This window comes from Sphingobium estronivorans, from assembly GCF_008692605.1.
Taxonomy (GTDB): Bacteria; Pseudomonadota; Alphaproteobacteria; order Sphingomonadales; family Sphingomonadaceae; genus Sphingobium; species Sphingobium estronivorans.
This window is the reverse complement of sequence record NZ_LFCT01000001.1, coordinates 170,239-226,428: the sequence shown is the minus strand read 5'-3', so window position 1 is coordinate 226,428 and position 56,190 is coordinate 170,239. Positions and strand designations below refer to the sequence as shown.

Annotated in this window: 55 protein-coding genes and 3 pseudogenes (2 of these 58 cut by a window edge); 22 read left to right on the top strand and 36 right to left on the bottom strand. The window is 64.7% G+C overall.

What is annotated here, in order from left to right; translation table 11 throughout:
- The 8 genes from F7P65_RS01130 to copC form a co-directional block, all read right to left on the bottom strand.
- Positions 1 to 320 carry the 5' portion of a bifunctional enoyl-CoA hydratase/phosphate acetyltransferase gene (locus F7P65_RS01130; protein WP_066701152.1) on the bottom strand. Its footprint begins 1,108 nt before the window's first position, so only the first 320 of its 1,428 coding nucleotides appear in the window; its start codon is at positions 318 to 320; the stop codon falls past the left edge of the window.
- Between the two features lie 3 nt (positions 321 to 323).
- Positions 324 to 2,045, bottom strand: coding sequence for a PHA/PHB synthase family protein (locus tag F7P65_RS01125; protein WP_021245223.1), 1,722 nt, complete (start codon positions 2,043 to 2,045; stop codon positions 324 to 326).
- A 188-nt stretch (positions 2,046 to 2,233) separates the two neighbouring features.
- The gene (locus F7P65_RS01120; protein ID WP_021245222.1) at positions 2,234 to 2,407 is read right to left on the bottom strand and encodes a hypothetical protein; all 174 of its coding nucleotides are present in this window, start codon (positions 2,405 to 2,407) and stop codon (positions 2,234 to 2,236) included.
- 41 nt (positions 2,408 to 2,448) lie between these two features.
- A complete protein-coding gene (cueR, locus tag F7P65_RS01115; RefSeq protein WP_007406402.1) occupies positions 2,449 to 2,847 on the bottom strand; it encodes a Cu(I)-responsive transcriptional regulator in 399 nt (132 codons plus the stop codon).
- Positions 2,844 to 5,201 carry a heavy metal translocating P-type ATPase gene (locus F7P65_RS01110; RefSeq protein WP_021245221.1) on the bottom strand — a complete coding sequence of 786 codons (2,358 nt, stop codon included), beginning with the start codon at positions 5,199 to 5,201 and terminating at the stop codon, positions 2,844 to 2,846. The genes cueR and F7P65_RS01110 overlap by 4 nt, the downstream gene beginning before the upstream one ends.
- Before the next feature lie 107 nt (positions 5,202 to 5,308).
- Positions 5,309 to 5,983: a class I SAM-dependent methyltransferase gene (locus F7P65_RS01105; RefSeq protein WP_017501308.1), complete on the bottom strand. Its 675-nt coding sequence runs from the start codon at positions 5,981 to 5,983 to the stop codon at positions 5,309 to 5,311.
- Positions 5,984 to 6,019: 36 nt separating this feature from the next.
- On the bottom strand, positions 6,020 to 6,964 hold the full coding sequence (gene copD, locus F7P65_RS01100; RefSeq protein WP_020820523.1) for a copper homeostasis membrane protein CopD: 945 nt from the start codon (positions 6,962 to 6,964) through the stop codon (positions 6,020 to 6,022).
- A gap of 4 nt (positions 6,965 to 6,968) precedes the next feature.
- Positions 6,969 to 7,346 carry a copper homeostasis periplasmic binding protein CopC gene (gene copC, locus F7P65_RS01095; protein ID WP_007683372.1) on the bottom strand — a complete coding sequence of 126 codons (378 nt, stop codon included), beginning with the start codon at positions 7,344 to 7,346 and terminating at the stop codon, positions 6,969 to 6,971.
- 133 nt (positions 7,347 to 7,479) lie between these two features.
- On the opposite strand from copC, the gene F7P65_RS01090 reads away from it, so the two are divergent.
- The 9 genes from F7P65_RS01090 to F7P65_RS01050 all read left to right on the top strand — a co-directional run bounded on the left by F7P65_RS01090 (position 7,480) and on the right by F7P65_RS01050 (position 15,155).
- Positions 7,480 to 7,752 (top strand): hypothetical protein, encoded by a 273-nt coding sequence (locus F7P65_RS01090; RefSeq protein ID WP_004212738.1) that lies wholly within the window; start codon positions 7,480 to 7,482, stop codon positions 7,750 to 7,752.
- Complete coding sequence (locus F7P65_RS01085; protein WP_007683368.1) at positions 7,752 to 8,192, top strand: periplasmic heavy metal sensor; 441 nt, start codon at positions 7,752 to 7,754, stop codon at positions 8,190 to 8,192. Before F7P65_RS01090 ends, F7P65_RS01085 begins: the two co-directional genes overlap by 1 nt.
- Entirely contained in the window at positions 8,189 to 8,755 is a 567-nt protein-coding gene (locus F7P65_RS01080; RefSeq protein ID WP_007683367.1) for an RNA polymerase sigma factor, read from the top strand. Before F7P65_RS01085 ends, F7P65_RS01080 begins: the two co-directional genes overlap by 4 nt.
- A gap of 66 nt (positions 8,756 to 8,821) precedes the next feature.
- Positions 8,822 to 10,747 (top strand): copper resistance system multicopper oxidase, encoded by a 1,926-nt coding sequence (locus F7P65_RS01075; protein ID WP_007683365.1) that lies wholly within the window; start codon positions 8,822 to 8,824, stop codon positions 10,745 to 10,747.
- Entirely contained in the window at positions 10,747 to 11,895 is a 1,149-nt protein-coding gene (locus F7P65_RS01070; RefSeq protein WP_007683363.1) for a copper resistance protein B, read from the top strand. The genes F7P65_RS01075 and F7P65_RS01070 overlap by 1 nt, the downstream gene beginning before the upstream one ends.
- A 90-nt stretch (positions 11,896 to 11,985) precedes the next feature.
- The gene (locus F7P65_RS01065; protein ID WP_007683361.1) at positions 11,986 to 12,459 is read left to right on the top strand and encodes a DUF305 domain-containing protein; all 474 of its coding nucleotides are present in this window, start codon (positions 11,986 to 11,988) and stop codon (positions 12,457 to 12,459) included.
- A 58-nt stretch (positions 12,460 to 12,517) separates the two neighbouring features.
- Positions 12,518 to 14,053: a two-component system sensor histidine kinase NtrB gene (locus F7P65_RS01060; protein WP_150289957.1), complete on the top strand. Its 1,536-nt coding sequence runs from the start codon at positions 12,518 to 12,520 to the stop codon at positions 14,051 to 14,053.
- Positions 14,043 to 14,666 (top strand): response regulator transcription factor, encoded by a 624-nt coding sequence (locus tag F7P65_RS01055; protein WP_007683357.1) that lies wholly within the window; start codon positions 14,043 to 14,045, stop codon positions 14,664 to 14,666. Before F7P65_RS01060 ends, F7P65_RS01055 begins: the two co-directional genes overlap by 11 nt.
- Positions 14,667 to 14,747: 81 nt before the next feature.
- Entirely contained in the window at positions 14,748 to 15,155 is a 408-nt protein-coding gene (locus tag F7P65_RS01050; RefSeq protein WP_007683354.1) for a response regulator, read from the top strand.
- Between the two features lie 62 nt (positions 15,156 to 15,217).
- On the opposite strand, the pseudogene F7P65_RS01045 reads toward F7P65_RS01050, so the two are convergent.
- The 22 genes and pseudogenes from F7P65_RS01045 to F7P65_RS00935 form a co-directional block, all read right to left on the bottom strand.
- A pseudogene (locus F7P65_RS01045) lies at positions 15,218 to 15,532 on the bottom strand (CorA family divalent cation transporter); the annotation flags it as partial.
- A 401-nt stretch (positions 15,533 to 15,933) separates the two neighbouring features.
- Complete coding sequence (locus tag F7P65_RS01040) at positions 15,934 to 16,215, bottom strand: type II toxin-antitoxin system YafQ family toxin (protein ID WP_004212690.1); 282 nt, start codon at positions 16,213 to 16,215, stop codon at positions 15,934 to 15,936.
- Positions 16,202 to 16,465 carry a type II toxin-antitoxin system RelB/DinJ family antitoxin gene (locus F7P65_RS01035; protein WP_004212689.1) on the bottom strand — a complete coding sequence of 88 codons (264 nt, stop codon included), beginning with the start codon at positions 16,463 to 16,465 and terminating at the stop codon, positions 16,202 to 16,204. Before F7P65_RS01035 ends, F7P65_RS01040 begins: the two co-directional genes overlap by 14 nt.
- 384 nt (positions 16,466 to 16,849) lie before the next feature.
- Positions 16,850 to 17,287: a DUF411 domain-containing protein gene (locus tag F7P65_RS01025; RefSeq protein WP_007683347.1), complete on the bottom strand. Its 438-nt coding sequence runs from the start codon at positions 17,285 to 17,287 to the stop codon at positions 16,850 to 16,852.
- Between the two features lie 79 nt (positions 17,288 to 17,366).
- On the bottom strand, positions 17,367 to 18,608 hold the full coding sequence (locus tag F7P65_RS01020) for an MFS transporter (RefSeq protein WP_007683345.1): 1,242 nt from the start codon (positions 18,606 to 18,608) through the stop codon (positions 17,367 to 17,369).
- Complete coding sequence (locus F7P65_RS01015; RefSeq protein WP_009823975.1) at positions 18,602 to 19,588, bottom strand: copper resistance protein B; 987 nt, start codon at positions 19,586 to 19,588, stop codon at positions 18,602 to 18,604. Before F7P65_RS01015 ends, F7P65_RS01020 begins: the two co-directional genes overlap by 7 nt.
- Complete coding sequence (locus F7P65_RS01010; protein ID WP_007683343.1) at positions 19,585 to 21,291, bottom strand: copper resistance system multicopper oxidase; 1,707 nt, start codon at positions 21,289 to 21,291, stop codon at positions 19,585 to 19,587. Before F7P65_RS01010 ends, F7P65_RS01015 begins: the two co-directional genes overlap by 4 nt.
- A 25-nt stretch (positions 21,292 to 21,316) precedes the next feature.
- Complete coding sequence (adhP, locus tag F7P65_RS01005; protein WP_007683342.1) at positions 21,317 to 22,342, bottom strand: alcohol dehydrogenase AdhP; 1,026 nt, start codon at positions 22,340 to 22,342, stop codon at positions 21,317 to 21,319.
- 26 nt (positions 22,343 to 22,368) lie between these two features.
- A complete protein-coding gene (locus F7P65_RS01000; protein WP_021243542.1) occupies positions 22,369 to 23,889 on the bottom strand; it encodes an aldehyde dehydrogenase family protein in 1,521 nt (506 codons plus the stop codon).
- Positions 23,890 to 24,142: 253 nt separating this feature from the next.
- Positions 24,143 to 24,472: a hypothetical protein gene (locus F7P65_RS00995; RefSeq protein WP_150289956.1), complete on the bottom strand. Its 330-nt coding sequence runs from the start codon at positions 24,470 to 24,472 to the stop codon at positions 24,143 to 24,145.
- A gap of 147 nt (positions 24,473 to 24,619) precedes the next feature.
- A complete protein-coding gene (locus F7P65_RS22165; RefSeq protein WP_015449265.1) occupies positions 24,620 to 25,021 on the bottom strand; it encodes a hypothetical protein in 402 nt (133 codons plus the stop codon).
- A 318-nt stretch (positions 25,022 to 25,339) separates the two neighbouring features.
- On the bottom strand, positions 25,340 to 25,630 hold the full coding sequence (locus F7P65_RS00985) for a hypothetical protein (protein ID WP_007406388.1): 291 nt from the start codon (positions 25,628 to 25,630) through the stop codon (positions 25,340 to 25,342).
- Between the two features lie 228 nt (positions 25,631 to 25,858).
- On the bottom strand, positions 25,859 to 27,160 hold the full coding sequence (locus F7P65_RS00980; protein ID WP_438830636.1) for a glycoside hydrolase family 130 protein: 1,302 nt from the start codon (positions 27,158 to 27,160) through the stop codon (positions 25,859 to 25,861).
- A 254-nt stretch (positions 27,161 to 27,414) separates the two neighbouring features.
- Complete coding sequence (locus F7P65_RS00975; protein WP_015449267.1) at positions 27,415 to 27,855, bottom strand: four-helix bundle copper-binding protein; 441 nt, start codon at positions 27,853 to 27,855, stop codon at positions 27,415 to 27,417.
- A gap of 14 nt (positions 27,856 to 27,869) precedes the next feature.
- Entirely contained in the window at positions 27,870 to 28,313 is a 444-nt protein-coding gene (locus F7P65_RS00970) for a DUF1622 domain-containing protein (protein ID WP_007406411.1), read from the bottom strand.
- Entirely contained in the window at positions 28,300 to 29,022 is a 723-nt protein-coding gene (locus F7P65_RS00965; RefSeq protein WP_007406380.1) for a hypothetical protein, read from the bottom strand. Before F7P65_RS00965 ends, F7P65_RS00970 begins: the two co-directional genes overlap by 14 nt.
- Positions 29,019 to 29,747, bottom strand: coding sequence for a hypothetical protein (locus F7P65_RS00960; RefSeq protein ID WP_007406424.1), 729 nt, complete (start codon positions 29,745 to 29,747; stop codon positions 29,019 to 29,021). Before F7P65_RS00960 ends, F7P65_RS00965 begins: the two co-directional genes overlap by 4 nt.
- Positions 29,747 to 31,657, bottom strand: coding sequence for a 2Fe-2S iron-sulfur cluster-binding protein (locus tag F7P65_RS00955; RefSeq protein WP_030089529.1), 1,911 nt, complete (start codon positions 31,655 to 31,657; stop codon positions 29,747 to 29,749). The genes F7P65_RS00960 and F7P65_RS00955 overlap by 1 nt, the downstream gene beginning before the upstream one ends.
- A 23-nt stretch (positions 31,658 to 31,680) precedes the next feature.
- Positions 31,681 to 32,001: a hypothetical protein gene (locus F7P65_RS00950; RefSeq protein ID WP_007406382.1), complete on the bottom strand. Its 321-nt coding sequence runs from the start codon at positions 31,999 to 32,001 to the stop codon at positions 31,681 to 31,683.
- 59 nt (positions 32,002 to 32,060) lie between these two features.
- Positions 32,061 to 32,282, bottom strand: coding sequence for a hypothetical protein (locus tag F7P65_RS00945; RefSeq protein ID WP_007406426.1), 222 nt, complete (start codon positions 32,280 to 32,282; stop codon positions 32,061 to 32,063).
- The gene (locus F7P65_RS00940) at positions 32,279 to 32,758 is read right to left on the bottom strand and encodes a heavy metal-responsive transcriptional regulator (protein ID WP_007406417.1); all 480 of its coding nucleotides are present in this window, start codon (positions 32,756 to 32,758) and stop codon (positions 32,279 to 32,281) included. The genes F7P65_RS00945 and F7P65_RS00940 overlap by 4 nt, the downstream gene beginning before the upstream one ends.
- 140 nt (positions 32,759 to 32,898) lie before the next feature.
- Positions 32,899 to 33,237: a hypothetical protein gene (locus F7P65_RS00935; RefSeq protein ID WP_007406371.1), complete on the bottom strand. Its 339-nt coding sequence runs from the start codon at positions 33,235 to 33,237 to the stop codon at positions 32,899 to 32,901.
- Positions 33,238 to 33,498: 261 nt separating this feature from the next.
- Between F7P65_RS00935 and F7P65_RS00930 the strand changes: the two genes are divergently transcribed.
- From F7P65_RS00930 to F7P65_RS00900, 7 genes are all read left to right on the top strand, one after another.
- Positions 33,499 to 33,861 carry a hypothetical protein gene (locus F7P65_RS00930; RefSeq protein WP_007406428.1) on the top strand — a complete coding sequence of 121 codons (363 nt, stop codon included), beginning with the start codon at positions 33,499 to 33,501 and terminating at the stop codon, positions 33,859 to 33,861.
- 77 nt (positions 33,862 to 33,938) lie between these two features.
- Positions 33,939 to 34,196, top strand: a complete 258-nt coding sequence (locus F7P65_RS00925; protein WP_007683334.1) for a hypothetical protein — start codon at positions 33,939 to 33,941, stop codon at positions 34,194 to 34,196.
- 63 nt (positions 34,197 to 34,259) lie between these two features.
- Complete coding sequence (locus tag F7P65_RS00920; protein ID WP_029548875.1) at positions 34,260 to 35,522, top strand: TolC family protein; 1,263 nt, start codon at positions 34,260 to 34,262, stop codon at positions 35,520 to 35,522.
- Positions 35,519 to 37,009: an efflux RND transporter periplasmic adaptor subunit gene (locus tag F7P65_RS00915; protein ID WP_007406384.1), complete on the top strand. Its 1,491-nt coding sequence runs from the start codon at positions 35,519 to 35,521 to the stop codon at positions 37,007 to 37,009. Before F7P65_RS00920 ends, F7P65_RS00915 begins: the two co-directional genes overlap by 4 nt.
- On the top strand, positions 37,006 to 40,149 hold the full coding sequence (locus F7P65_RS00910) for an efflux RND transporter permease subunit (RefSeq protein ID WP_016746446.1): 3,144 nt from the start codon (positions 37,006 to 37,008) through the stop codon (positions 40,147 to 40,149). The genes F7P65_RS00915 and F7P65_RS00910 overlap by 4 nt, the downstream gene beginning before the upstream one ends.
- On the top strand, positions 40,146 to 40,550 hold the full coding sequence (locus tag F7P65_RS00905) for a copper-binding protein (protein ID WP_007406376.1): 405 nt from the start codon (positions 40,146 to 40,148) through the stop codon (positions 40,548 to 40,550). The genes F7P65_RS00910 and F7P65_RS00905 overlap by 4 nt, the downstream gene beginning before the upstream one ends.
- Positions 40,551 to 40,831: 281 nt before the next feature.
- The gene (locus F7P65_RS00900) at positions 40,832 to 42,094 is read left to right on the top strand and encodes a hypothetical protein (protein ID WP_007683327.1); all 1,263 of its coding nucleotides are present in this window, start codon (positions 40,832 to 40,834) and stop codon (positions 42,092 to 42,094) included.
- 66 nt (positions 42,095 to 42,160) lie between these two features.
- Here the strand turns inward: F7P65_RS00900 and F7P65_RS00895 are convergent, their stop codons facing one another.
- Positions 42,161 to 42,691, bottom strand: coding sequence for a GNAT family N-acetyltransferase (locus F7P65_RS00895; protein ID WP_007686150.1), 531 nt, complete (start codon positions 42,689 to 42,691; stop codon positions 42,161 to 42,163).
- Complete coding sequence (locus tag F7P65_RS00890; RefSeq protein ID WP_008832583.1) at positions 42,688 to 43,308, bottom strand: recombinase family protein; 621 nt, start codon at positions 43,306 to 43,308, stop codon at positions 42,688 to 42,690. Before F7P65_RS00890 ends, F7P65_RS00895 begins: the two co-directional genes overlap by 4 nt.
- A gap of 125 nt (positions 43,309 to 43,433) precedes the next feature.
- Between F7P65_RS00890 and F7P65_RS00885 the strand changes: the two are divergent.
- Positions 43,434 to 45,935, top strand: a pseudogene (locus F7P65_RS00885) (Tn3 family transposase); the annotation flags it as partial.
- 62 nt (positions 45,936 to 45,997) lie between these two features.
- Here the strand turns inward: F7P65_RS00885 and F7P65_RS00875 are convergent.
- Both F7P65_RS00875 and F7P65_RS00870 read right to left on the bottom strand, forming a co-directional pair.
- Complete coding sequence (locus F7P65_RS00875) at positions 45,998 to 46,558, bottom strand: recombinase family protein (protein ID WP_004213255.1); 561 nt, start codon at positions 46,556 to 46,558, stop codon at positions 45,998 to 46,000.
- Positions 46,559 to 46,728: 170 nt separating this feature from the next.
- Positions 46,729 to 47,151 carry a MerR family transcriptional regulator gene (locus F7P65_RS00870; protein WP_014072603.1) on the bottom strand — a complete coding sequence of 141 codons (423 nt, stop codon included), beginning with the start codon at positions 47,149 to 47,151 and terminating at the stop codon, positions 46,729 to 46,731.
- Positions 47,152 to 47,227: 76 nt separating this feature from the next.
- Here F7P65_RS00870 and F7P65_RS00865 point away from each other — a divergent pair, with 76 nt between their 5' ends.
- The 5 genes and pseudogenes from F7P65_RS00865 to F7P65_RS00845 form a co-directional block, all read left to right on the top strand.
- Complete coding sequence (locus F7P65_RS00865; protein ID WP_014072602.1) at positions 47,228 to 47,623, top strand: mercuric transporter MerT family protein; 396 nt, start codon at positions 47,228 to 47,230, stop codon at positions 47,621 to 47,623.
- Positions 47,624 to 47,635: 12 nt separating this feature from the next.
- Complete coding sequence (locus F7P65_RS00860; RefSeq protein ID WP_004213249.1) at positions 47,636 to 47,965, top strand: heavy-metal-associated domain-containing protein; 330 nt, start codon at positions 47,636 to 47,638, stop codon at positions 47,963 to 47,965.
- A 79-nt stretch (positions 47,966 to 48,044) separates the two neighbouring features.
- Positions 48,045 to 49,421 carry a mercury(II) reductase gene (merA, locus tag F7P65_RS00855; protein ID WP_021222959.1) on the top strand — a complete coding sequence of 459 codons (1,377 nt, stop codon included), beginning with the start codon at positions 48,045 to 48,047 and terminating at the stop codon, positions 49,419 to 49,421.
- Positions 49,422 to 49,512: 91 nt separating this feature from the next.
- The gene (locus tag F7P65_RS00850) at positions 49,513 to 52,482 is read left to right on the top strand and encodes a Tn3 family transposase (RefSeq protein ID WP_014072601.1); all 2,970 of its coding nucleotides are present in this window, start codon (positions 49,513 to 49,515) and stop codon (positions 52,480 to 52,482) included.
- Positions 52,483 to 52,538: 56 nt separating this feature from the next.
- Positions 52,539 to 52,937, top strand: a pseudogene (locus F7P65_RS00845) (Tn3 family transposase); the annotation flags it as partial.
- Positions 52,938 to 53,133: 196 nt separating this feature from the next.
- Here F7P65_RS00845 and F7P65_RS00840 read toward each other — a convergent pair.
- Positions 53,134 to 53,883 carry an HAD-IIB family hydrolase gene (locus F7P65_RS00840; protein WP_004212890.1) on the bottom strand — a complete coding sequence of 250 codons (750 nt, stop codon included), beginning with the start codon at positions 53,881 to 53,883 and terminating at the stop codon, positions 53,134 to 53,136.
- On the bottom strand, positions 53,880 to 56,190 hold the 3' portion of the coding sequence (locus F7P65_RS00835; protein ID WP_004212886.1) for a heavy metal translocating P-type ATPase. Its footprint extends 191 nt past the window's final position; the window shows 2,311 of its 2,502 coding nt (coding positions 192-2,502); its start codon lies beyond the right edge, outside the window; its stop codon occupies positions 53,880 to 53,882. The genes F7P65_RS00840 and F7P65_RS00835 overlap by 4 nt, the downstream gene beginning before the upstream one ends.

Genomic DNA, 56,190 nt, shown 5'->3' with positions numbered 1-56,190 from the left:
ACGCAGGCCGTGATGGTGTCGCCGACGCCCACCGGGCGGGTGAAGCGAAGCGATTGGCCGAGATAGATCGCACCGGGCCCTGGCAGCTCGGTTCCCAGGATCGCCGAGATGAGCCCCGCGCCCCACATGCCATGAGCGATGACCCTGTGGAACATGTCCGTTTCGGCATAGACAGGGTCGAGATGCGCCGGATTCACGTCGCCTGACACCGCCGCGAAGAGCTGGATGTCGTCGGCGGACAGCGTGCGGGTGAGGCTGGCCGTATCGCCGACGGCGATCTCGTCGAACGTGCGGTTCTCGATGAGGTTGGCGGCGGCCATGGCTCAGCGCTCCAGCACGTAGCGCCCGGGGGCATCACCGAGCGGCGGATAGTTCCGTTCGGGCGCGCCCATCGCCGGTGGGGCCGCCGCCTCGCCCGAGTGCGATCCAAGCCATGAACTCCATTCCGGCCACCACGACCCTTCGCGCACCTCGGCCCGCTCCAGCCAGGCATCGGGACCTGGCGCCGGGCCATCCTGCATCCGTGTCGCGATGCGATAATGGCGATGAGGATGCCCGGGCTCGGAGACGATCCCGGCATTGTGGCCACCGCTCGTCAGCACGAAGCGGATCTCCGCGCCCGTCAGCATGTGGAGCTTGTGGGTCGAGCGCCACGGCGCGACATGGTCGGTTTCCGTGCCCACCATGAAGATCGGCATGCGCAGCCCCGAGAGCGAGACCGGGTGGCCGCCGGCCTCGTAGCGCCCTTCGGACAGGTCATTGTCGAGGAACAGGCGCCGAAGATATTGCGCGTGCATGGCATAGGGCATGCGGGTGCCGTCGGCGTTCCATGCCATGAGGTCGGTCATCGGCTCGCGCTCGCCCATGAGATAGGTCGAGAGGATGCGCGACCAGAGCAGATCGTTGGACCGCAGCATCTGGAAGGCGCCGCCCATATGGCTGCTGTCGAGAAAGCCGCGCGCCCACATCATCGCATCGATCAGGTTGATCTCCGCCTCGTCGATGAACAGACCAAGTTCGCCCGGCTCGCTGAACTCGGTCTGGGCGGCGAACAGCGTGACGCTCGCCAGACGCTCATCTTCATCGCGCGCCATCGCGGCCGCGGTGATGGCGAGCAGCGTGCCGCCGATACAATAGCCGGCCGCGTGGATCTTCTCGGTGCCGGTAATCGCCTGGATGACATCAACGGCGGCCATCGGCCCAAGCAGGCGATAATCCTCCATGTCGAGATCGCGGTCGGCGCTGTCGGGATTGTGCCAGGAGATGCAGAACACGGTGTAGCCCTGCCCTACCAGCCAGCGGATGAGCGAATTTTCCGGCGACAGGTCGAGGATGTAATATTTCATGATCCATGCCGGCACGATCAATATCGGCTCCGGACGCACCGTCTCGGTTGCGGGCGCATATTGGATCAGTTCCATGACCCTGTTGCGAAACACGACCTTGCCAGCCGTGGCTGCGACCTTCTCGCCGACCCGATAGGCCTCCGTGCCCGCTGCGGGCTCCCCGCGTACCAGGCGTTCCAGGTCGTCGCAAAAAAATCGCGCACCCTCGACAAGGCATTGTCCTCCGGTTTCGAGGATGCGCTGCTGGAGCACGGGGTTGGTCGGGATGAAATTGGTCGGGGACACCATGTCGAGCATCTGGCGGGTCGCGAACTCGACGATCGCTTCGTGGTGCCCGGTGACGCCGCTCACGCCGGTCGTCGCGGCATGCCACCATTGCTGCTGGAGCAGGAAGGCCTGCTCGATCAGGTCGAACGGATGGCGCTTCCAGGCTGCGTCGGCGAAGCGCCGATCCTGGGGCAGCGGATCGATCGCCGGCTCGGGATCGCTGCCGGATGCGCTGCGCATGGCATAGTCGGCGAGCCGCATCAGCTTGCGCCCGCCCTTGGCGGCGAGCTGCAGCTGCCTGCCTGGCGAGCAGAGAATGTGCGTCCACCAGTCGGAAAAAGACTGCGCCAAAGTGGCGGGCGACTGGCCTGAAGTCAGCTGCGCGATGGCGGCGAAGCTCGACCGATCCAGCGTCGTGGCCAGACCGTCCAACGGGTCAGGGATATTGCTTCGACTCTGCACATTTTCGCTCCTGCTGCGGTGCAACAAGCCCTGAAGCGCAGGAAGCCTCTGCGCACTCCGTAGTCCTACGGAGGGATTGCCTCGCATATGCCAGCCCCAGAAGTCAGAGCTCAGCACGACATTGCTGTATGAAAAGCGGCCAAATACGATCAGGAGGCTCAGTGCGGTCGCACGGGCGAGCCAGCTATCCCGCCGAACCAGTCCCGCAATACCGGCGAAAGGGTCTGCGGGTTGCCGCCGATATGGCGAAGATCCTCCGCCAGCAGTGGCGGGCGGACTGCGAGGAAATATATCGCGAGGCCCGTCGTGAGAATGCCAAGTGCGATCAGCACCCCGGCCGCCAGAGCGGGTCTGGTCCGAGAGGCGGCCGGCGCTAACATTTTCTGTCGAGACTCAGTTCGGCGATGATGGGACAATCTGGCCGCTCGTCGCCATGACAGCGCTCGGCGAGATCGACGAGGGTCTCGCGCAGGGTCGTCAGCGCTTCGGCCTTGCGCTGCAATTCCTCCGCCCGCGCCAACGCGACCCGCTTTACATCGGCGCTGCTGCGGCCCGTGTCGGCCCACAGGCCGAGCAGGGTCCGGATCTCCTCGATCGGAAAACCGAGATCGCGGGCATTGGCGATGAACCGCAGGCGATGGAGGTCACTCTCGCCATAGTCGCGATAACCCGCTCCCCGGCGCGGCGGCGCCGGGATGAGGCCGATCTTCTCATAATGGCGGATCATCCGCTCCGAGACCCCGCTTTGCTTCGACGCCTCCCCGATGTTCACAGCGCTTTCCGGTTGAGGCGCAGCGCGTTGGTGACCACGCTGACCGAGGAGAGCGCCATGGCGGCGGCCGCGATGATCGGCGAGAGCAGGATGCCGAACAGCGGATAGAGCGCGCCCGCCGCCACCGGCACCCCGGCGACATTGTAGATGAAGGCGAAGACCAGGTTCTGGCGGATGTTGGACATGGTCGCCTGGCTCAGCCGCCGTGCCCGCACGATGCCCATGAGATCGCCCTTGAGCAGCGTCACGCCCGCGCTCTCGATCGCGACGTCGGTGCCCGAGCCCATGGCAATACCGACATCGGCGGCAGCCAGTGCGGGGGCGTCGTTGACCCCGTCGCCGGCCATCGCCACCACGCGCCCCTCGCTTTTCAACCGCGCGACGACGGCACTCTTCTGGTCGGGCAGTACCTCGGCTTCGACATCGTCAATGCCGAGCCGCCTTGCCACCGCCTCTGCTGTGGTGCGGTTGTCGCCGGTCAACATCACCACGCGAATGCCTTCGGCCTTGAGTGCGGCCAGGGCCTCCGGCGTCGTCTGCTTCACGGGATCGGCGATTGCAAAGGCGCCGCCGACGGTGCCGTCGACGCCGATGAAGATCGCGGTGGCGCCATCCCGGCGCAGGGCGTCGGCCTGCTCCGCCAGCGCGTCGGTTGCTATGCCCTCTTCCGAGAGGAACCGCGCATTACCGAGCACGATCCGGCGGCCGTCGACGGTGCCGAGCGCGCCGCGTCCGGTGGGGGAATCGAAGTCGGTGACGTCGCTCGTGGGGATGCCGCGATCCTTGGCGGCCTCGACGATCGCCAGCGCGAGCGGATGCTCGGAGGCCCGCTCGACCGAGGCGGCAAGCCGCAGCAGTTCGGCTTCGTCGAAGCCGGGCGCCGGCACGATCTGGGTGACGGCAGGCCGGCCTTCGGTCAGCGTGCCGGTCTTGTCGACGACGAGCGTGTCGACTTTTTCCATATGCTCGAGCGCTTCGGCATTCTTGATGAGGACGCCGAGCCCGGCGCCGCGGCCAACCCCGACCATGATCGACATCGGCGTGGCGAGACCCAGTGCGCAGGGACAGGCGATGATCAGCACGGCGACCGCCGCAACCAGCCCGTAGGCGAAGCGCGGCTCGGGGCCCCAGATGCCCCAGGCGATGAACGCGACCACCGCGACCGCGATGACCACGGGCACGAACCAGCCCGACACCTGATCGGCCATGCGCTGGATCGGCGCGCGCGAGCGCTGCGCCTCGGCGACCATCTGGACGATGCGCGCCAGCATGGTGTCCCGGCCAACCTTGTCGGCGACGATAACGAGCGCGCCGGTCTGGTTGAGCGTGCCGCCGATCACCGTGTCGGCCTTGGCCTTGGTGACGGGCATGGACTCACCGGTGACCATCGACTCGTCGAGCGAGGAACGGCCGTCCTCGACCACGCCATCGACCGGCACCTTCTCGCCGGGACGCACACGCAGGCGGTCGCCGACCGCAACGAGATCGAGGCTGATTTCCTCTTCACTGCCATCGGAACCGATCCGGCGCGCGGTCTTTGGCGCAAGGTTAAGCAGCGCCTTGATCGCGCCCGAGGTCCGCTCGCGCGCGCGCAGTTCGAGCATCTGGCCGAGCAGCACGAGGACAGTGATCACCGCGGCCGCCTCGAAATAGACGGCAACCATGCCGTCCTCTCCGCGGAAGGCGGGCGGGAACAGCTGGGGCGCGAGCGTCGCGACGACGCTGTAGATCCAGGCGACCCCGGTCCCCATCGCGATCAGGGTGAACATGTTGAGGTTGCGGGTCTTGAGCGAGGCCCAGCCACGCTCGAAGAAGGGCCAGCCCGCCCAGAGCACGACGGGTGTCGCCAGCACGAACTGGATCCATACCGAGATCGACATCGGCACGAGGCGATGGATCGCGGGAAAGAGATGCGCGCCCATCTCGAGGATCAGCACCGGGAGGGCCAGCATCAGGCCGACCCGGAAGCGCCGTGTGAAATCGACCAGCTCATGGCTGGGGCCGCTGTCGGCAGTCACGGTCGCGGGCTCGAGCGCCATGCCGCAGATCGGACAGGACCCGGGATGGTCCTGCCGAATCTCGGGATGCATAGGGCAGGTCCAGATCGTGCCTTCTGGCACCGCGACTGGCGGTGCCGGCGGGCCGAGATAGCGCTCGGGATCGGCGATGAATTTTGCCCGGCAGCCCGCGCTGCAGAAATGATAGCTTTCACCGCCATGCTCGGCATGGTGCGCAGTGATCGCAGGATCGACGGTCATGCCGCAGACCGGGTCCTTGACGCCAGCCGCTGGTTTCGCAGCGCCGTGGCTGCCGCAGCAACCGCCGCCATGCGCCGCTCCATGTGTCTCGTTCATCGCCTTGCTCCTTTCGACGCCTGACGATCTAGGGTCTGACACCGTGTCAGGGTCAATACGTAATCGCCTAAGCGGACAAATCGGCGGGCCCGTTCGCCTGGCCGCCATCAGCCAAGGTCATTGGCAACCGTAAGGCCGTGGTCCTGCGCCGGTCGATGCGCCGTAAACAAGTCGATCGCGCCGGTGATGGTCAAAAGCCGAAACGTCTCGGCCACATGCCTGAAGCCGGCCGCCGCGATCAGGCCGGGGAGCACGCCGTCGGCATTGGGCCGGGTATCATCGATGCCATCGAGCCGCTGCACGGTCAGGCGGAAGGCAAGCCGCATGAAACCCTGCTGGCGGCCATAATCGGCGATCACCAGGCGCCCACCCGGGCGCAGCATGGCGAACATGGCGCGCAGGGTTGCCGCCTTCTCCCTGACCGGCATCTGATGCAGCACGAGACTCGACACGACAGCGTCGGCGGTACCCGGGGCCACGTCCCTGGCAAATCCCTGACGCCAGTCGATATCGGCCCGCCGCACAGCGGCCTTGTGCCGCGCGATGTCGAGCGCCTCGGCATCGGGATCGAGACCGATCACCTGCGTCCTGGGCTCGGCTTGCTTGAGCATCAGCGCGAAGCTGCCGGTGCCACAGCCGACGTCGACGACCGTCTCACCGGCTTTGGGCGCCAGGGCGGCGAGCATGGCGGCACGCCACCGCTTCTCCCGCGTCCACAGGCGGATCGCGCGATCATAGTCTTTCGTCGATCCGGTCCCGAGCGGCGGGGTGTAGGATTGCATTGGCTTCTCCCAACGCGAGGCGTTCGAAACGATAAACTACATCGACATGGGTGGCGACAGTGTCCCCAGCCAGGCGACCAGCCCGAGAATGACGATCGCAAGACCGCCTTCGACGACGAGGCTCGCGCGCAGCAGCGCCTGCGCCCGTGGCGCGTCCTCTTCCTCGATCGCCTGCGCAAGTGCCGGGGTCAGGCGATAACGGTTGAGCGCGGCCAGGCCCAGCATGCCGGCGAAGAGCAGCAGCTTGGCGATGAGCAGCAGGCCGTAGGTCGACTGCCCGAGAGACGCGATGTTGCCCGGGCCGACCAGGAACCAGCCGTTCACCGTCCCGGTCAGGATCAGCAGGGCGACGATGATCGTGCCGACGAGGGAGAAGCCCCGCAGCGCTTCCTCGGCGAGCATGACCCGGTCCATGTCTTCAGTGGCGAGATCATCGGTTGCGAGCCTGGTAAGAACCAGCGCAAGGAATGCGGCAAGCGCGCCGACCCAGGCGCCCGCGGCGAGCAGATGGATGAGATCGGCCCCCAGTTGCAGCCAGCCCGCCTCGCCTTCGCCGGCCGCGCCATGCCCGCTCCAGGCGAGGGTCGCGAGTGCGACCGCGCCTGCCAGAGTGGAGGCGATGAAGGCAGGACGGGATTGCCGGCGATAGAAGGGGATGGAGAGCAGAAGAACGAGGAGCGCGACGAGGCGCGCCTTCAGCGCCGTTCCCATGGACGTGCCGTTGAACAGCTCTGCGACCATGGAAAGATCAGGCTGGGTGAGCGGCAGCCCGGTCATGGCCGCTGCCTGCAACGCGAACCCCAGCGCCGACAGCAGGAGGGCGAGACAGGCGAGACCGGCCACCATTGCTACCATCGGCAGATGCCGCTGTACCATCCGGCCGCCGCCGGGCGCATAGAGCGCGAACAGCGGCAGGCCGAACAACAGGCCGAGATCGACGTAGAGCGCCCAGCGGACGGCGACGAGTGCCACGTCGTTCATGGCGTCACTTGACGGTAAAGGCGAGATTGCCCTGGATGCGGTGCGTGTCGGTCGAGACGACGTGCCAGGCGACCTGATAGCTGCCCGCCATGAGCGGCTTGGCGAGCGTCAGCACGAGCGTCTTGTCGCCTTCGACGGACGTCTTGAAGCCGGTTACCGCCATGCGGTGGTTGGGCATGCCGGGCATGCCGGTCATCACGATCTCGGCGCCCGACAGCTTCGGCATCAGACCTTCACTGAAGGTGAGCGTGATACGCGAAGGCGCCGAGACGCTGGCGTTCGCGGCGGGCGTCGAGGACACAAGCTTGGGATGCGCGTAGGCCGGAGCAGAAACACTCAGGCCGACGGCGGCGATAACTGCGAGAGGCGAAAAGAAACGCATTGGAACATTCTCCTGTAGATCCCATGAGACAATACGCAGCCCGAGCCCCCACCCCTCGCAATTATTCTTTTCAATCTACAGCAAGGGTTCCTGGACCATCGTGCGTATTGAAGGATGAAGACGGAGAAGCACCATGGATGAACTTGACCACCTGCTCTCGCGGTTGCGCGATGCGCCTCTCGATCCCAGGCTCGGCGGCCTGGAAAGCCGGGTCATGGCGGAAATAGCGCGCATCCGGGCCATACCAAGCCTTGGCGCTATGACGTTCGGCATCGCGGCCGCAACCGCGCTGTTCATCGGAATTGCCGGCTCGGCAGTTCCGACACGGTCTGCTGATGCCAAACCGCTATCGCCCTTCGATGCTCGGCTCGCGCTTGCGCCCTCGACGCTGCTGAGCTCGCAGTGATGCGCGACCGCCGCCGGCTCCTGCTCCTCGTCCTGGTGACCTTCGCCGCGGCGATCGCTGGCGTTGTCATTGGCCGCGTCTATGTGGTTCCAGTGCGCCCGGTCGAAAATGAGCTGCACGAGCTGCTCCATCGCGATCTGAAGCTGAATTCAGCGCAACACAGCCGACTCGAGACAATCGAGAAGAACTACGCGATCCGGCGTCAAGCGCTGGAGGCCGAATTGCGCGCCGACAATGCGCGTCTCGCGGAAGCGATCGAAGCGGAGCATGGCTATGGCCCGCAAGTCGCAACTGCGGTGGATCGCTCGCACCAGGCCATGGGCGCGCTGCAGAAAGAAACACTTGAGCATATCTTCGCGATGCGGGCCGTGCTGCGCCCGGATCAGACGGACAAATTCGACGACGCCGTGGTGAAAGCGCTGACGGCCAAATCCGAATGACCGCGTGCCTCCCCGACTGCTCGGACGGGGAGCTCGCGGCTCTGGCGCTTGGAGGCCGGCAAGCGGCCTATGGCGAGCTGGTCCGCCGGCATCAAGGTTGGGTTCACCGGCTCGTGCGCAGCCATGTCGGATCTATGGATGAGGCATTGGATGTCACCCAGGCGAGCTTCGTCGCGGCCTTTGCCGCACTCAACCGCTATGACGTAACCCGACCCTTCCAGGTCTGGATGTCCCGGATTGTCATCAACAAATGCCATGACTGGCGGCGTCGGCGAGCGGTTCGAAATTTCTTTGCCCTAGCCCTACCGCTCGGCGAGGCGGACGGCGTCGCCGACGACGCACCGCTGCCCGATCAGGCGATCGGGGCCGAACAGCAGCTCGCGCAAGCAATGAAAGCGATTGCTGCCCTGCCGTCTTCCCTCAAGGACACGCTTATTTTGCGTACGATCGACGAGAAATCGGAAGCTGAAACCGCCGAAATTCTCGGGATCAGCCAGAAGGCGGTCGAAACGCGCCTCTATCGAGCTAGGGCACGCCTTTCGGAAATATTAAAGAAAGTTTGAGGGGGATGAGGCCATGCTGCGTATTCCCAATAGGTACGCCCTCTTTCTTAAAGCTGAGACAACCGAATGATTTCTGCTCTCGACCGCCGCCAGTTCCTCCGCGGCGCGGCCCTCGCCGGCGGCGGCGCAGCATTGTCAGCCTGGCTGCCGGCCTGGGCGCAGACGATCTCGCCGGGGATGCGACCGACGCTGCCGACCGTGTCGGGCGAAGACATTACGCTCACCATCGCCCGGCAGTCGATGACCATCGACGGGCGCAAGTTCCGGGCAATCGGCCTCAACGGCACGGTCCCCGCCCCGCTGATCCGGCTGCGCGAGGGCCAGCGCGTGCGGCTCAACGTCATCAATCAGCTGGAGGAGGACAGCTCGATCCACTGGCACGGGCTGATCCTGCCGGCCAATATGGACGGTGTGCCGGGCGTGTCTTTTCCGGGCATCAAGCCGGGCTCGAACTACCTCTACCAGTTCTCCGTCGTGCAAAGCGGCACCTACTGGTACCACAGCCATTCAGGCCTGCAGGAACAGGAAGGCCATTACGGCCCGATCATCATCGATCCCGCCGGTGCCGATCCGGTCGCCTATGACCGCGAGCATGTCATCGTGCTCGCCGATCACAGCGCGCTCTCGCCGCAGGCGATCTTCCGGCGCCTCAAGGTCAACCCCGGCCATTTCAATTTCCAGCGCCAGACCCTGGCCGGGCTCCTGTCGGGCAAGGATCAGCCGCTCAAGGACCGGCTCGACTGGGGCCAGATGCGGATGGACCCGGCCGACATCTCCGATGTGACCGGATCCACCTACACCTATCTCGTCAACGGCCATGGTCCGATGGACAACTGGACCGCGCTCTTCACCCCGGGCGAACGGGTGCGGCTGCGGGTCATCAATGCGTCGGCGATGACCACCTTCAACGTCCGCATCCCCGGCCTGCCGCTGACCATCGTCCAGGCCGACGGGCAGAATGTGGTGCCGGTCACCGTCGACGAGTTCCAGGTTGGTGTTGCCGAGACCTACGACGTCGTTGTCAGCCCAGGCGATGACAAGGCCTACACCCTTGTCGGCGAGGCGATCGACCGCTCGGGCATGGCGCGTGCCACGCTCGCGCCGCGCGCCGGCATGGCCGGCGAGGTTCCCCCCTTACGCAAACGGCCGCTCGCCGACATGAAGGACATGGGCATGGACATGTCCTCGATGCCGGGCATGGAAGGCATGGACATGTCGGGCGGCGCTATGCGGGGCGTCGATCCGACGGCCGAGAAGAACGCGTCCGCGCGCCTCGCGACCGGCGCGGCGGCAGCGATGGCGACCATGGACAATAGCGCCATGGCAGGCATGGATCATTCGGGGATGGATCATTCCGCGATGAGCGGGATGGACCACGGCGCGATGGGCGCCGATGGCCAGATGGCGGGCATGGACCATGGCGGGCACGCGATGGGGTCGATGAAGATGCGAGACTTCTCGAACGCGCCGCAGGTGAAGCGCGACCCGAGCGTCCAGACCATCTCGCCGATGCCCGTCGACCGCACCGGCGAGCCCGGCCAGGGCCTCGCCGACGTCGGCCACAAGGTGCTTGTCTACAGGGACCTGATGGCGCTCGATCGCAATCCGGACGTGCGCGCGCCGAGCCGCAGCATCGACATTCACCTCACCGGCAACATGGAGCGGTTCATGTGGTCGTTCGACGGCGAAAAAATGTCGGACCATCACGAGCCGATCCCCTTCATCGAAGGCGAGCGGGTGCGCGTCAATCTCATCAACGACACGATGATGGGGCATCCGATCCATATTCACGGGCATTTTTTCGAGCTGGTGACGGGGCATGGCGATCATGCGCCACGCAAGCATACGGTAATCGTCCAGCCCGGCGGCAAGGTGACCTGGGACTTCACCGCCGACGCGGTCGGCGACTGGGCCTTCCACTGTCATCTCCTCTACCACATGCATGCCGGGATGATGCGGGTCGTGAGCGTCCGTCCGAAGGGAGACGCGTAATGACCCGCATCCTCACGCCGCTGGTGAGCGCGATCGCCCTTTTCGCTGCCGCGCCCGCCTTTGCCCAGGATCATTCAATGCACGGCATGCCCGGCATGGCGCCGCCGGGCGAGGTGCCGCCGGCGCAGGAGAAGAAGAAGGACAAGGCCGCCGCCAGGCCGCGCGCTCAGACACCAGCGCCAGACGCCACCTCGGCGATGGACCATTCGCAGCACCAGGCCAGTCCTGCGCCGCAGGGAGATGCGGCCGGTCAGCCGCAACCCGCGTCTCCCGCGATGCCGGACATGCCGGGCATGGACCACTCCCAGCATCAGGACGGCGCGATGCCGGACATGCCCGGGATGGACCATTCGCAGCATGGCCAGACCGCCATGCCCGGCATGCAAATGACCGGCACGGCGCTTCCGGCCGGCAATGCGCCCCCGCCGCCTCCCCCCAGCGACCACTTCGCCGATCGTGATTTTCCCGGCGCCGAGATGGCGCGCTCACGCGACATCATGATGAAGGACAGCGGCGGCAACAATTTCGGGCAGGTGCTGCTCAACCTGTTCGAGTATCAAGCGCATAGCGGTCGCGATGGCTATCGCTGGGATGGCGAAGGCTTTTACGGCGGCGATATCAACCGGCTCTGGCTCAAGAGCGAGGGCGAAGGCGAGTTCGGCCGCGGCATCGACAGCGCGGAGGTGCAGGTGCTCTATAGCCGGGCCATCGACCCCTATTTCAATCTTCAGGGCGGTATCCGCCAGGACTTCGGCCGCGGGCCCGACCGCACTTACGCGACGGTCGGCGTCGAGGGCCTGGCTCCCGGCATGTTCGAAGTCGAAGGCGCGCTGTTCCTCTCGACCAAGGGCGATGTTCTGGGCCGGGTCGAGGGCTATTACGACCAGCGCATTACCCAGCGCCTGATCTTGCAGCCGCGCGCCGAGGTCAATTTCGCCGCGCAGGATATTCCGGAGAACGACATCGGTTCGGGGCTGGTCAACATAGAGCTCGGCGCGCGCCTGCGCTATGAGTTCAGCCGCCAGTTCGCACCCTATATCGGCGTCTCTTATCTGCGCAAAGCCGGCGACACGGCGCGGCTGTCGAGGCTTGCCGGCGAGGACGTCCATGCCACCAGCTTCGTCGCCGGCATCCGCTTCTGGTTCTAGCATCGGGACGGCTGATGGCGGGGGCGAACAGGAGAGCGGGGCGTTACACTGAGACCCAGGTCGGCCTGCGCCGAACGAAGGAGATACGCCATGGATCATTCGTCCCACATGAGCACACGGAAGATGGGCGCCTATTGGAGCCTGGCCTTCCAGACCGTCATCAGCGGCGTCATCATGTATCTGGTGATGTTCGTCATGATCGACGGGCTCGACAGCTTCTACAACAACCTCAACATGCTCTACATGACGCTGATGATGGTCTCACCGATGGTGGTGCTCATGATCCTCGCCATGCGGCACATGTTCCCGTCGAAGGCCGCCAACATCGCGCTGATCGCCGCGTCGCTGGTCGCCTTCTTGGGCAGCTTCGCGTTCATCCGCACGCAGACCACGATCGGCGACACGGCCTTTCTGCGCTCGATGATCCCACACCACTCCGGCGCGATCCTGATGTGCCAGGAAGCAAAGCTCAGCGATCCGGAAGTCATCCGGCTTTGCGAATCGATCAAGCGCTCGCAGCGGCAGGAAATCGACGAGATGAAGGCCATACTCGCGCGGCGCTGAGTGGCACGGTCCGGCTACGCCCGGATACGTGCGCCCGGCCGGGCGTGTGAGCCGGCCGATGGTCTACACGAGGCGCGGGCCCGACGAGATTGCCAGGGAGGTGGCGCGGCTTGCGCCGCTGTTCCTGCGACAGGCTGGCGGCCACGTCCTGACGCTGCTCGATCCTTCCGGGATGGTGCTGAGCTATAATGAAGAAGGCGAGCGTGCCGAATGCTGGCCGCTCGATCGCGTCCTGGGACAGCCCCACGACCTGTTCTACCCGCCCGACGAGATTACGGCGGGGCGTCCAGGCGCAGACCTGGCGGCCGCCCTTCACGAGGGCACGCTGGAGCGCGAAGCGTGGCGGGTCTGCGAGAACGGCGCGGAATATCTGGCGCGCCTGACGATCACCGCACTGTTCGAAGGCGACACACATCGCGGCTTCGCCTGCATCAGCCGCGATGTCACCGACGAGGCGGCGGTCCGCGCATCGATCGAGACCCGCGAGCAGCATCTGCAATCGATTCTGGCGACGGTGCCGGATGCGATGATCATCATCGACGAGACCGGCGCCATCACGTCGTTCAGCGCAGCGGCACAACGCCTGTTCGGCTACAGCGAAGCCGAGCTCGTCGGCCGCAACGTCTCCTGCCTTATGCCCCAGCCCGATCGCGACCGTCACGACGAATATCTCGCGCATTATCTGCAGACCGGCGAGCGCCGGATCATCGGCCTCGGTCGCGTCGTGGTCGGCCAGCGCCGCGACGGCTCAACCTTCCCGATGCAGCTGTCGGTCGGCGAGGCCGGTGAAGACGGGCAGCGGTTGTTCACCGGCTTTATCCGGGATCTCACCGCCAAGGAGCAGGATGAGCTCAGGCTCAAGGAACTGCAGGCAGAGCTGGTCCATGTCTCTCGGCTGAGCGCGATGGGCACGATGGCCTCGACGCTCGCGCATGAGCTCAACCAGCCGCTTGCCGCGGTCGCGCTCTATCTCGAGACGATCCGCGACATGCTCGACGAGCGGGACGACGAACCCTTCGTGTCGCTACGGTCGGTGATGGATGATGCGGCACAGGAAACGCTGCGGGCCGGCCATATCGTCCGGCGCCTGCGCGATTTCGTCGCCCGCGGCGAGGTCGACAAGAGCCTCCACGAGCTGCCGCAGGTCATCGCCGAGGCGAGCCAGCTCGCGCTGGTCGGTGCACGCGAGCGCGGCATCCGCAGCTTCTTTGCGGTCGATCCCGCCGCGACGCTGGTCCTCGTCGACAGGGTGCAGATCCAGCAGGTGCTGGTCAACCTGATGCGCAATGCCATCGAGGCGATGGCGGAGTGTCCGGTTCGCGACCTCAAGGTGGCGACCAGGTTGCGCCCTGACGGGCTGATCGAGGTGACCGTGGAGGATACCGGTCCCGGCATCGCGGACGGAATCCGCGAGCAGCTCTTCACGGCGTTCAACTCGACAAAGGCCGACGGCATGGGCCTCGGCCTCTCGATCTGCCGGACCATCATCGAAGCGCATGGCGGCCGTATCTGGATGGAGCGCCCCGACCGCGGCGGCACCCGCTTTCATTTTACCTTGATCCATGCGCGGGCGGAGGAGGAACATGGGGGATAGACGCGTCATCCATCTGGTCGACGACGAGGAGAGCATCCGCAAGGCGGCGAGCTTTGCGCTCAAGACCGCGGGCTACGACGTCGTGACCTATGCCTCGGGCGTGGAGTTTCTCAAGGAGGCGAAGTCGGCGGCCGTCGGCTGCGTCATCCTTGACGTGCGCATGCCCGAGATGGACGGTCTCGAGGTTCAGGCCGCCATGGCAGCACGCGGGGTCAACATGCCGGTCATCGTCCTGACCGGCCATGGCGACGTGTCGGTTGCGGTGCAGGCCATGAAAGGCGGCGCGGTCGACTTTCTCGAGAAGCCCTTCGAGAAAGCGGCCCTGCTCGGCGCCGTCAGCCGCGCGTTCGCGCGTCTCGACGATGTCGACTTTCGCACTCTGGAAACCTCTGAAGCCGGCGTGCGGGTCGCTGCACTGACGCCCCGGGAGCGTGAAGTGCTGGAAGGGCTGGCGAACGGCCTGCCCAATAAGACGATCGCCTATGACCTGGGCTGTTCATCGCGAACGGTCGAGGTCCATCGCGCGAGCCTGATGGCCAAGCTCGAGGTCCGCAATTTGTCCGAAGCCCTGCGGATCGCCTTTGCCGCGGGCATGGGCCGCAAGCCGAAGTGACTGCGACCTCTACGTAGCGACGGGACGAGGCGCGATATGCGATCGATGGTGCAATCGTCACACGGGTGTCCGCTTCTCGCAATGCCATCGGTCCGTTCCACTCAGCATGATGGCAGATACACCATCCTCGTCTCCGACGACGATCCCGGCGTGCGGCGTGGCCTCCAGCTGCTGCTGAGATCGCGCGGCTATGCCGTGTGGGGATATACGACCGGCCACGCGCTGTTGGCCGACCCCCGCGCGAAGGAGGCAGACTGCGTCATCCTCGACTATCGCATGCCCGACATCGACGGATTCGCGATGCTGCGTCACCTTCGCGAGATCGGATGGTCGGGACGCGCCATCATGATCTCAGGCTTTCACGACACGCTGCTGGCCTGGCGGGCCGCCGAGGCGGGCTTCGATCACGTTCTCGCAAAGCCTTTGATCGGCAGGGCTTTGCTCGATGCGTTGGACCGGCACCGCGCCGAGGTTCTGCGAAAGCATTGAGTTATGGCGGCCGGCCCCCGGCAGCCTCAGCCCGGCGCGATGTGGAAAGCCGATCTGCGCCGTCAAAGCCAGTGGCTACGTTTGAACCGGATGTAGAGCCCAATGCAGACCGCAGCGATGACGCCGAGGATGACGAAATATCCCCATTGCGTCTTCAGTTCGGGCATATTCTCGAAATTCATGCCGTAGATTCCGGCAATCGCGGTAGGCACCGCGAGGATCGCGGCCCAGGCGGCAAGCTGACGCGTGATCGCACCCTGGCGCTGCTGTTCGAGCAGGTGACTCGCCTCGAACACCGAGATCAGGATGTCGCGGATGCCGGTGATGGCGCTCTCAACCCTGAGCATGTGATCGAGCAAATCACGGAAATAGGGTTTCCTTCTCACGATCTGGCTTTTGAGCCATTCGAGCATGGAATCTTTTGCCATCATGGGCGTCGTCGTCGCTCTCGGCAGCATCGTCTACCGGGCCAGCATCCGCCGGTCATCAACGTAGGGGTCACGACGGTGGAGCGAGCGGTCGGCTCTTCAAGCCCAACGCGATCGGCTCATTTCTCGCTCACCAGTCGTGAACTAACGGCAAATTTGTCAGAATTTGAGGGTGAAAGTGATTTATGGCCCTCATTTTTGTTTCAAGCAGCGCCTGCCGAATGCATCTCTGCGATTGATGTCTTCTGCAAAAGCTTGTTGGCATCGGATGCTCGCTGATCACACCTAACCCGTAATCGTGCCTCTGGCTGACATACCCGACAAACGTATAAGCTCGCCATGCGCGGGCGTCACCAACCCAATTCCGCGTGCGATCCCAAGCGCACAAGCTGCAAGGTGTCGTCATCGGGCTTGCGGTAAATCAGCACGAGGTCGGGCTTTATGTGGCAATCGCGATGGTCGCGCCAGTCGCCGGTCAGCGCATGGTCGCGGTGGCGCGGTTCAAGCGGCTCGTCGGATGCCAGCGCCTCGATGATCGGGATCAGGTCAGCGTCCAGCGTCTTGGCGTGCTGCCCCTTCTTCTCCCGCTTGTAGTCGCGCTTGAACCGCCCGAAGCGTTCAATCGTCCGCATTGAGGTCGGCCATCAGGTCGACCACCGTGGCGAACCGCTTGCCCTTTCCCTCGCGCGCTTCCTTCATGGCCTCGATCGTCTCGGCATTGGGCACCAGCGGTTCAAACGGCAAGGCCTTGTCGCGGGCAACGCGGGTCAGCATCAGGCGCACGGCATCGGAGACGGTCAGCCCCATAGCAGCCAGCACGGTCGCGGCTTCCTCCTTCACCGCTCCGTCGATCCGGGTCTGCACAAGAGCGTTTGCGGCCATGTCGATTTCCTTTCTGCATGACGATGTAATGCAAGCGAACGCAAAGTGCAATCAGGCAAAGCCCCGGCTATCGACATGGCGACCGGGCTTCGCGTTTTTCACCTTCAATGCTGTGAGTGCCATCGGTTCGGGGCCCTGATCGGGAATGTTGGGGCCGTTCTCACACTTTCGGTGGGCAAACGGTCCCACAATCGTTCCCACATTTTGGGCCAAATTCAGGCAAATCAGGGAGACGACCGCGAACAACTTACAAGACAAATCGTTGCTTTTTCAGTGTAGGTAGGGGTAGGGACGCCATCAGCTCGCTTGACACAAGGTTCTACACTCGACAGCGGGGTCCTCTACCACCGGGCAATTCTGCAGGATGCTGCAAACCGCGCGATATCAATGGCGGGCGAAAATTCGCTGACCGGCGCTGCCGAAGGCCACCACCGTATAGGGTTGGCGGGCAGCGCCTGCCACTTCCATGCCCTCCGAACCGATCGGCATCCCCGCAACCGCAATGCCTTTGACGCCCGCAGGACGGGTCGCCAGCAAGCGCTTGACGTCGGATATCGGGACATGGCCCTCGATCATATAGCCATCGACGATCGCGCTGTGGCAAGATGCCAGCGTCCGGGGCATGCCGGCCTTGCGCTGAAGCTCGCTGCGCGACGCATCGTCACGCATGACGACCTTGCGTCCCAGCTTCGCGCGCACGGCCTGCGCCCACTTCTCGCAACATCCACATCCCGGATCCCGGTGGACGACGATATCACTGGCCGCAAGCGCTACGCCGGGCATGGCGAGGAACAGCAAGGCGACGAATAGGCGGGTCTTCATGAAATGACTCCCGGAAGAACGATAAGCATGGGGCAGAGGCCCCTTCTTTTCTATACGCATCAATGCGCCCCTCCCCTCATCACGCAGATGATTTTACGATGGCGGGCGGCCTCCAGGCTAGCGGCAGGGACACAAGCAGCGCTAGCGATAGACCACCAATCCCCCACAGAACGAGCGGCTGCGCCCCGGGAGCGACGATGGCTATCGCCAGCGGCGCGAGCGCCTGCCCGATGCTGGCGGCGGAATGCTGGAAACCGAGCTTCACGCCTGAAGGGGCCCCGCCGCCGCTGATCCAGAAGCTGGTGACCAATCGAAGGGTTGCCGAGCTCCAGCCGGCAGCAACGATGATCCCACTGAGCTCGGCCATACTCGCGGCGACAGGAAACATGAAAAGTGCCACAGCCAGCAGGCCCAGCGTCAATCCGGCAAGCCGCCTCGGCACAGTGACCAGCCAATCCAGCTTTGCATGGAAGATCTGTGCCGCCAGCATGCCCAATCCGCAGAGACTGAGCATCCAGGCGATCTCTTCGCGGCTCAGCGAAATGGCGCTCCGCGTCACCAGGAGATTGACATGCATCGCCGCCAGCCCGCCGCCCGCGACGATCGTGATAAAAAGCAGGATCAACGTCGCGCCGAGCGTAGGCGCGGGCAGGTCTCCGCCATCGATGCAAGGTGCACACCAGCGCGGCAGACGCACGGCGCAAAGCGCCGCCCCGACGGCACCGATGCCGAGAGCGAGGATCATGAGGGGAGCGCGGGGCAGGATCGCGGCCGAGACCTCCGCCACCAGCGGACCGGCGAGATCGCCCAGAAACACGAAGGCGGTCAGCCAGGTGAAGCGGCGCGCCTGGTCCGCGCGCCCGCTTGCGGCAAAGCTCGCGCAGAGCAAGCCCAACGGTATGATGGCGGCCGACGCCATCCCCGCCACCAGACGCAATGCATAAAGCTCAGGCAACCCGACGAGGCCGATCGGCGCGGTCACCAGCGCGAGGATGACCAGCGCTGCGCGCAACATCGCCCGATAGTCGACCCGGTCCGCGATCCAGCCCCAGAGCGGCGCCGCCAGCAAGGCTGCCAGGGGATGGACCGCAGTCAGGCTCGCGACGTGAAAATCATGAGCGCTTGACGATAGCGCGCCACGAGCCGGGTCGACCAGTGCCGGAAGGAAGGCGAGAATGGCCGTCTGTCCCGCCGACGCCGCAGCCGCCGCGAGCAACAAGACGAAAAAGGAGGCCGGCCAGCGACCGTTGGCTTGCGATCCAGCCTTGTCACGCGGCGCGTTCGCGGTCGATCCCTCGAGTGGCCATCCGCGGATCACCACCAGGCGCGCAAGCCGATCACCAGCCTGTGTTCGGAAGGCCCTTCCCTGCGCAGGCGACGGAAATCGGCCGTGCCGTCAAATGCGCGCTCCCAGACGAAGCCGATATAGGGCGCGAACTTGCGCGACACCTCGTAGCGCAACCGTCCGCTCAGCTCGACATTGCTGAAGCCGCTGCCGAGCTGCCGATCGCTCGACCGCTTCGAATAGATATTGGTTTCCACCTGCGGCGTAAGGATCAACCGATTGGTGAACAGGACCTCATAGGAGGCCTTGGCGCGCGCCGCGAGACGCCCATCGGTTCCTACATAGCCGGTGAGCTGGACGTCGAACCAATAGGGCGCCAGTCCCTCGACGCCGGCGGCGAGCCAGGTGGTCGCACCCTTGCCGAGATCCTGCCTGACCCCGAGCAGCGTGCCCCAGAACGGGTTCTTGCTGTGCCACCACAGCGCCTCGACGCTGCTCTCCGGATCGAGACGTTGGTCGCGGGAGTTCTTGAGCCCCTGGCTGCGCAGCCAGAGCTTGTCATTGTCCTGACCCTTGGTGACGAGCACGGTCCAGCCCACGCCCTGACCCTCGTTGCCGCTGGTGAACTCGAGCTCATCCACAAGTATCTTGGGGATCGAGAGCTTGTCGGCCATCTCATAGCCCGGCAGCGTCGAGTTGCGATAGCCGTCGGCATAATCGTCCGAGTTGCGCGCGTCCGGCGGGGCCTTGCCACCCTGCATCGAGCCCATGTCCATCGTGGCGCCGTTACCGGACGCCTTCGTGTCGGTCATATCCATGCCCGGCATGTCCATGCCCGCATGCTCCTGAGAGCCTTGCGCGGAAGGTGAGTTTGGATCGGGAGTGGCCGTTTGGGCAGGGGTGGCGGCGGGCGACGGGGGCAAGGCATCCTGCGCGAGGGCGGGAGCCGTGATCGCCGGCGCCAGGAAGAGGGCAACGCCAAGAGCAATGCCGCGCGAGGGGATAATCCGGATCATGCGACCACCACCTCCCGGAACATGCCGGCCGCCATGTGATAGAGCAGATGGCAGTGGAAGGCCCATCGGCCCATGGCGTCGGCGGTGACGCGGAAGCTCACCCGCTGGGCGGGCTGGACCACGACCGTATGCTTGCGGACCTGGAAGGCGCCGTCCGGGCCTTCGACATCGCTCCACATGCCGTGCAGATGCATCGGATGCGCCATCATCGTGTCGTTGACGAAGGTGACGCGCAGCCGCTCGTTCGGCTTGAAATGCAGCGGCCGGGAATCGTTGAGCTTGATGCCGTCGAGCGACCAGATGAACCGTTCCATATTGCCCGTCAGATGCAGCTCGATGTCGCGCTCGGGCTCGCGCGGGTCGGGATCGCCGCCCGGCGTGCGCAGATCGGCCAGCGTCAGCACGCGCCAGCCGCGCCCGCGCAGCCCGGCGCCGGGATCGTCCAGATTGGTGCGGGGATAGTCGACGCGCATGTCGGTATTGGCGCCATATTCGGTGCGGGCGTGCTGTGCCCTGGCCGGCATCTCGGTCATGCCGTGCCCGGCATGCGCGTCGCCTCCCATTGCGCCCATCGTCGCCATCGCGCCCATCATGTCGACCGGCTCGAGCCAGGTCCGGGCATCGAGCGGCGGCACGGCTGCCGCCATGCCCGGAGCCGGTGCGATCGTGCCGCGGGCATAGCCGCTCCGATCGATCGCCTGCGCGAAGATGGTGCGGGCGCCGCCCTCGGGCATGGTGAACTCGACGTCATAGGTCTCGCCCGGGCCGATCCGGAATTCCTCGACCGTGACCGGCTCGACCGGCTGCCCGTCGGCCGATACGACCGTCAGCTCGACCCCCGGGATCCGCACGTCGAAGAACGTCGCCGTCCCCGCGCCGACGAAGCGCAGGCGCACGCGTTCGCCGGGCGCGGCGATACCGGTCCAGTTGCCGGCGGGCGGCGCGCCGTTCATCAGATAGGTGTAGGTCGCGGCAGAGACATCGCTGTAGTCGGTCGGGTTCATCCGCGAGCTGTTCCACATCCGCCGCCGCTCGAGCGCCTTCCCAAGGCCCATGGCGCCGACATCCTTGAGGAAGTCGCCGGCTGTCGGCTGCGCAAAATTATAGTAGCTGCTCTGCTTCTTGAGATTGAGGAAGATCTGCAGCGGCGGCTCGTCCGACCAGTCGCTGAGCACGATGCAATAGTCGCGATCGGGCGCCCGCGCCGCCGGCGCCTGTTTCGGCTCCACGATGATCGCTCCATAGAGTCCCGTCTGCTCGGCGAGCGTGTGAGCGTGATACCAGTAGGTTCCGCTCTGGCGGACCTCGAAGCGATAGGTGAAGGTCTCGCCCGGCGCGATGCCGGCAAAGCTGATGCCGGGCACGCCGTCCATCTCCGCCGGCACGATGATGCCGTGCCAATGGATGCTCGACATCTCCTTGAGGCCGTTGCGCACACGGAGCGTGACCGTGTCGCCTTCGCGCAGGCGCAGGACCGGCGCGGGCACGCTGCCGTTCACGGCGGTCGCGATACGGCGTTTGCCGGTGAAGTTGACTGGCAGCTCGGCGATCTCGAGGTCGAACTCGGTCCCGCTAAGCTCGGCGGGCGAGACTGGGGCGGATCGCGCGAGAAGCGCCGGGGCGAAGCCGGCAACCGCGCCGCCGATCGCCAGCCCCTGGACGAAACGGCGCCGTGCGATCGGCCGGATATGTAAGGGAGACATGAACTGTACTTTCGCGAAGTCGGGTTCAGGCGAGGTCGAGGACGATCCGGCCCTCGATGTCGCCATGGTGCATGCGGGAGAAGACGTCGTTGATGTTCTCCAGCTTGTCTGCATGGACCGTGGCCTTGACCTTGCCGTCGCCGGCGAACGCCAGTGCCTCGAGCAGATCGAGCCGCGTGCCGACGATCGAGCCTCGCACGGTAATGCCGTTCAGCACGGTGTCGAAGATCGACAGCGGGAAGTCGCCCGGCGGCAGACCATTGAGCGCGACCGTGCCGCCGCGCCGGACCATGCCGAGCGCCTGCTGAAACGCCTTGGGCGAAACGGCGGTGACGAGCGCTCCGTGCGCGCCGCCTATCGCCTTCTTGAGCGCTGCCGAAGGGTCCTCGCTGTGCGCGTTGACCGTCAGTGTGGCGCCAAGGCGTGTAGCGAGGTCGAGCTTGCTATCGTCGATGTCGACCGCGGCCACATTGAGACCCATGGCACGGGCATATTGCACCGCCATGTGGCCGAGCCCGCCGATCCCTGAGACGACCACCCACTCGCCGGGTCGGGCCTCGGTGGCCTTCAATCCCTTGTAGACGGTGACGCCCGCGCAGAGGATCGGCGCAATGTCGAGGAAGTCGACATTGTCGGGAAGGTGACCAACATAGTTGGGATCGGCGAGGACATATTCGGCAAAGCTGCCATTGACCGAATAGCCGGTGTTCTGCTGTTCGTGGCAAAGCGTCTCCCAGCCACCCAGGCAATGCACGCAATGCCCGCAGGCGGTGTAGAGCCAGGGCACGCCGACCCGGTCGCCTTCCTTCACATGGGTGACGCCCGCACCGACGGCGGCGACATGCCCGACGCCTTCATGGCCAGGAATGAAGGGCGGGTTGGGTTTGACCGGCCAGTCCCCTTCTGCCGCGTGCAGGTCGGTATGGCACACGCCGGTTGCCGCAATCTTGACCAGGATCTGCCCGGGGCCGACCGTCGGGATCGGCGCGTCCTCGATGACCAGGGGCTTGCCGAATTCGCGGACGACCGCCGCCTTCATGGTTTTCGCCATGTCCGTTTCTCCTTTTGAGCGAGGGGTCAGAACAGGCCGAGCGCGTGCTCGTCATAGGAGACGAGCAGGTTCTTGGTCTGCTGATAATGGTCGAGCATCATCCGGTGATTTTCACGCCCGAAGCCCGACGCCTTGTATCCGCCGAAGGCGGCATGGGCGGGGTACTGGTGATAGCAGTTGGTCCAGACCCGCCCGGCCTCGATCGCGCGGCCCAGACGGTAGGCGGTGTTGCCGCTCCGGGTCCAGACGCCCGCGCCAAGACCGTAGGCGGTGTCGTTGGCAAGTGCGATCGCCTCCTCGACCGTCTTGAAGGTGGTGACCGCCAGGACGGGACCGAAGATCTCCTCCTGGAAGATGCGCATGTGGTTCTGACCCACGAACACGGTCGGCTGTACGAAATAGCCCTGGTCGAGCGCACCGCCCGGCAGCGCCTTGGCGCCACCGACCAGACACTGCGCGCCCTCGGCCTTGCCGATATCGATATAGCCCAGGATCTTGTGGAGCTGGTCCTCCGACGCCTGCGCGCCGACCTGGACCGAGGGGTCGAGCGGATCGCCCTGGCGGATCGCGGCGACGCGCGCCACGGCGCGCTCGATGAAGCGATCGAAGATCGACTCATGGATCAGCGCGCGCGACGGGCAGGTGCAGACCTCGCCCTTGTTGAACGCGAACAGCGTGAAGCCTTCGAGCGCCTTGTCGAAGAAGGCATCGTCCTCGTCGAGCACGTCCGCCATGAAGATGTTGGGCGACTTGCCGCCAAGCTCCATCGTCTGGGGGATCAGATGGTCGGCGGCCGCATGCATGATCTGCTTGCCGGTGACGGTCTCGCCGGTGAACGAGACCTTGGCGATGCGCGGATTGGCGGCGATCGCCTGGCCAACGGTCCGTCCCGGGCCGGTAACGACATTGAGCACGCCGGGCGGCAGGATGTCGGCGGTGAGCTCGGCGAACATCAGCAAGGTGAGCGGCGTCTGGGATGCGGGCTTGATGACGGTGCAGTTGCCCGCCGCCAGCGCCGGGGCGATCTTCCACGCCGCCATCAGCAGCGGGAAGTTCCACGGGATGATCTGGCCGACGACGCCGAGCGGCTCGCGGAAATGATAGGCGATGGTGTCGGCATCGATCGTCGAGATGCCGCCTTCCTCCGCCCGGATGCAGCCGGCGAAGTAGCGGAAATGGTCGATTGCAAGCGGCACGTCGGCAGCGCGGGTCTCGCGGATCGGCTTGCCATTGTCGATCGTCTCGGCAAGCGCCAGCAGCTCCAGATTATCCTCGAGCCGGTCGGCGACGCGATTGAGAATCCTGGCGCGCTCGGCGGGCGCGATCCTTGCCCATTGATCCTTGGCGGCGTGCGCCGCATCGAGCGCGCGCTCGACATCTTCCGGCGTCGACAGCGCGAACTCGGCGATCTGGGCGCCATTGATCGGGCTCTTGTCGGCGAAATACTCGCCGCTCGCAGGAGCGCTCCAGCGGCCTCCGATGAAATTATCATAGCGGTGTCGGAAGGAGGCCGCCGCGTTAATGGTCCCGATCGCCTTCTCGAACATAACCTGACTCCATCTCTATCTATGGCCTGACGGAGTAGTCTCTTTGCCCGGGCGGCCTATAAGTAAGTTCCGCAGAAGGTAGTCTGGTATCGGTGTCGCGGGCTTTAAGGGTCGGACACGCCAACGGAGCCGATGAATATTCATCGACTCCTGAACCTATTCGCGCACGCCTGATCGGAATTATGCCGAGACAGGCGTTACTCGGCCGAGTCTTCTTTTGGCGAGGGCGGCGCTTGGCATTCCAATTCTGGCGTTACGCCCGGGCGCGCTTTAGGCTCACCCAATCGCCTTTCTGAAACGTCCCGTCCCTCACGCGGAAATGAGCATAATGGTCGTCGAAAATCTGGTCGACTTCGACATGACCGACAAGACGGCGGTGGCGCGGCGTTGCGTGATAGACTTCGAGTATCTGCCCGATGTGCGCGCCATCGGCCTTACCCAGGCAGGCCACTGTGCCGCCCGCATCCATACGGACGATCTTGCCGCGCATGAACAAGCTATGGCCGATACCCTGTGCGAGGAGCGGCGTGCTGCCAAAGAGCAGAAAGCCAACAGCAGCACCGACGCCAAGATGTTTTCGCATCGCTGTTTCCTCTGTCAAGTCAGACGCTCGGACCCGGTTTTGAAAGCTGGGAGCACGGGGCGACGCTGGGCATCGTCAAAGAACTGGCCCGCCGCGGGGGAACGGCGGGCCCTCAGCCCCTGGGGTCTGTTCTCGGGGCTGGAAACCTCACATGTCGCTCATCGGCTTGTCGGCCATGGGCTTGGCGGTCTTCTTCTTCGCCGCCGGCTTGGCCTTCTTCATCGGCATCTTGCAGCAGCCACTCTTCGCCTTACCGGCCATGCCCGAGCCGTTCGATGCAGGCGAGCCGCCGGACATGCCGGCCATCCCCGACATGCCCTGTTGATCCTGCTGGGCCGGTTGCCCCTGCTGCTTCTGCGCGCCGGCCTGATGATCCTTCATCATCTGATCGTGCATCTGCTGCCCGCCATGATCCATGCCCTGCTGGTGGGCATGGGCCGGCGCAGCCTGCGCGGGCGCGGGCGTCGACTGGGCGAGAGCGGTGCCGGCGGCGAAGGTTAGCGTCGCGAAGAGGCTGACGGGCGCCGCGAGAAATGTCGTCTGTCGCATTGAGGGTCTCCGAGTGTTCTTCCTGTTGCCCGATCGACGTTCCGATCCCGGCAATTCCGAAGCTTCAATGCTGCTAGCGAGACGCTGTCTGTATACGTAAGTTACGAATCGAAATCCGATCGGCCGTGTGCCTGCTGGAGCAGGCGCGTAAAATGATGATCCGGGATCGATCAAAAATGTGACCCGGCCTGGTTTTCTCGTCCTGAGACCGGCCAGAAAAGCGATTGGCCCGCCGTGGGAACGGCGGACCAAGGCTTCGGTTGAAAGCGGCCATGATCTTGTCCGTCAACCTTGTCGTCTGATGGAATGATGGCAGGGTCAGCAACCACCGTCCGACCTGTGTGACATGCCGGAGGCGCCGTCCTGGTCCTGCGAATCCCGCATCGCCATTCGATGGCCCTGCATCATCTGGCCGTGCATCTGCTCCTTACCGTGAGCCATGCCCTGCATGTGGGCAGGATCGGGCTGGGCAGGCGCCGGCCTGGCCTTGAGGGTCTCCTCAAGATCGGGCATGCCCGGCGGCATCCCGTCCGCCAGCACCGGTCCGGCACTGACGGCGAGGAAGCCGAGAGCTGCGAGCGAAGCGATCATTGCCGTCTTCTTGCGCAAGTATCCATTCCTTCAAGTCTGGGTTTCCCGTTCGATCGAGCATATGCCCGGTCGATTGTCGCCCCTTCCGGAGCTTGCCCGTGAAATGGTGTCACCTTCCGCCTTGCTGTATACGTAATGTGCGAAGTCCGTCTCTGAGATGGCCATAAATTATCGCACTGGCATCGTTGTTGTGCCGATGTGTAACTATGGTTCGGACTCGAGAGCAGGACAGGTCGGCAACAGTGACTAATCCATGGCGGCCAGCAGACGCTCGAGAGGAATAGTGGCAAAAGTGGTGAAGCTGTCAGCAATGGCATAAGGCAGTACCAGCACCCGATTATGTACCATCGCGCCGCAGCTGTAGGCTACGTTTGGCACATAACCTTCGCGCTCATCCATGTCCGACCGCAAAAGCGGTAGCTTCGTCCGCGCCAGCAGCTTCGAGGGATCGTCACGGTCCAGCAGGCACGCCCCGATGCAATAGTTCCGAACAGCGCCGACTCCATGAGTTACGACCAGCCAGCCTTCGTCGATCTCGATCGGCGATCCGCAATTACCGATCTGGACAAACTCCCAAGGCCAGCGAGGTTCGATGGCTTTCGCTCCGCCACTCCAGTCGTGAATGTCCGCGGACGTCAGGAACCAGATATTTTCGTTATCCTCGCGCCCAAGCATGGCAAAGTGCCCGGCAATGCGTCGGGGGAAAAGCGCCATGCCCTTGCTACCGGTGGCATCCCCACGCAGCGGTCTGAGTTCGAATGTCCGGAAGTCCGGCGTGGACAACAACTCCTGCCGGACGGACTGGCCGCTAAATGCCGTATATGTACCGAAATAGGTGGCTCGGCCATCGTCGTCCAGGAAGCGGACCAAGCGAAGGTCTTCGATGCCACCACGCTGGCTGGGGGTTGTCGGAAAGATCACGATCTCCGAGAGATCGTGGCTGCCATCGCACTTGATCCGAATGCCCGCGTCCGGCCCGTCCTCGCCGGAGATGTTTTCAGTCTCCAGCACGAGCGGCATGGGGCTCGGAGGATTGATTGCTATGGTTCCGTCCGCGGCGCAAAACCCGGTGCGAAAGGTGACGGAGGAGATATGCCCCTCGCCCACGCCTCGCAGGGAAAGAATGAATCGGAGAGAGTTTTCAGGTACAGCAGACTGATCAGGATGCAGGACGATGCTCGGATTGAAAAGCGCTGCTGCCTCATAGGAATATTCGTTGCAAAAATGGGCACCGATCAAGAGCGCCTGTTCATGGGTGACCTCGCAATCACAGACGATGATGCCATCAACCTCGTGGAACCGCCGCAAAAACAGGGACGGAACCTCACGATGCCTTCCCGAGAAATCATCAAGAATGCGTTGCAACTCATCGTGGAGCGATGCTGGGTCGAGCGCCAGGACGCGGTCGGCGATGCGCTGCGCACGTGGCTGATCCGGTACCGCATATTTATAGGTTTCCGTCGACGGCATATAGGGTCTGATCACTACCCTTGCTGGATTGGGGCGGAGCAATTCGGGTAGCCGGTTGACAAATTCGGCGGTTGACACTGACTTCTCCAATACAGATCGACCGTGGAGCGTTCACGCAATCGTAAAGATGGTGCTCGGCATTACCCGACTATCGGGTGGCGGCACGGAAGGCTCCGGCGATGGCGGGTGCGATGATTTCCGCCGTTGCCGGATACTCGGACTTTGTGCCACGTGCCATGATCGCTGTCCTGGCGTAGTTGTCGGACACACAAGCTGTGACCGGGGGCTCTGGCCTGAACGTGACTATGTGGGGCACGTGCGAAGCGCGCCGCTCAGCTCGACATGTCCGCCATCGTTCGGCAGCTCGCCGCGCATTTCTTGCAGGTGGCCGAGCAACGCGCGATCCGCTGGTCCGCGCTATGGCGTCCGCATTCCTCGGCGCAGCGCTCGCAAGCGTCGGCGCAGGCGCGGCAGACGATGCGGTGCAGGGCAGATTCCCGCAGCATCGAGTTGGCGGTCGCCTGGCACAGTTCCGCACAGTCGTTCAGCATGGCGATCAGCGACGCCGTAGCTGACGCGCCGCCTTGCTTCGTCAGCCAAGCGGCGGTTTCCAGGCACATGCGGTGCGAAGCCACGCAATCGTCGATGCAGTCCGTCATCGACATCGCCATCCCTTCCATTCGATGCTGCTGCGCCGCCGCCGGCACAGCCAGCGTTCCGGCGGCGGCAAGGCCGGCGCCGGCCATCAGCAATTCGCGTCTCTCGATCATCATGCACCTCCCATCTGCTATCCCTTGAGCGCTGTGCCGCATCCGGCGGCCTCAGCCGTCGCAGGCGACCCATCCGACGCCGCACGCGCCTTCTCCCGCGCCATCCGGGTTTCCTCCCAGGGCCAGTGGCCGTTGATCTCGACCCCGAGCGAGATGCTCAGGAAGGTCCGCACCAGCACCAGCCCGGCCAGAACGATGAGATCGTCGAGCGTTGGGTTGATCACCAGCGACTTGACGATGTCGCCGGCGACCAGAAATTCCAGGCCGAGCAGGATGCTGCGGCCGAGCGCCGAGCGGAACGCGCTATAGGCCTCGGTTCGGTCGCCCGCCCTCGCCCGCCGCGCAAACAGAAAGGTTGCGAGCCCCGCGCCGACCAGGATGGTCAGCGTGCCCGCCAGTTCCAGGCCGATCACCGCGAGCCGGAAGAAGGCGCTCAGCCAGTCGGCCTCAATGGTGATCATACCAGCCTCGCTTGCGGATATTGTTGAAGCTGTCGGTGGCGTGACAGGCATAGCATTGGTCGACGCGCGCCTTCGATCCGGCTGCGCGCTGCGAGACCATGCTGAAATGCTCCATGAAGTGACTCGGCGGCGCCTTGTGGCACTCGGCGCACTGCGTCGAATTGACCGATGGATGGCGGTAATTGGCGATCTTCCAGCTGTCGGTCTTGTGGCAGCTCGCGCAGTCGGTGCCGAACAGGCCCTGGTGCGGATCGCGGAACGCATGGCAGCTCGCGCAATTGAGCGCGGTCTCGGGGGTCAGGCTTCGAGTGTTTGTCGACATGCCCGCCAAAGGCTGCCGCCACTTCGCCATGTCGAGCAACGCGGCGTGATCCATGCGGATGATGCCGCGCTCTCCCTCATGTTCGACGTGGCAGGAGGTGCACTGCGTCGCTTTCGCGTGGAACTGCGTCGACTGCTTCGTCCCGAAATCGGTGCCCGCATGGCAGGTGAGACAGGTCCGGGTTTCGACGCCCTTGCCCGGCGTGTGGCAGGCCGTGCATTGGCCGGCAAAGGACTGGTGCGCGCTCGAGAGCGGGCCGGGCGAGACGAGCTGCGCCACCAGGCCGGCATCCCTCGGCGCGTCCGATCGCATCCGGATCGCGACCGCGGCGACCATCACCAGCAGGGCTGCGATGAAGACGGCGTAGGAAAGACGCTGCCAGCTCATAGCCAGCGCAGCCCGTAATAGATCGCCGCGCCGACGTGGAGCGCGAGCAGCGCGAAGATGAGACAGCCCAGCAGGATGTGCAGGAACCGCCACCGCGCGAACAGGGTGTTGGTTGCCTCTTCGGCACGGATCGCGAATTCGGTATCGGCCAGCGCTGCGGCGATCCCCGCCTTGTCCTGGGGGCGCTGGCCCGCGGACGCATCCCCGGCGACGAACAGATAGCGCTTCCAGCCCGACAGCGGCGGGGCTGCGGTATCGGCCTGCGTCGGCGCCGCCGGCTCCTCGAGGAAGGCGGCGCGAAGCGAGGCCAGTTCTGACCTGCGTCCGCGCAGCGCCCGACCAAGCTGGGCAAGCAGGTAGCGGCCGATGAAGCCGGTGATGACCGTCATCAGCAGGAGGACGGTCAGAAGCAGGCCGACCGGGCTTTCGAGCTTGTGCGCGGCGTGGACCAGACCCAGGATCGGCGCCAGCACGCCGGCATAGATGTGGATGGCGAGCAGGGTTGGCTTGCTGACGACCCGGGAGAGCGCCTTGTCGACCCAGGCGATGTGCTTGGCCGCGACATAAGGAAGCGTCAGCAGCATCAGCACGAGCGCTGCGATCCCGATGATCCCGCCGGCCAGGCTACCCGGAAAGCGGGGCGACACATGCACGAGATAGCCGAACGGGAACAGCAGCAGGAACGCGACCAGCAGGCCCACGGCAATGTCGCTGCGTTCGCGCATCAGGCTTCGACCACGAGCGGCGTGCCCGTCCCCTTCGCCTGGCACGCGAGCACATAGCCTTGCGCCTTGTCGGCGGGCGCAAGGCCGGATTCGACCTCCATCGTCACTTCGCCCTGCAGCAGCTTGACCACGCAGGCGCCGCATGTGCCCGCACGGCATGCATAGGGGATCTCGACGCCCGCGCCCTCGGCCGCCTCCAGCACGGTCTCGTCCGCGGGCAAGGCCGCCGACACCCCCGACACGGAGAAGGTCACCGTGCTCGGCGCCACCTCGGCGCTCGGGGCCGGCTTATCCGCTGGCGGGGGCGCGGGCTTGACCTCGAGATCCTCGTGGTCGGCCGGCAGCGAGGCCGGACCGAACGCCTCGGTGTGCAGCTGCGCTTCGGGGACGCCGAGTTCCGCCAGCACGCCGCGCATCGCGCCCATCATCGCCGGCGGGCCGCACATATGGATGCGCCGGCTCGCGATCTCCGGCACCGCGGCCAGGATCATCTCGCGCGTGATCGGCCCTTCGGGGCCCATCCAGACGGTGCCGGGCGCGCGCTGCATCGCGGCGACGACATGGAGGTTGGGAAAACGGCGTTCGAGCCGCTCGAGCTCGTCGCGGAACACGAATTCCTCGGTCGACCGTGCGCCGTAGAAGAAGAAGATATCACCCTTCCACGCGGTGTCGGTGAGATAGCGCAGCACCGACATCATCGGGGTGATGCCGACCCCGCCCGCGATCAGCACGATGCTCTGGGCATCCGTTCCCGTGAAGGTGAAGGCGCCGAACGGTCCGCTGACCTTCAGCAGATCGTCGGCGACGACCTTGTCGTGCAGGTATCGCGAGACCACGCCCTGCTCCTCGCGCTTGACCGTCAGTTCGACATAGGCCCGCTGGGTCGGCGAAGAGGCGATCGTGTAGGAACGGCGCGCGGTCTTGCCCGCTTCGGGCTCTACCTCGACCTGCAGGAACTGGCCCGGCAGGAAGTCGAACGGCAGCCGGTCGGCGGTCGGGTCCGCGAGCCGGAAGGTCAGCACGCTCGGCGTCTCTCGCACGATCTGGACCACGCGCAGCTGCCCCGCCCAGCTTTTGGGCTTGCGCAGCGACGCCCCAGCGGGTGCGGCCGCATTGCTCGGCGCGAGCCCGGCGCTGTCGGCAACGGGTGCAGGCGCGGGCGCAACCCTGGTAGCGGGAGGGGCAGCCTTCGGCTCCGGCTTTGCTGGAACCTTGGCGGTGGCGACACCGCCGGCGATCGCCCCGATCCGCCGCAGGCGGAAGATCTGCAGCGCGATAAGCGTGGCGCTCACCAGCCCCAGGAACAGCATGAGAAGGAGGTGCGAGGGCGAGATGCCGAACCAGTGATCGGCATGGCCGGGCGCGGCCTGGTCGATGTCGAGCTGATCGCGCAGCCAGGCAAGCCCGACCTCCCGGGGCGGCTGCAAGCCCCCGATCGCGCCCTGCGCGGCGGTGCCGGAGCGGAACAGGTCGGTTCCCTCGCGCAGGCGCCGCGCCGCATCGAGCCGGGCCGAGACCGTGGTCGCACGCGCGCCGTCGGCCGAGGCGGCGTTGATCATCGCCAGACCCGTGCTTACCCGTTCGCCGGCCTGCGCAGCGACCCGCTGCCTTGCCGCTTCGTCAAGCGCGGGAAAGGCGAGCAGCTGCGAGATGAAGCCGGTCCGGCGCGATTCGTGGCCGTGCTCATTCTCCCCTTCCCCATTGATCATGCGATCCATCATGGGGTTCATCATCTTCGCCATGTCCGACGACCCCGGCTCTGCCGGTGCGGACATGCCCCCGCCGGCCGGCATGCCTGCGCCATGATGCGCGGCATGATCCTCGCCCTCCTGCGCGCCCGCGCTCGCGGACAGGCTGAGAGCGATTGCGCAGCCGAGGCTCAAGCGTCGAAGGCTGATCCGCCTGGACATCCTCATCCCCTTAGTGTGCGAGCCTACATATCCTTCATCGGCATCGCCGCATTGCCCGGCGCGGGATCGGGTGCCGGCGCGGTCTGGTTGCCGGCCCCGGCGCGCATCGCGTCATGGTCCATCGCCTGACGGTGATGCCGCTCCATCTCGGCCTGGTTGCTCATCGCGTCCATCGGCGCCGCGTCTGCAGCGTTGCCGCTGTCGGTCAGGACCGGGGTGGCGGCGACGCTGTTCGCCGCGGGCGGCACCGTCTGGTCGGCTTGGCGGTCGCAGCCCGAAAGCGCGAGCGCCAGCAACAGGCTTCCGCCGACAAGTGGAAGGGCTTTCTTCGCATGGTCGATCATGGCTTTGCTCCTTGGCTTGAAAACTGTGTCCGGGCGCCATCCCTGGCGTCCGGACCGGCTCATTGCGCGCTGCGCAGAATCCGGAGACACCGGTCGTGCGAGAGGTTCATCGGGTTGCGCCCCTGCCCCTTCATCTCGCCATGATCATGCGGCGTCTGGAGACCCATATTGCCCTCCATCGCCCGGCAACTCTCGACCTGCGCCGAGGTCGGCCGCGTGGTCACACAGGCGCCTAGAAGCAGCGCCGGCGTGAGGACGGCGATCAAACGCATTTTCTTCATGACAAAACCCCTTTCGCTCGTGGTGATCGTTCGTCCTGCGCTGCCTGATGTTTCTTGTTATGCTGCTGGTCTTTCCGCCGCGCCGTCAGGAAGGCGAGGATCGGGCAATCGGAGACCGGCACTTCGCCCGGGCATTCGTCGGCGAGCATCCGCAGCATGTCGCGGATATCCGACAGGCGCTCGAGCCGGGCTTCGGCGTCCGCGATCTTGGCAAGCGTGATATCGAGCACGGCCTGGGCATGCGCGGTGTCCGACGCCCTGAGCGCCAGCAGCTGCCGGGCCTGTTCGAGTGTGAAACCAAGCTCCTGCGCCGAGCGGATGAAATTGACGCGCTCGAGGTCGGTCGCGTCGTAGAGCCTGTAGCCCGCTGCCGTGCGCGCGGGCTCGCGCAGCAGGCCCATCCGCTCATAATAGCGGATCGTATCCCGCCCCACGCCTGCGGCCGCGGCCAGTTCGCCGATCTTGAAATTGCCCATGTCATCCGCTCGATCATGCCGGTTGGACCATGGTCCAGGGTCAAGCGGTTTCGCTTTGACCCCGAACGGTCTCCTCGTCGCCGGCGGCCCGCTGCCCCGACGCGTCGCAGGGCAGCCCGTGCCGCCGGGCCACCGGCTTGTCAGTTCTTGCGAAGCTCGACGATGTCGTGCCTGGCAGGCGTGCCGTCGGCGACGGACACGTGCGCGAAGTGATCGTCAAAGATATGGTCGATCGTCACATGGCCGACGAGCTGGCGGTGATAGGTCGGCGCCACGCCCTTGGACGGACCCGGATGGGTCACGACGCGATAGACCTCGAGCTTCTGGCCGACCTCGGCGCCATCGGCCTTGCCGATGCAGACGACCGTGCCGTTGCTGCCCGTGTCGACGATCGAGCCGCGCATGAACAGGCTGTGCCCGATGCCCTGGGCCATAGCGGGGACGGCAGCAAGCATCGAAATGCCGGCAAGCGCGACCATGAGAGTTTTTCTGACCATATTCACCTCCTTGGATGGTAAGCCACCGCCCGGACTTTGCCGAGGGGAAGAGCGTCTCTTCAGGCTTGGGACTACGGTCCCGGGTCCAGCCTCGATATACGTAGAGGCCGCAGCCGATCTTCTTCCCCGGGCCGGATCTTTATTGACGCGGAGTTGACGGAATCAGCCGTCAGCACTTCAAAATCCGCGCGGCGCGAGACTTTGGTTGGCTGCGCCCGCGAAACCCGCTAGATATCGAGGCCCGTGAAACGCCTGCTCGCCCTCCTGCTCGTCATCGGAGCGCTGTCCGGTCTCTTCGGAGCCCAGATGGCGGCCGCGCACAGCGTGCCGCAGGCGGCAGGCGCGCCGCTGGCCAAGGGCATGGATGCGGACTGCATGGCGATGATGGCCAAGCAGCAGCCTGCGCCCAGCGAAAAGCCCTGCAAGGGCCTGACGCTCGATTGCATCGCCGCGATGGGGTGCGTGATCCCGCTGGTCGCAGCGGACCTGGCAGGCGGCGTTGCGCCTGCGCGTCTCTACGACGCGCCCAGCTTCTGGACGACCGACACGATATTGACCGGCAAGGCGGTTGCGCCCGAGCCGGATCCTCCCACCAGCCTTGCCTGATTGAACGAGCACGGGCTGCGCGCATCGATCGATGCGTGCGCGCCCGGTTTCCTTCTTTTCAGTCAAAGGTTTTCGTGATGATCAAACTGCTTCCGGCCGCCCTTGTGGCGGCCCTCAGTCTCGCCGCGCCTGCGCTTGCAACCGACGCGAGCCGCACGCCGCAAGGCCATTGGGAATGGCGGTCGGCGCCGCAATATGGTCCGCGGGCGACTGGCCCTGCGCGTGTCCGCATATGGGTGCCCGACAGCCGGGACATGGCCAGCTGCGATTGCGCGATGATGCAGGCAAGCGCCGCCGACTGCATGCGCGGCGCAGTCAGGTCGGACAAGGGCTAAACCCGCTCCGGAGCGGCGCGTCACATCTTGGCGCGCCGCCTCTGTCATGAGGGGATGATATCCATGATCATGATGCCGAGGCGCGCTGTGCGACGCCTGTTGCTCTCTATCGGTGCGACGCTTGCGAGCGCCTGGGCCGTGCCGGTGTCGGCCGGCCCGCTCACCTACGAGCAGGCAGTGAGGCTCGCTGCCGCCAACGCGCCAAGCCTCAAGGCGCGCGCGGCGGCGACAGCCGGCGCCCGCTCTTCGGCGGTCGCGGCCGATCGCCTGCCCGATCCGACGCTCGACCTGGGCCTGCAGAACTTCCCGGTGAGCGGCCCCAATGCCGGCAGCTTCACGCGCGACGATTTCACTATGGCGACGATCGGGTTCAGCCAGACCTTCCCCAATCTCGCCAAGCGCCATGCACGCGCCGCGCGCGCCGCGGCCGATATCGGTATCGCCGAGGCGGGCGAGCTGGTCGAAGGCCGCAACGTGCGGCTCGAGACCGCCCTCGCCTGGGTCGATCTCTATTATGGAGAACGCCGGCTCCGGCAGCTCGACCTGCTCGATGCCAGCCTCGACGACCTGCAGAAGACCGTGACCGCACGCCTGGCGTCGGGCAGCGCGCGCCCGAGCCAGGCGCTCGAGCCCGACCAGCTCCGCGCCGCCATCGCCGATCGCCGCGCCGAGATGGCTGCGGTGGTGGCGCAGGCGCGGGCCCGGCTCGCGCGCTATACCGGCGACCCCGACCCGCAGGCGACGGGCGACCCGCCGATGCTCGATGTCGATCCGATCCGGCTGCGGGCCGAAATCGATGCGCTTCCCGCCCTGCGCGCGCAGGACGCGCGGATCGCAGTCGCCGAAGCGGACGTGCGTCTCGCGCGCGCCGACAAGCGCCCCGACTGGAAGGTCGGCGTCACCTATGGCCGGCGCGATCCCATGTACGGCGACATGGCCTCGGTCGGCGTGTCGATCGACCTGCCGCTGTTCGCCGGCAAGCGCCAGAACCCCAGGATCGCTGCAAGCGAGAGCCTTGCGCAAGGGGGTCGGTTCGACCGCGAGGCGATCCGCCGCGAGCTGGTGGCGCAGCTCGACGCCGATCTCGCAGACCATGCCATGCATCTCTCCCGGTTGCGCAATGCCCGCGAGACGCTGGTGCCACTCGCCAGGCACCGCGCCGAGCTCGACCGCGACAGCTATGGCGCCGGCAAGCTCGACCTTGGCGCCGCGCTGCTCACGACGCTCGGGCTCGCGGAGGCCGAGGTCGAGGCGCTCAACCGCGAAGCCGACGTCGCGCGCGACGCGGTCCGCATCACTATCACCTATGGGGAGGAGCGGCCATGACGCTCGATAAATCCGCGCTGCGCTGGGGCGCATCGATCCTGGCTGTCGCGCTGCTGGCCGGCGGCACAGGCTATTGGGCTGGCCATCGCCAGGCACCGCAATCGGAGGCGACCACGCCCGCCGGGGCAGGCAAAGTCCTTTACTGGTACGATCCGATGTTCCCCAACCAGAAGTTCGACAAGCCCGGCAAGTCGCCCTTCATGGATATGCAGCTCGTGCCGCGATACGCGGACGGAGGAAGCGCCGGCGCGGCCCCCACGGTCGCCGTCGATCCCGCCGCGCGGCAGAGCCTGGGATTGCGGGTCGTCGCGGCGAAGATGGGCAGCCTTGCCTCGGCCCTCGAGGTCACCGGCACGATCGACTTCAACCAGCGCGACGTCGCCGTCATCCAGGCGCGTTCGGGCGGGTTCGTGAGCCGCGTCTATGCGCGAGCGCCCGGGGACGTGGTCCGCGCCGGCGCGCCGATCGCGGACCTGCTCCTGCCCGAATGGGGCGGCGCGCAGACCGAATATCTGAGCGTCAGGCGGCTCGGCAAGCCCGACCTCACCGCGGCCGCGCGCCAGCGACTGCGGCTGATGGGCATGTCCGACGGCCTCATCGCCAGCGTCGAGCGGAGCGGACGCCCGAACGGCGTGGTGACGATCACGACGCCGATCTCGGGCACGATCCAGACGCTCGACGCCCGTGCCGGCGTGACGCTCGCCATGGGCCAGACGCTCGCCCAGGTAAGCGGGCTCGGCACCGTCTGGCTCAATGCCGCGGTGCCCGAAGCGCGCGCGGGCGATGTCCGGGTCGGCCAGAATGCCAGCACCACGCTGGCGGGCTTCCCCGGCGAGCGCTTCGCCGGCCGGGTGATCGCGATCCTGCCGACCACGCAGGCCGACAGCCGCACGCTCACCGTGCGGATCGAGCTGCCCAACCGGGACGGCCGGTTGCGGCCGGGCATGTTCGCCAGCGTCGCGCTTGGCGGCGATGCCAAGCCGGCGCTGCTGGTGCCGAGCGAAGCGGTGATCCGCACGGGCAGGCGCACGCTCGTCATGCTGGCCGCAGGCGACGGGCGCTATCATCCCGCCGAGGTCCGCATCGGCCGCGAGGCAGGCGGCGAGACCGAGATCCTTGCCGGCCTGTCGCCCGGCGAGAACGTCGTCGTCTCGGGGCAGTTCCTGATCGATTCCGAGGCGAGCCTGTCGGGAATCGAGGCGCGGCCGATCGGCGGCGGTGCGGCATCGGCGACCATCGCCGCGCCGGCGTCGAAAGCCACGCTGTACGAGACGACGGGCAAGATCGAGCGGATCACGGCCAATTCGGTGACGCTCAGCCACGAGCCCGTTCCCGCGCTCGACTGGCCGGCGATGACGATGACCTTCGCGCTCGCCAATCCGGGCATCGCGCGCGGCTTCAAGGCGGGTGACCGGGTCCGGTTCGGGTTCGACCGGCCCCCGGCGGGACCGACGCTGCGGCATATGGCGAAGGTGGCGGGCCAGTGATCGCCCATCTCATCCGCTGGTCGGTGAGGAACCGCTTCTTCGTCGTGCTCGGCATGCTCGCGCTGGTCGGCGCGGGCCTGTGGGCGGTGCGCTCGACCCCGATCGACGCGCTGCCCGATCTTTCCGACGTGCAGGTCGTGATCCGCACTTCCTATCCGGGTCAGGCGCCGCAGATCGTCGAGAACCAGATCACCTATCCGCTCACCACCACCATGCTGTCGGTGCCCGGCGCCAAGACGGTGCGCGGCTATAGCTTCTTCGGCGACAGCTTCGTCTATGTGATCTTCGAGGACGGCACCGATCTCTACTGGGCGCGCAGCCGCGTGCTCGAATATCTCAACCAGGTCCAGGGTCGGTTGCCGGCCAGCGCCCGCAGCGCGCTCGGGCCGGACGCGACCGGGGTCGGCTGGGTCTATGAATATGCGCTGGTCGACCGCACCGGCCGGCACGATCTCTCGCAGCTTCGCGGGTTGCAGGACTGGTTCCTGCGCTACGAGCTGAAGACCGTGACCGGCGTGGCCGAAGTCGCCAGCATCGGCGGCATGGTCAAGCAGTACCAGGTGCTGCTCGATCCGGTGAAGCTCGCGGCCTACGGCGTAACCCACGCCCAGGCAGTGCAGGCGATCAGCCAAGCCAATCAGGAAGCCGGCGGCTCGGTGCTGGAAATGGCCGAGGCCGAATATATGGTCCGCGCCTCGGGCTATCTGAAAACGCTCGACGATTTCCGGGCAATCCCGCTCAAGACTGCGGCGGGCGGCGTGCCCGTCCGGCTCGGCGATGTCGCCACGATCCAGGTCGGCCCCGAGATGCGGCGCGGCATCGCCGAACTGAACGGCGAAGGCGAGGTCGCCGGCGGCGTCGTTATTCTTCGGTCAGGCAAGAACGCCCGTGAGACCATCGCGGCGGTCAAGGACAAGCTCGCCGATCTCAGGAAAAGTCTGCCGCCGGGCGTCGAGGTGGTCACGGTCTATGACCGCTCGCAGCTGATCGATCGCGCGGTCGAGAACCTCACCCGCAAGCTGGTCGAGGAGTTCATCGTCGTCGCATTGGTCTGCGCCCTGTTCCTCTGGCACGTCCGCTCGGCGCTGGTCGCGATCCTGACCTTGCCGCTCGGTGTGCTGGCCGCGTTCGTCGTAATGCGGTTCCAGGGGGTGAACGCCAACATCATGTCGCTGGGCGGCATCGCCATCGCCATCGGCGCGATGGTGGATGCGGCGGTCGTCATGATCGAGAACGCCCACAAGAGGATCGAACGCTGGGAGCAGGATCACCCGGACAGACATCTCGATGGCGAGATGCGCTGGATCGTCGTCACCGAGGCGGCGGCCGAGGTCGGGCCGGCGCTGTTCTTCAGCCTGCTGATCATCACGCTGTCGTTCATTCCGGTCTTCACCCTGGAGGCGCAGGAAGGCCGGCTGTTCGCGCCGCTCGCCTTCACCAAGACCTATGCGATGGGCGCGGCCGCGATCCTGTCGGTGACCCTGGTGCCGATCCTGATGGGCTGGCTGATCCGGGGCCGCATTCCGGCCGAGCAGGCCAATCCGGTCAATCGCTGGCTCACCAATATCTACCGGCCCGCGATCGACTGGACGATGAAGCGGCCCAAGGCAGTGCTGCTGATCGCGGCTCTGGTGTTCGCCACCACGGCCTGGCCGCTCAGCCGGCTCGGCGGCGAGTTCATGCCCAATCTCGACGAGGGCGACCTGCTCTACATGCCCTCGGCGCTGCCGGGCCTCTCGGCCGCCAAGGCGAGTGAGCTGCTCCAGCAGACCGACCGCCTGATCAAGACCGTGCCCGAAGTCGAAAGCGTGTTCGGCAAGGCCGGCCGCGCCGAGACCGCGACCGATCCCGCGCCGCTCGAAATGTTCGAGACGACGATCCAATTCAAGCCCCGCGACCAGTGGCGGTCGGGCATGACGCCCGAACGCCTTGTCGACGAGCTCGATCGCCGGGTGAAGCTTCCGGGTCTCGCCAATATCTGGGTGCCGCCGATCCGCAACCGCATCGACATGCTCGCGACGGGCATCAAGAGCCCGATCGGGGTCAAGGTGTCGGGCAGTGACCTCGCCGAGCTCGACCGCATCGCGCATGATGTCGAGACCGTGGCCAGGAGCGTGCCCGGCGTCAGCTCGGCGCTCGCCGAGCGGCTGACCGGCGGACGCTATGTCGATGTCGACATAGACCGCGCCGCCGCCGCGCGGTTCGGGCTCAACATCGCCGACGTCCAGGCCATCGTCTCCGGCGCGATCGGCGGCGAGACGATCGGCGAGACGGTCGAGGGCCTCGCCCGCTACCCGATCAGCGTGCGCTATCCGCGCGAATTGCGCGACAGCCTCGACGGGCTGCGGGGGCTACCGATCCTGACGCCCGCGGGCCAGCAGATCACCCTCGGCACGGTCGCCAATGTCACGATCGCCGAAGGGCCGCCGATGCTCAAGACCGAGAATGCCCGGCCCTCGACCTGGGTCTATGTCGATGTGCGCGGGCGCGATCTCGCCTCGGTGGTTGGCGATCTGCAACGCGCGGTGGCGAGACAGGTTCGGCTCTCGCCGGGGGTCAGCATCGCCTATTCGGGCCAGTTCGAATATCTCGAGCGCGCAGTCGACCGGTTGAAGCTGGTCGTGCCCGCGACGCTGCTGATCATCTTCGTGCTGCTCTACCTGATCTTCGGCCGCTTCGACGAGGCTGCGCTGATCATGGGCACGCTGCCGTTCGCGCTGACCGGCGGCATCTGGACGCTCTATCTGCTGGGGTTCAACCAGTCGGTTGCCACCGGGGTCGGGTTCATCGCGCTCGCCGGCATCTCCGCCGAGTTCGGGGTGGTGATGCTGATCTATCTCAAGAACGCGCTGGCGGAGCACACCGCAAATCCGGACGCCGCCGAAGTCGAGGCCGCCGTGCGCGAAGGCGCGCTGCTGCGCGTCCGTCCCAAGGCGATGACGGTGGCGGTGATCCTGGCCGGCCTGCTGCCGATCCTGCTGGGATCAGGCGCGGGTTCGGAGGTCATGAGCCGGATTGCCGCGCCGATGATCGGCGGCATGCTGACCGCGCCCTTGCTCTCAATGTTCGTCCTGCCCGCCGCCTATCTGCTGTTGCGCCGGCCCAAGACCGATCCCATCCCTCAACCCGTTTCATCATGAAGGAGAAGACGATGAACCATGCACGACTGACCATTGCCCTCGGCCTCGCCGCCCTGACTGCCGCGTGCGGCAAGAAGGCGGAGGCCCCGGTTGCGACTGAGACCAACGAGGCGGCGCCCGCCGCGACCATGAGCGGCGACATGGGCAACATGTCGATGGCGCCTGACGCGAACGCCGCGATCAAGGCCAAGGGCCATGGCACCGTCACCGCGATCGACAAGGCGGCAGGCACGATCACGCTCGATCATGGTCCGATCCCGGAGGCCAAGTGGCCCGCGATGACGATGGCGTTCAAGGCCGCGCCGTCGATCACCGATGCGGTCAAGGTCGGCGACAAGGTCGATTTCGACCTCTCGCTCAAGGGCAGCGATGGCGAGGTCACCGCGATCGCAAAGCAGTGATCCGCTAAGTTCGACCGGAAAAAGCTGGTTGCGTCGCCGCTCCCGGGCGGCGACGCCCGTGCCGGCCGTCTGCCTGGCTGTGCGCCCGGTCGACGGTTGCGACCGGCAACGCCCAATGCCAGCGGCGTTTCCCTGCGCGATCACCGACAATTTGAGCACGCTTCGCGGATCGCACATTGAACGTGCAAGCCGCCCTTGCTCGCGATAGCCTGAACGGCAAGGAGCCCAGTTTAGATGACCCAGCCAGTATGACCTTGTTACCCGCGACACATCATGATCTCGTGAGCGAGCTTGTCCGTCGTTGGCGAGACGATCCCGGCGCCACCTATCGCTCCTGGTTTCTGTGGGACGAACGGCTGAAAAACTTCCGCTCCATCCGTCGCGGGCTGCAGCAGGTGGTCGCAGAAATCGAAAGTGGGCGGTTCGGCGTCGCCTATCGCGGCTCGTCACTGGAAACGGTTGTCCACTCGATCGCCGAACAGCGGCAGATCTTCAAGGGCGCCGACCATGCCTGGCTGTGGAAGCCCAAGCTGCGCATTCCAGACATCTACGAAAGCCCGGACAACCAGCGGGCGTTCGGTCGCCTGCTCGACAATTGCTCGTGCTGCGATACCGCCGAGGAGATCATCAGCCACATCCGCAGCATAGACGCGCTCAAGATCAAGGGGCTGGGGCCGGCGGCGGCCAACCTGCTCTATTTCCTTCACCCGACGCTGGTGCCGCCCTTCAATACCGCGATCGTCAAGGGCTACAATGCCGTCACCGGCGCCAAGGTGAAGCTCGGGTCATGGGATCATTTTCTCGCCATGCGCGCCGGCATCCTCGACCTCAACGACCGTTACCGCGAGTTGCTCTCCAACGATCTCGGCGCGATCGGCGGACTGTTGTTCGACATTGGCTCGGGCCGCTATCCCGCGCCACCGCTGGAGGATGACGCAACGGCGGCCGACGACTGGCTCGGCAGATTGGAACATGCCAGAGCGGAGGCAAGCCGGCTCGACAAGACAGCCGCCGCGCAGGGCGAAACCGATCGCACGCACGCCGAAATCCAGGCCTGGCTGCGCGACCTCGGCCATGCCCTCGGTTACGATGTGTGGATCGCCGCCAATGACCGCGGTCGACTTCACGCTGGCTGCCCGCTTGGACAGGGATGCCTCGAGCGCCTTCCAGACGCCATTGCGACCTCTCCCGGAGCGGACTCGATCCGCCTCATCGACGTGTTGTGGCTGGCGAAGGGTGGCGACGGCGTCGCCGCCGCGTTCGAGGTTGAACATTCGACCTCGATCTACTCGGGGATCGTGCGCATGCTCGATCTGGCGCTGTCGGGGAGCGATCTGCACGCTGCCGCCGGGCTATTCCTGGTCGCACCGAATGCGCGCGAGCAGGACGTTCGCGCGCAACTCCGTCGCCCGGCTTTCAGCCGTATTGCCGATCTCGACTTCGCCTATCTGCCCTATGGCGAGCTGGAGAGAAACAGGGACGCGATCGCTCGTTTTGGAACGGGATTGAAGGCCATCAAGGCGATCTCAAGCCCCCTTCCCTGAAAGGGGGCGTTTGCGGGAGGGGGCGGAATCCTACGCCAAGCTCGCCCAGATAGCCGGCGCGAGATCTTACTTGTTGCTGCCTTCTACGGTCGCGCCAGAAAGGCGACGGCTCAGTTCTATCCGGCGATGGCTACGCATTTTGAAGGTGTCTGGCCCAACGCGCCGATACTCAATGAAGCCGAGAGAACGCCAAAATCGCTCTGCCGCTTCATTCGCTTCCAGCACGGCCAACCGAATCTCTGTGGCACCTCTCGCAGCGGCCCAGCTTTCGACCGTCGAGTAAATTGAGCGTCCGACGCCACGACCACGCTGTGCGGCATCTACGATCATGAAGCCGAGATACCATGTGCCATCACGCGGATAATCGCGGAGGATGGCCGCGATTGCATATAGGCCGCCAGGCCCCTTCCATCCCAGGACAGCTTGATTGTGGGCGCTCTTTTCGGGCGGCACATCGGAGAAAAGCTCGCGAGCATCGTCCAGCGTGGGCGCGGCCCCGTCCTGCAACAGGAAATAGTCGCTGCAACGGTTGTACAGGTCTGCAACGTCTGCGGCGTCCGCTTGGGTAAGTTTGATCGGGGCTCCCGTCATCATCATCGCGTTTTGGCAGCAAGCACGCGCTGACCGTAATCCCGGAGTTCCCCGTTGGGACCGACATAGCGGTAGAGAGTGACGCGCTCGATCCCGAGTTCCTTGCAGAGGTCGGAAACGGACGTGTCGCGTTGGGCCATAGCAGCCTGAGCGAGCCGCACCTGGGCCTTGGAGAGGGCGAACTTGCGGCCACCCTTGCGTCCCCGCGCGCGGGCAGCGGCCAGGCCAGCCATGGTGCGCTCGCGGATCATATCCCGCTCAAACTCCGCCAGTGTGGCAAAAATGCCGAACACCATCCGGCCCGATGGCGTCGTGGTGTCGATCTGCGCGCCCTTGCCGGTGAGCACCCGCAGACCGATACCGCGATCCGACAGATTCTGCACCGTGCTGACCAGGTGGGTGAGCGTTCGGCCGAGCCGGTCGAGCTTCCAAACGATGAGGACATCGCCGTCGCGCAACGATTTCAGGCAGGCGGCAAGACCGGGGCGATCATCACGGCTACCGGATGCACGATCATCATAGATATTGCCTGGCTCGACACCGGCAGCGCGAAGGGCATCGTGCTGCAGGTCGAGCGACTGCGAGCCGTCGGCTTTGGACACGCGGGCGTAGCCGATCAGCATGGATCACAAACGAAGGTTTGAGGCGGTGACGAACATGAGCACATAAGATTGGGCTATTGTGTATCTTAACCAGCATCTCAATCAAGCTATCTCAAACCGTAGCTCGGAAAGAATAAGGAGCATGTATGCCGCGTCGCGTGACCCTGACCGATCGACAGCGCGAGGCGCTGCTTCACTTGCCGGTCGATCAAGGTGAGCTGCTGCGGCACTATACCCTCAGCGATGAGGATCTCGGGCATATCCGCCAGCGCCGGCGCGCCCACAATCGTTTTGGCTTCGCGCTGCAACTGTGCGTCCTGCGCTACCCGGGCCGGGTGCTCGCTCCTGGCGAGTTGATCCCGGCGCAGGTATCGGATTTCATCGCGGCCCAGCTCGGCCTGACCAGCGACGATCTACTCCTCTATGCCGCGCGCGAGGAGACCCGGCACGAGCATCTGGCGGACCTTCGCCGAATCTACGGCTATCGCTCCTTTTCGGGGCGGGGCGCACGGGATTTGCGCGAATGGATCGCTCGGGAAGCCGAGGCGGCGACATCGAATGAGGATCTTGCCCGTCGCTTCGTTGCGGAGTGTCGCCGCACCCGCACGATCCTTCCCGGCTCCTCGACGATCGAGCGCCTTTGCGCCGATGCGCTGGTTGAGGCCGAGCGCCGGATCGAGGATCTTATCGCCCATCGCATCACGCCAACCCTGAGCGAGAATTTGGCTCACCTGTTGGAGGATACGGTGGATGGTCGCGTCACGCGCTTCGTATGGCTGCGACAGTTCGAGGTTGGCGCAAATTCAGCAGCCGCTAACCGGCTGATGGATCGACTGGAATATCTTCAAAGGTTCGATCTTCCGGCGGATTTGCTGGACGGCGTGCCGGCGCATCGTGTGACCCGGCTTCGCCGGCAGGGCGAGCGCTATTACGCCGACGGCATGCGTGATCTGCCCGAAGACAGGCGGCTTGCGATCCTCGCTGTCTGCACCCTGGAATGGCGGTCATCGCTGGCCGATGTCATCGTGGAGACCCACGATCGCATCGTAGGCCGTCTCTATCGGGCCTCCGAACGCCTTTGCAACACCAGGATCGCCGACGCAAAGGCGGCCGTTCGGGACACGCTGAAGTCCTTTGCCGAAATCGGTGGTGCTTTGCTTGGAGCGCAGGACGATGGCACGGCCCTGGACGGGATAATCGCCACCGGGCCTGGCTGGGAACGGTTCAGAACCCTTGTCGCCACGGCCTCCGCACTGACCAACGTGCTCGCGGCCGACCCGCTCAGCCGTGTGCTGGACGGCTATCACCGTTTCCGCCTCTACGCGCCCAGGATGCTGCGCCTGCTCGACATGCAGGCGGCGCCGATCGCCACGCCTCTTCTGGCGGCCGTTGCGATGCTGCGTAACGGGATCAAGGTCGATCCGCCGGTGGATTTTCTACGTCCCAACTTGAAATGGCATCGTCATCTTCGCGCTGAGCCCAGCGGCGACCACCGGCTTTGGGAAATCGCGGTGCTGTTCCACATCCGCGACGCCTTCCGGTCCGGTGACATATGGTTGGCGGGATCGCGCCGCTATGGCGACCTCAAGCAGCTTCTGGTCCCGCCACAGGCGATAGAGCAGACCGCGCGGCTCGCCGTGCCGCTGCGACCCGGCGAATGGCTGGCCGAGCGCAGGGCTCGACTGGATACACGGCTGAAGGAGTTTGGCCGCGCGGCGCGAACCGGCACGATCCCAGGCGGCATCATCGAGAACGGCAAGCTGCACATCGACAAGCTGAGGGCCGACACGCCCGAAGGGGCCGAGGATCTCGTGCTCGATCTCTATCAACAGCTCCCGCCCGCGAGGATCACCGATCTGTTGCTGGAAGTCGATGAGCGAACCGGATTTTCCGAGGCGTTCACGCATCTGCGCACCGGCGCGCCCTGCAGCGACCGGATCGGCCTGATGAACGTGTTGCTGGCGGAAGGCGTCAATCTCGGTTTGCGCAAGATGGCGGCGGCGACCAACACGCACAGCTTCTGGGAATTGCTGCGGATCGCGCGCTGGCATGTCGAAGGCAGCGCCTATGATCGGGCGCTCGCCATGATCGTGGAGGCCCACGCCGCCCTGCCCATGGCCGCCTTCTGGGGACAAGGGCAATCGGCATCCAGCGACGGGCAGTTCTTCCTTGCTACCGAGCAGGGCGAGGCGATGAATCTGATCAACGCGAAATATGGCAACGTCCCGGGCCTCAAGGGATACAGCCATGTGTCCGATCAATATGCGCCGTTCGCAACCCAGGTGATCCCGGCAACGGTCAGCGAGGCTCCCTATATCCTGGACGGGCTGCTCATGAATGACGCGGGCCGCCGCGTTCGCCAGCATTTTGCCGACACGGGCGGCTTCACCGATCATGTGTTCGCCGCCTGCGCCTTGCTCGGCTACAGGTTCGCCCCCCGTATCCGCGATCTCCCTCAGAAAAGACTCTATGCCTTCACGCCCAACGCGACGCCGGCCAATGTGCGAGCGCTGGTCGGAGGTAAGATCAATGAACCGCTCATCGAGCGCAACTGGCCCGACATCCTGCGCATCATGGCGACGATCGCAGCGGGGATCGTCGCCCCCAGCCAGATTCTTCGCAAGCTCGCCTCTTACCCGCGCCAGAATGGCGTCACCTCAAGCTTTGTACGCTGAACAACGATTTTCCGGACATAATGTGAACATTGGTGTCAGGCAGCGGCGCGAAGGTACTGGTAGAGGGTTTCGCGGCTGATGCCCATGTCGCGCGCTATGGTCGCCTTGCGTTCACCGGCGGCAACGCGGCGGTGCAGATCGGCAATCATCTCATCCGAGAGCGACCGTTTCCGCCCCCGATAGGCGCCGCGCTGCCGAGCGATCGCAATGCCTTCGCGTTGCCGTTCGCGGATCAGAGCGCGCTCGAACTCAGCAAACGCACCCATGACCGAGAGCATCAGATTGGCCATCGGGGAGTCCTCCCCCGAGAAGGACAGGCTTTCCTTCTCAAACTCGATCCGGATACCTCGCTTGGTGAGGCCCTGGACCAGCTTGCGCAGGTCATCCAGATTGCGGGCCAACCGATCCATGCTGTGGACGACGACGGTATCGCCTTCGCGGGCGAAAGTGAGCAGAGCCTCAAGCTGGGGGCGGTTGACGTCCTTGCCCGATGCCTTGTCGGTGAAGGTCCGATCGAGCGACTGACCTTCCAATTGGCGATCCACATTCTGATCGAACGTGCTGACCCGGACATAGCCGATCCGTTGCCCCTTCACTGCGCACTCTCTCCATCAAAATGTCAGGTTGAAATCTATGATACGTAACGAAATTCGTCAACAAATTCCGTTTATCACCCTAATCTGACAGAAACCGCAGTACCGCCCTGACGTCCAGTTAGGCTATACTCCAAGCTGACATCACAAAATCAAATCCCTCAAAGATGGCGTCAATTGCCTTGATGGGGTAAAAACTGGAGTGCTTCCAGGATGGGACATTCGGCAACGTCATCTCCAGTGCATCTGGCTAACGTGGTCGCCAGCGTCACCTCTATCTTCTGCAAATCTGCAATGCGGCGGCGGACATCTTCAAGGTGGAGTTCGGTTCTCGCCATAACCTCCGCGCAGGTTTGTGCACCGGTATCGGTGAGCGACAACAATGACCGTATCTCATCCATTGCATAGCCAAGGTCGCGCGCGCGCAGGATGAACTGCAACCTTTGCACCAGTTCCGGCGAATAGACGCGGTAGCCGTTGGAACTGCGAGGCGGCCCCGGCAGCAATCCCACCTTCTCGTAATAGCGGATGGTTTCGAGATTGCAGCCTGTTTTCCGGGCAAGCTGGGCACGCAAGATGCCGACCTGTTGCTCCATGAAAATACCTCTTGAGTCTGTAGTGGCTACAGAGCCTACACTGCGAATCACTCAGTTGGAACAAGGGATTCAAGCCATGGTCTCAACGCCGGAAGCGGGACAGCCAGCCCTCACCGAAAACCACGAGCCGAAGCAGGCAAACTGGGTTGCGGCGGGCGCATTGATCGGCGCGGGGCTCGCCTCGGCTTGCTGCGTCGTCCCGCTACTGTTGGTTATGCTCGGAATTTCCGGCGCGTGGATCGCCAACCTGACGGCGCTCGAACCTTACAAGCCCTATGTCGCAGGCGTAACGCTCGCGCTGCTCGGCTACGGCTTCTGGCATGTCTATTTCAAGCCGAAACCGCCCTGTGAAGACGGTTCCTACTGCGCTCGTCCACAATCGGCTTGGACCACCAAGGCGGTGCTGTGGCTGGGCCTTGCCGTCGCCATCCTGGCGCTCACCATCGACTGGTGGGCACCCTGGTTCTATTGAAAGGAAATACCCATGAAAAAGACAGTATGTATCGCTATGGCCGTGCTGGCTATGGCTGGCGGCGGGGTCGCCTATGCAGTTAGTGGCACGGCGCAAGATCGCCCCGCGGCTACCGCAACCGCTCAGAAGCAAACCACCTTTGCCATAGAGAACATGACCTGCGCCACCTGCCCGATCACCGTGAAGAAGGCGATGGAAGGCGTCGCCGGGGTAACGGCGGTCACGGTCGATTTCGCAGCCAAGACCGCGCGCGCAACCTATAACCCGCGCCGCACCAATGCTGCTGCGATTGCCGCTGCATCAACCAACGCGGGTTATCCGGCGCGCGCTATTCAAAACTGAGCGGGGCGCCGCCAGCGCCTCAAGAAAGCGATAAGCAATGAACGACTGTTGCAACCGCCCCGGGCAGGAAGGATTTGACGTGGCCGTCATCGGCGCGGGTTCTGCCGGGTTCTCCGCCGCGATCGCCGCTGCCGATCTGGGCGCGAAAGTGGCGCTCGTCGGTCACGGCACGATTGGCGGCACCTGTGTCAATGTTGGCTGCGTTCCTTCCAAGACGCTGATCCGCGCCGCCGAAGCGGTGCATGGTGGGCTTGCCGCCGCGCGCTTTCCCGGCCTTGGGGGCGCTGTCCAGATGGATGACTGGTCCGTATTGGCGGCGTCGAAGGACGATCTTGTCACGACGCTGCGCCAAAAAAAATATGTCGATCTGCTGCCCGCCTATGACGGTGTGAGCTATATCGAGGGCAAGGCACGCTTTGCCGATGGTGCGCTGATTGTCGGCGATGCGCCCATGAAGGTCGGCAAGGTCATATTGGCGATGGGTGCGCACGCCGCCGTGCCGCCGATTCCGGGGATGGACAGCGTGCCCTACCTAACCAGCACATCGGCGCTGGCGCTGGATCGCTTGCCCAAATCGCTGCTGGTGATCGGTGGCGGGGTGATCGGGGTAGAACTGGGACAGATGTTTTCGCGTCTGGGCGTTGATGTCACCATCTGCTGCCGAAGCCGCCTGCTCCCCGAAATGGACCCGGAAGTGAGTGCCGCGCTGAAAAACTATTTGGAAGCCGAGGGCGTGCGGGTTTGCGCAGGTGTCGGCTATCAGCGTATCGCCCAAACACAGAGCGGGGTCGAATTGACCTGCGAGGGGCATTGTGACACCGTCGCGGCGGAACAGGTGCTCATCGCCACCGGACGCCGACCCAATAGCGACGGGCTTGGGCTGGAGGAGCGCGGCATAGTGCTTGCCCGTAATGGTGGAATCGTCGTCGATGACCACCTCGAAACGTCGGTTCCAGGCATTTACGCGGCGGGCGATGTAACGGGACGGGACCAGTTCGTCTACATGGCCGCCTATGGCGCAAAACTGGCCGCGCGCAACGCGGTGACGGGCAACCAATACCGCTACGACAATTCCTCCATGCCATCCGTCGTCTTCACCGACCCGCAAGTCGCCAGCGCCGGCCTCACTGAAACGACAGCACGGGCGCAAGGCCTGGACATCAAGGTTTCGCTGCTCCCGCTCGATGCTGTGCCAAGGGCACTGGCAGCACGCGATACGCGGGGTCTCATCAAACTGATTGCCGACAAGGCGAACGACCGTTTGCTGGGCGGCCAGATCATGGCACCCGAAGGCGCGGATTCGATCCAGACACTGGTGCTGGCGATCAAACACGGCATGACCACCCTGGAATTGGGTGCAACGATATTTCCTTACCTGACCACTGTGGAAGGCCTCAAACTGGCGGCCCAAACGTTTGATAAGGATGTCGCCAAACTGTCTTGCTGCGCCGGGTGATTGCTCGGGGATCAACCGGCAACGAATGGCCTCCCTCCAGTGCAAGCCGCTTTGGTGTCAATTTTGTTATTCGCCTCAGCGGGAGAGCAAAATGGCACGACGCCGACTTCTGACCGGAGACGAGCGCCGGCGCCTGTTCGATCCTCCTGTCCAAGAAACCGCGATCATTGGGCATTATACCCTTTCTGCGGAAGATGTTGAATTGGTTGGGCGCCGCTATGGTCCAGCAAATCGCCTCGGTCTGGCTGCACAAATCGCTTTGATGCGACATCCCGGCTTTGGTCTGCAACCCGAGATCGGGCTTCCCGACGTCATTCTTCAGTACCTCGCGGCACAGTTATTCGTCGATCCTTCCTCCTTCTCTGCATATGGTCAGCGCGCGCAAACCCGTACCGATCATGCCGATCTCGTGGCGCGTTATCTTGGCATACGCCCGTTTCGACGCGGCGACCTGGCACTTGCCCTGAATCTTGCCGCGCAAGCCGCCGAGTATACAGACAGAGGTGAACCGATTGTTCGCGCCCTCATGGTTGGCCTGAAGGGTGAGCGGTTCATTCTTCCGTCAGGCGACACACTGGAACGCGCCGGTCTTGCTGGCCGGGCACGCGCACGCAAAGCTGCCGCAGCCGCAATCGTCGAAGGCCTCAGCTCTGCTGAACTGACACGGCTAGACGAACTCGTAATCAACAACCCGGATTTCGGCATGACACCGCTGGCGTGGTTGCGTAATTTCGAAGAAGCCCCGACTGCGGCCAATATCAATGGCTTGCTTGAGCGCCTGCGCTATGTTCGCGGCATAGGTATCCACCCGGTAGTTGGGGGCGCCATTCCGGAATTCCGCTTTGCCCAATTTGTCCGCGAGGGCGGCGTGGCACCGGCATTCCTGCTTTCGGATTACAGCGTCAATCGCAGGCGGGCGACGTTGACGGCCGCAGTGATCGACCTTGAGGCCAGACTTGCCGATGCCGCGATCCAAATGTTTGACCGACTTATCGGCGGCATGTTCACGCGCGCGCGGCGTGGGCGCGAGCGTCGCTACCAAGATAGTATTCAGTCGGTGGGGCAACTCATGCGGCTGTTTGGCGCCACGATTACAGCACTTGATGAGGCTGTCCAGAATGGCGGCGATCCGCTCGAATTGATTGACGAAGCGGTGGGCTGGCACCGGCTTGTTGCGGCAAAGGCCCAAGTAGATGCCCTTGCTGATCTTGCCGGCGAGGACGCACTGGTAACGGCAACCGAGCGTTACGCCACGCTACGGCGTTTCAGCCCGGCATTTCTGGACGCCTTCACCTTCAAGGCGTCTGGAACAGGGACGGCACTGATCAAAGCCATCGATGTCATTCGCGATGCGAACACACGAAAGTCGCGCGACCTTCCCGATGGCGTTCCACTGCCATTCCCCAATCGGCAGTGGAAGCGTCTCATCACCGAAAGCGGCCGTATCGACCGCCGACGTTATGAAATTGCGATCATGGCAACCTTGCGTGATCGTTTGCGCGCCGGTGATGTATGGATCGAGGGAACCCGCAACTATCAGCGCTTCGATGCCTATTTGCTGGGTCGGCGCGACGCCGCCAAAGTGGCGGATGTGCTTCCGTTCGATTCAAATGCTGCATCCTACCTCGCTGACCGGGCACGAAATCTTGACTGGCGGCTGCGCCGATTTGCCAAGCAGTTGAAAACAAACAAGCTTGAGGGAGTGTCGCTCGAACGAGACCGGCTCAAGCTTCAGCAAATGCCGCCTGTCACCCCACCGGAAGCTGAAGCCCTCGATCGCAAGCTCGATACCCTGCTTCCCCGCGTGCGCATCACCGAGCTGCTGCTTGAAGTCGCCGAACGCACTGGTTTTTTGAACGCATTCCGTGACCTGCGCTCAGGCAAGGAGCACGACAACCCCAGCACGGTACTCGCCGCAATTCTGGCTGATGGCACCAACCTCGGGCTGGAGCGGATGGCCAATGCCAGCGAAGGCGTCAGCTATGCCCAACTCGCATGGACCCACAACTGGTATCTTTCACCCGAGAACTATCAGGCCGCGCTGGCCATGATCATCTCAGCCCATCACGAATTACCCTTCGCGCGGCATTGGGGCGCTGGCACCAGTTCGTCGTCCGATGGCCAGTTCTTCCGGTCGGGGCGGAGCCGTTCAGGGGCGGCGGACGTCAATGCCAAATATGGCGCCGAACCTGGCGTGAAAATCTATTCTCACCTTTCCGATCACTTCGCATCATTCGGATCACGGATCATGTCCGCGACGGCAGGTGAAGCGCCTTACGTGCTCGACGGGCTTGTCCTGGGCGCCGGCAACCTTCCGTTGCATGAGCACTATACCGATACCGGCGGCGCCACCGATCATGTTTTCGCACTCTGCCACCTACTCGGGTTCCGCTTCGCGCCCCGGCTGCGCGATATTGGCGACCGCAAGCTGGGTTCGATCGCTGCGCCATCGACATACAAGGGCATCGAAAATCTGATGGGCCGCACCATCAAAACGGCAGCGATCGAGGCCGATTGGGATGACATCGTCAGGATTGTCGCCTCAATCAAGGATGGCACGGTGGCGCCGTCAGTAATCTTGCGAAAACTTGCCGCCTACAAACGCCAGAACAGGCTGGATTTTGCATTGGCTGAACTGGGCCGTATCGAGCGCACTTTGTTCACGCTCGATTGGCTTGAACAACCGGAACTGCGACGTGCCTGTCAGGCCGGTCTCAACAAAGGCGAGGCGAGGCACACGCTTGCCGCCGCCATCTATACCAACCGGCAGGGTCGGTTCACCGATCGCTCGCTGGAAAATCAGGAATTTCGCGCATCTGGGCTGAACCTGCTGATTGCGGCGATTTCCTACTGGAACACGGTCTATCTCGACCGGGCCGCCCAGCACCTCAACGCTGTCGGCACGACGTTCGATGCGGCACTGCTTGCGCACCTTTCTCCGATGGGCTGGGCGCACATCAGTCTGACCGGCGATTACCTCTGGGAGCAGGCCAGGCGACTTCCAGCAGGTGAATTCCACCCACTCAACGAGCCAATGGCGCGGTTGAAGCGTGTAGCGTAGCCCATGTTCCGCTTATGTCCGAGAAATCGTTGTCTGGCGAACAAACCTTGAGGTGACGCCAGAATGAGCTGGCCCTCGCATTGCGAGAGGTGGGCCGCATCGAGCGAACCCTGTTCATGATCGACTGGATTCTTGATGCCGGCCTCCAGCGCCAGGCTCAGATCGGCCTCAACAAGGGTGAGGCCCACCACGCCCTAAAGCGCGCCATCAGCTTCCACCGCCGAGGTGAAATCCGGGATCGATCCGGCGAAGGCCAGCACTATCGCATCGCCGGAATGAACCTGCTCGCCGCCATCATCATATTCTGGAACACCATGAAGCTCGGCGAGGTCGTCAATACCCGGGCCGCCAGCGGTACCCATATCGCGCCTGATCTACTCGCCCACGTCTCGCCGTTGGGATGGGAACACATCAATCTAACCGGGGAATATCGCTGGCCCAAATCCTTAGCGTAGGATTCCGCCCCCTCCCGCAAACGCCCCCTACGATTGAGAAGCGCGGCGGAATCTCTTAGATTGATCGCTGGAGGCTTTGTTCGCGGAGACGCGCACATTGCCTTCTTTTCGTTTTAGGAAGCGCTGCCCTAAGCGACAGAAGCCAGAGCTTTGACAATGCGGCATTCCGCGATGGAGCCGACCATGTATCTTGATCCTATCGGTGCAGACACGCGATGATGGCGGTCACGACGGCGGTGGTTTCCGCGACGTCGCGCACCCTCACTGTGTCGAGGCCGATTTCAGCAGCGGGATAGTCATTCCCACCGGGGAATATCGCATCCCCAATGAACAGCATCCCGTCGAGCGGGACACCGCTCTCGGCACTCAGGCGCTTCAGGCCATAGCCCTTGTCGATCCCTGCTCTGGTCACGTCGATCGATGTCGTGCCACCGAGATTGATCGAGAGCTCCGGCAGCTTCGCGCGCAACGTGGCCTGCAACGCGGTCCTCTTCTTTCGGTCAGGATCCCACGCTTCCTTTTCCTTCAGCGGCGCTGCCTGCCCCAGGCCCGAAAAGGTGATCTGGCTGCCCCGGTCCTCGATCCGTTCGCCCCAGATACGTTCGTCGGCGAGACCGGCATCGGTCAGCGCCTGATCGAAGGCCGTGCGGATCTTCGCCTTCTCCGCGTCGTCGAACAGTTCGGCATAGACCGCGCGCCAAGCGCCATTGATGAACCGATAGAGTTTCGTGCCTGTGGTCGGCATCAACCAGAGACGGTCGAGCGCGACGCCGGCAGGAAGGCGCGAGGCGATCTGCTTTTCGAACTGCGGCCAGTCCCCGCCCGAGATCACCGCCACATCCGTGATGGCGAGCAATCGGGCGAGGATTGCGGCCATATCCTCCGATAACGGCCGCTTGCTCTCGGCAAGCGTGCCGTCGAGGTCGAAGGCGATCAGCCACTTCATGCCGCCTTCCCTGCCGGATCGCGGTAGGCGAGCAGCCTGAGCGCATTGATGACGACGAGCAGCGTCGATCCCTCATGAACCGCCACCGCTGGCCCAATGCCGAGGCCGAGGATGGTAGCAGGCACCAGGAAGGCGACGACACCCAGGCTGACGAAGACGTTCTGCCGGATGATTCCACGGGTATGGCGGCTAAGACCGACTGCGAATGGCAGGTGCGCCAGATCGTCGGCCATCAGCGCCACGTCGGCTGTCTCCAGCGCAACGTCCGACCCCGCCGCGCCCATCGCGATGCCGACCGTGGCGCTTGCCATCGCCGGCGCATCGTTCACGCCGTCGCCCACCATCGCGACCTTGTCTTCGCCGGCGAGCTTCTTGATCGCGGCAACCTTGTCTTCGGGCATGAGGTCGCCCCACGCTTCGTCGATCCCGACTTCGTCGGCGATCGCTTCGGCGACTTTCTGGTGATCGCCGGAGATCATTATCATCCGCGACACGCCCATCTCGTGCAGCCGACGCAACGCGGTCTTGGCAGCTTCGCGAGGCGTGTCCATCAGGCCGATCGCGCCCAGGTCGCGGTCCCCCTTGCGGACCACCATTGTCGTGCGGCCGTTCTCGCGCAGCTTCGCGATTGCGTCCTGCGCGCCCTGCCCCAGCGCCGGAATGCCCTCACTTCCGAACATCTCGGCCTTGCCGATCCACACCGTCTCGCCATCCACGCTCGCGGTGACGCCCCGACCGGTCAGGCTCTTGAGGTCGCCGGCAGTCGGCACGGCACGATCGTTCAGACGTTCGCGGCCGTCCTTGACGATCGCTTGGGCCAGGGGATGGTCGCTCAACGCTTCGACGGCGACAGCCAGCGCCAGCAACTCGCCTTCATCGGCGCCATCGACGGGCACGACATCAGTGATGCGCGGACGACCTTCGGTCAGCGTGCCCGTCTTGTCGAAAGCGATCGCTTTGAGCGACCCGAGGTTTTCGAGCGGTGCACCGCCCTTCACGAGCACGCCGCCCCGCGCTGCACGGGCAACGCCCGACAGGACCGCGCTCGGCGTTGCGATCGCGAGCGCGCACGGGCTTGCCGCCACCAGCACCGCCATCGCGCGATAGAAGCTGTCGCGGAACGGCTCGTCGACGACCACCCATGCGAACAGCAGGAGCACTGACAGGACCAGGACGGCGGGCACGAAGATCCGTTCGAACCGGTCGGTGAAGCGCTGCGTCGGCGACTTCTGCGTCTCCGCTTCGCTCACCATCTTCACGACCTTGGCAAGCGCGCTTTCATTGGAACGGCGTGTCACCTCGATCTCGATCGCGCCGCCGCCGTTGATCGTACCAGCAAAAACCCGGCTTTCCGCGTCGACTGCATCGGGCTTGGCGCGTGCCGCTGCGGCATCTGCGACCGGCACCTTGTCGACCGGGATGCTTTCACCCGTGACCGGGGCCTGGTTGATCGCGCTGGTGCCCTTGATGACGAAGCCGTCGGCAGGCAGGCGCTCGTTCGGGCGGACGATGGCAATGTCCCCGACGACCATCTGCTCGACCGGGATTTCGCTGGTCTGCCCGCCGCGTCGCACGGTCGCGGTTTCGGGCGCGAGCTTCGCCAGCGCCTCGATCGCCTTCTTGGCGCGGCCCATTGCATAATGCTCAAGCGCATGGCCGAGGCTGAACAGGAACAGCAGCAGCGCACCTTCGGCCCATGCGCCCAGCGCAGCGGCGCCGGCCGCAGCGACCAACATCAGCGTGTCGATCTCGAACTTCTTCATCCGGAGGTTGTCGATCGCCTCGCGCAGCGTGAAGAATCCGCCGAAGAAATAGGCTGCGATATAGCAGGCGGTCGGCAGCCATTCGGGCGCGCCAGCGACCAGCCTCTCGATCGCGTAGCCGATCCCCAGCAGCGCGCCACAGGCGAGCGCGAAGATCAGCTCGGTATTGGGGCCGAGAAATTCGGCGTGGCTATGGTCGTGGCCATCGCCGGGGCCGTGCTTCTCTTCGCCCGCGCCGTGGCCCCCGGGGCCGTGGTCGTGGCCGGCATGTTCATCGGCAGCGACCCGCTTGCCCACCCTCACCTTCAGCTTGCGAAGCGCAGCGCGCACCTCCTCTTCGGTGGTTTCGCGGCGATCATATTCGACCCGGACAGACCCGCTGGTGCTGGCGCTTGCCTGGACCACGCCGGGCAAGGCGCACAGCGCATCGCTGACCGTGCGCGCCCGACGTTCGTGGTTGATCCCCGTCACCTGCCAGATCGCATGGCCGTAGCGCTCGGTGATTTCGGCACCTGCGGCGCGCACCATTTCGCGCAACCGTGGC

What these genes read in the sequence shown, in the direction of transcription:
- F7P65_RS01110 (WP_021245221.1), bottom strand. Translation starts at nt 5,201, where the DNA reads ATGAACGAGACACATGGAGCGGCGCATGGCGGCGGTTGCTGCGGCAGC.
- F7P65_RS01105 (WP_017501308.1), bottom strand. Translation starts at nt 5,983, where the DNA reads ATGCAATCCTACACCCCGCCGCTCGGGACCGGATCGACGAAAGACTAT.
- copD (WP_020820523.1), bottom strand. Translation starts at nt 6,964, where the DNA reads ATGAACGACGTGGCACTCGTCGCCGTCCGCTGGGCGCTCTACGTCGAT.
- copC (WP_007683372.1), bottom strand. Translation starts at nt 7,346, where the DNA reads ATGCGTTTCTTTTCGCCTCTCGCAGTTATCGCCGCCGTCGGCCTGAGT.
- F7P65_RS01090 (WP_004212738.1), top strand. Translation starts at nt 7,480, where the DNA reads ATGGATGAACTTGACCACCTGCTCTCGCGGTTGCGCGATGCGCCTCTC.
- F7P65_RS01085 (WP_007683368.1), top strand. Translation starts at nt 7,752, where the DNA reads ATGCGCGACCGCCGCCGGCTCCTGCTCCTCGTCCTGGTGACCTTCGCC.
- F7P65_RS01080 (WP_007683367.1), top strand. Translation starts at nt 8,189, where the DNA reads ATGACCGCGTGCCTCCCCGACTGCTCGGACGGGGAGCTCGCGGCTCTG.
- F7P65_RS01075 (WP_007683365.1), top strand. Translation starts at nt 8,822, where the DNA reads ATGATTTCTGCTCTCGACCGCCGCCAGTTCCTCCGCGGCGCGGCCCTC.
- F7P65_RS01070 (WP_007683363.1), top strand. Translation starts at nt 10,747, where the DNA reads ATGACCCGCATCCTCACGCCGCTGGTGAGCGCGATCGCCCTTTTCGCT.
- F7P65_RS01065 (WP_007683361.1), top strand. Translation starts at nt 11,986, where the DNA reads ATGGATCATTCGTCCCACATGAGCACACGGAAGATGGGCGCCTATTGG.
- F7P65_RS01060 (WP_150289957.1), top strand. Translation starts at nt 12,518, where the DNA reads ATGGTCTACACGAGGCGCGGGCCCGACGAGATTGCCAGGGAGGTGGCG.
- F7P65_RS01055 (WP_007683357.1), top strand. Translation starts at nt 14,043, where the DNA reads ATGGGGGATAGACGCGTCATCCATCTGGTCGACGACGAGGAGAGCATC.
- F7P65_RS01050 (WP_007683354.1), top strand. Translation starts at nt 14,748, where the DNA reads ATGCCATCGGTCCGTTCCACTCAGCATGATGGCAGATACACCATCCTC.
- F7P65_RS01040 (WP_004212690.1), bottom strand. Translation starts at nt 16,215, where the DNA reads ATGCGGACGATTGAACGCTTCGGGCGGTTCAAGCGCGACTACAAGCGG.
- F7P65_RS01035 (WP_004212689.1), bottom strand. Translation starts at nt 16,465, where the DNA reads ATGGCCGCAAACGCTCTTGTGCAGACCCGGATCGACGGAGCGGTGAAG.
- F7P65_RS01025 (WP_007683347.1), bottom strand. Translation starts at nt 17,287, where the DNA reads ATGAAGACCCGCCTATTCGTCGCCTTGCTGTTCCTCGCCATGCCCGGC.
- F7P65_RS01015 (WP_009823975.1), bottom strand. Translation starts at nt 19,588, where the DNA reads ATGATCCGGATTATCCCCTCGCGCGGCATTGCTCTTGGCGTTGCCCTC.
- F7P65_RS01010 (WP_007683343.1), bottom strand. Translation starts at nt 21,291, where the DNA reads ATGTCTCCCTTACATATCCGGCCGATCGCACGGCGCCGTTTCGTCCAG.
- adhP (WP_007683342.1), bottom strand. Translation starts at nt 22,342, where the DNA reads ATGGCGAAAACCATGAAGGCGGCGGTCGTCCGCGAATTCGGCAAGCCC.
- F7P65_RS01000 (WP_021243542.1), bottom strand. Translation starts at nt 23,889, where the DNA reads ATGTTCGAGAAGGCGATCGGGACCATTAACGCGGCGGCCTCCTTCCGA.
- F7P65_RS00995 (WP_150289956.1), bottom strand. Translation starts at nt 24,472, where the DNA reads ATGCGAAAACATCTTGGCGTCGGTGCTGCTGTTGGCTTTCTGCTCTTT.
- F7P65_RS22165 (WP_015449265.1), bottom strand. Translation starts at nt 25,021, where the DNA reads ATGCGACAGACGACATTTCTCGCGGCGCCCGTCAGCCTCTTCGCGACG.
- F7P65_RS00975 (WP_015449267.1), bottom strand. Translation starts at nt 27,855, where the DNA reads ATGATGATCGAGAGACGCGAATTGCTGATGGCCGGCGCCGGCCTTGCC.
- F7P65_RS00970 (WP_007406411.1), bottom strand. Translation starts at nt 28,313, where the DNA reads ATGATCACCATTGAGGCCGACTGGCTGAGCGCCTTCTTCCGGCTCGCG.
- F7P65_RS00965 (WP_007406380.1), bottom strand. Translation starts at nt 29,022, where the DNA reads ATGAGCTGGCAGCGTCTTTCCTACGCCGTCTTCATCGCAGCCCTGCTG.
- F7P65_RS00960 (WP_007406424.1), bottom strand. Translation starts at nt 29,747, where the DNA reads ATGCGCGAACGCAGCGACATTGCCGTGGGCCTGCTGGTCGCGTTCCTG.
- F7P65_RS00955 (WP_030089529.1), bottom strand. Translation starts at nt 31,657, where the DNA reads ATGTCCAGGCGGATCAGCCTTCGACGCTTGAGCCTCGGCTGCGCAATC.
- F7P65_RS00950 (WP_007406382.1), bottom strand. Translation starts at nt 32,001, where the DNA reads ATGATCGACCATGCGAAGAAAGCCCTTCCACTTGTCGGCGGAAGCCTG.
- F7P65_RS00945 (WP_007406426.1), bottom strand. Translation starts at nt 32,282, where the DNA reads ATGAAGAAAATGCGTTTGATCGCCGTCCTCACGCCGGCGCTGCTTCTA.
- F7P65_RS00940 (WP_007406417.1), bottom strand. Translation starts at nt 32,758, where the DNA reads ATGGGCAATTTCAAGATCGGCGAACTGGCCGCGGCCGCAGGCGTGGGG.
- F7P65_RS00935 (WP_007406371.1), bottom strand. Translation starts at nt 33,237, where the DNA reads ATGGTCGCGCTTGCCGGCATTTCGATGCTTGCTGCCGTCCCCGCTATG.
- F7P65_RS00925 (WP_007683334.1), top strand. Translation starts at nt 33,939, where the DNA reads ATGATCAAACTGCTTCCGGCCGCCCTTGTGGCGGCCCTCAGTCTCGCC.
- F7P65_RS00920 (WP_029548875.1), top strand. Translation starts at nt 34,260, where the DNA reads ATGATCATGATGCCGAGGCGCGCTGTGCGACGCCTGTTGCTCTCTATC.
- F7P65_RS00915 (WP_007406384.1), top strand. Translation starts at nt 35,519, where the DNA reads ATGACGCTCGATAAATCCGCGCTGCGCTGGGGCGCATCGATCCTGGCT.
- F7P65_RS00905 (WP_007406376.1), top strand. Translation starts at nt 40,146, where the DNA reads ATGAAGGAGAAGACGATGAACCATGCACGACTGACCATTGCCCTCGGC.
- F7P65_RS00895 (WP_007686150.1), bottom strand. Translation starts at nt 42,691, where the DNA reads ATGATGATGACGGGAGCCCCGATCAAACTTACCCAAGCGGACGCCGCA.
- F7P65_RS00890 (WP_008832583.1), bottom strand. Translation starts at nt 43,308, where the DNA reads ATGCTGATCGGCTACGCCCGCGTGTCCAAAGCCGACGGCTCGCAGTCG.
- F7P65_RS00870 (WP_014072603.1), bottom strand. Translation starts at nt 47,151, where the DNA reads ATGGAGCAACAGGTCGGCATCTTGCGTGCCCAGCTTGCCCGGAAAACA.
- F7P65_RS00865 (WP_014072602.1), top strand. Translation starts at nt 47,228, where the DNA reads ATGGTCTCAACGCCGGAAGCGGGACAGCCAGCCCTCACCGAAAACCAC.
- F7P65_RS00860 (WP_004213249.1), top strand. Translation starts at nt 47,636, where the DNA reads ATGAAAAAGACAGTATGTATCGCTATGGCCGTGCTGGCTATGGCTGGC.
- F7P65_RS00850 (WP_014072601.1), top strand. Translation starts at nt 49,513, where the DNA reads ATGGCACGACGCCGACTTCTGACCGGAGACGAGCGCCGGCGCCTGTTC.
- F7P65_RS00840 (WP_004212890.1), bottom strand. Translation starts at nt 53,883, where the DNA reads ATGAAGTGGCTGATCGCCTTCGACCTCGACGGCACGCTTGCCGAGAGC.